At 61.2% G+C, this 55531-nt stretch carries 57 protein-coding genes, 1 rRNA gene and 1 pseudogene (1 of these 59 cut by a window edge); 29 read left to right on the top strand and 30 right to left on the bottom strand.

The window, feature by feature from the left end; genetic code table 11:
• Positions 1 to 273: the 5' portion of a DEAD/DEAH box helicase gene (locus tag J2W17_RS23275; protein ID WP_307340004.1), read on the bottom strand. It extends 1401 nt beyond the left edge of the window; only the first 273 of its 1674 coding nucleotides appear in the window; it begins with the start codon at positions 271 to 273; its stop codon lies beyond the left edge, outside the window.
• 422 nt (positions 274 to 695) lie between these two features.
• Here J2W17_RS23275 and J2W17_RS23270 point away from each other — a divergent pair.
• Positions 696 to 785: pseudogene (locus tag J2W17_RS23270) on the top strand (crotonase/enoyl-CoA hydratase family protein); the annotation flags it as partial.
• Positions 786 to 979: 194 nt separating this feature from the next.
• Here the strand turns inward: J2W17_RS23270 and J2W17_RS23265 are convergent.
• Positions 980 to 1735: a spermidine synthase gene (locus tag J2W17_RS23265; RefSeq protein ID WP_307340001.1), complete on the bottom strand. Its 756-nt coding sequence runs from the start codon at positions 1733 to 1735 to the stop codon at positions 980 to 982.
• Between the two features lie 148 nt (positions 1736 to 1883).
• On the opposite strand from J2W17_RS23265, the gene J2W17_RS23260 reads away from it, so the two are divergent.
• On the top strand, positions 1884 to 3230 hold the full coding sequence (locus J2W17_RS23260) for a class II 3-deoxy-7-phosphoheptulonate synthase (protein ID WP_128871817.1): 1347 nt from the start codon (positions 1884 to 1886) through the stop codon (positions 3228 to 3230).
• 187 nt (positions 3231 to 3417) lie between these two features.
• Here the strand turns inward: J2W17_RS23260 and J2W17_RS23255 are convergent, their stop codons facing one another.
• From J2W17_RS23255 to J2W17_RS23245, 3 genes are all read right to left on the bottom strand, one after another.
• Positions 3418 to 4647 (bottom strand): winged helix-turn-helix domain-containing protein, encoded by a 1230-nt coding sequence (locus tag J2W17_RS23255; protein ID WP_307339994.1) that lies wholly within the window; start codon positions 4645 to 4647, stop codon positions 3418 to 3420.
• A gap of 67 nt (positions 4648 to 4714) precedes the next feature.
• Complete coding sequence (locus J2W17_RS23250; RefSeq protein WP_307339991.1) at positions 4715 to 4954, bottom strand: DUF1127 domain-containing protein; 240 nt, start codon at positions 4952 to 4954, stop codon at positions 4715 to 4717.
• Positions 4955 to 5115: 161 nt separating this feature from the next.
• Complete coding sequence (locus tag J2W17_RS23245; RefSeq protein ID WP_307339989.1) at positions 5116 to 5337, bottom strand: DUF1127 domain-containing protein; 222 nt, start codon at positions 5335 to 5337, stop codon at positions 5116 to 5118.
• Positions 5338 to 5432: 95 nt separating this feature from the next.
• Here J2W17_RS23245 and J2W17_RS23240 point away from each other — a divergent pair, with 95 nt between their 5' ends.
• Entirely contained in the window at positions 5433 to 6287 is an 855-nt protein-coding gene (locus J2W17_RS23240) for a LysR substrate-binding domain-containing protein (RefSeq protein ID WP_307339986.1), read from the top strand.
• Here J2W17_RS23240 and J2W17_RS23235 read toward each other — a convergent pair.
• The 3 genes from J2W17_RS23235 to earP form a co-directional block, all read right to left on the bottom strand.
• Positions 6277 to 7026 (bottom strand): sulfite exporter TauE/SafE family protein, encoded by a 750-nt coding sequence (locus tag J2W17_RS23235; RefSeq protein ID WP_307339983.1) that lies wholly within the window; start codon positions 7024 to 7026, stop codon positions 6277 to 6279. The genes J2W17_RS23240 and J2W17_RS23235 overlap by 11 nt on opposite strands.
• A gap of 183 nt (positions 7027 to 7209) precedes the next feature.
• On the bottom strand, positions 7210 to 7779 hold the full coding sequence (locus J2W17_RS23230; RefSeq protein ID WP_007943632.1) for an elongation factor P: 570 nt from the start codon (positions 7777 to 7779) through the stop codon (positions 7210 to 7212).
• A gap of 48 nt (positions 7780 to 7827) precedes the next feature.
• Entirely contained in the window at positions 7828 to 8970 is a 1143-nt protein-coding gene (earP, locus tag J2W17_RS23225; RefSeq protein WP_307339978.1) for an elongation factor P maturation arginine rhamnosyltransferase EarP, read from the bottom strand.
• 124 nt (positions 8971 to 9094) lie between these two features.
• Here earP and J2W17_RS23220 point away from each other — a divergent pair, with 124 nt between their 5' ends.
• Entirely contained in the window at positions 9095 to 9505 is a 411-nt protein-coding gene (locus J2W17_RS23220) for a hypothetical protein (protein WP_307339976.1), read from the top strand.
• A 2-nt stretch (positions 9506 to 9507) separates the two neighbouring features.
• Complete coding sequence (locus J2W17_RS23215) at positions 9508 to 9990, top strand: GreA/GreB family elongation factor (RefSeq protein WP_307339973.1); 483 nt, start codon at positions 9508 to 9510, stop codon at positions 9988 to 9990.
• A gap of 6 nt (positions 9991 to 9996) precedes the next feature.
• Here the strand turns inward: J2W17_RS23215 and cysB are convergent, their stop codons facing one another.
• The 4 genes from cysB to J2W17_RS23195 all read right to left on the bottom strand — a co-directional run bounded on the left by cysB (position 9997) and on the right by J2W17_RS23195 (position 13068).
• Positions 9997 to 10971, bottom strand: a complete 975-nt coding sequence (gene cysB / locus J2W17_RS23210) for an HTH-type transcriptional regulator CysB (RefSeq protein ID WP_064676591.1) — start codon at positions 10969 to 10971, stop codon at positions 9997 to 9999.
• 112 nt (positions 10972 to 11083) lie between these two features.
• Positions 11084 to 11587, bottom strand: a complete 504-nt coding sequence (locus J2W17_RS23205) for a universal stress protein (RefSeq protein WP_307339965.1) — start codon at positions 11585 to 11587, stop codon at positions 11084 to 11086.
• Positions 11588 to 11681: 94 nt separating this feature from the next.
• Positions 11682 to 12587, bottom strand: a complete 906-nt coding sequence (locus J2W17_RS23200; protein ID WP_307339962.1) for a 5'-nucleotidase — start codon at positions 12585 to 12587, stop codon at positions 11682 to 11684.
• 94 nt (positions 12588 to 12681) lie between these two features.
• Positions 12682 to 13068, bottom strand: coding sequence for a thioredoxin family protein (locus J2W17_RS23195; RefSeq protein ID WP_307339959.1), 387 nt, complete (start codon positions 13066 to 13068; stop codon positions 12682 to 12684).
• Here J2W17_RS23195 and J2W17_RS23190 point away from each other — a divergent pair.
• Together J2W17_RS23190 and J2W17_RS23185 are read left to right on the top strand one after the other, a co-directional pair.
• Positions 13067 to 13510: a PilZ domain-containing protein gene (locus J2W17_RS23190; RefSeq protein ID WP_307339953.1), complete on the top strand. Its 444-nt coding sequence runs from the start codon at positions 13067 to 13069 to the stop codon at positions 13508 to 13510. The two genes, J2W17_RS23195 and J2W17_RS23190, sit on opposite strands and share 2 nt — an antisense overlap.
• A 169-nt stretch (positions 13511 to 13679) precedes the next feature.
• A complete protein-coding gene (locus J2W17_RS23185) occupies positions 13680 to 14756 on the top strand; it encodes a 3-deoxy-7-phosphoheptulonate synthase (protein ID WP_307339950.1) in 1077 nt (358 codons plus the stop codon).
• 60 nt (positions 14757 to 14816) lie between these two features.
• Here J2W17_RS23185 and J2W17_RS23180 read toward each other — a convergent pair whose 3' ends face one another.
• Positions 14817 to 15104 carry a GNAT family N-acetyltransferase gene (locus tag J2W17_RS23180; RefSeq protein ID WP_307339947.1) on the bottom strand — a complete coding sequence of 96 codons (288 nt, stop codon included), beginning with the start codon at positions 15102 to 15104 and terminating at the stop codon, positions 14817 to 14819.
• Positions 15105 to 15736: 632 nt separating this feature from the next.
• Between J2W17_RS23180 and oprI the strand changes: the two genes are divergently transcribed.
• On the top strand, positions 15737 to 15988 hold the full coding sequence (gene oprI / locus J2W17_RS23175; RefSeq protein WP_003172710.1) for an outer membrane lipoprotei OprI: 252 nt from the start codon (positions 15737 to 15739) through the stop codon (positions 15986 to 15988).
• A 120-nt stretch (positions 15989 to 16108) separates the two neighbouring features.
• On the opposite strand, the gene J2W17_RS23170 is transcribed toward oprI, so the two are convergent.
• The 3 genes from J2W17_RS23170 to J2W17_RS23160 all read right to left on the bottom strand — a co-directional run bounded on the left by J2W17_RS23170 (position 16109) and on the right by J2W17_RS23160 (position 18298).
• Positions 16109 to 17080, bottom strand: a complete 972-nt coding sequence (locus tag J2W17_RS23170) for a L,D-transpeptidase family protein (RefSeq protein ID WP_307339945.1) — start codon at positions 17078 to 17080, stop codon at positions 16109 to 16111.
• Between the two features lie 262 nt (positions 17081 to 17342).
• Positions 17343 to 17636 (bottom strand): hypothetical protein, encoded by a 294-nt coding sequence (locus J2W17_RS23165; RefSeq protein WP_003226812.1) that lies wholly within the window; start codon positions 17634 to 17636, stop codon positions 17343 to 17345.
• Between the two features lie 56 nt (positions 17637 to 17692).
• Entirely contained in the window at positions 17693 to 18298 is a 606-nt protein-coding gene (locus tag J2W17_RS23160) for an arylesterase (protein WP_307339941.1), read from the bottom strand.
• Positions 18299 to 18308: 10 nt separating this feature from the next.
• On the opposite strand from J2W17_RS23160, the gene J2W17_RS23155 reads away from it, so the two are divergent.
• From J2W17_RS23155 to greB, 3 genes are read left to right on the top strand one after another with little or no spacing between them, the layout of a single operon-like run.
• Positions 18309 to 18992, top strand: a complete 684-nt coding sequence (locus J2W17_RS23155; protein WP_064676583.1) for an ABC transporter ATP-binding protein — start codon at positions 18309 to 18311, stop codon at positions 18990 to 18992.
• Positions 18992 to 21496, top strand: a complete 2505-nt coding sequence (locus J2W17_RS23150; RefSeq protein WP_307339936.1) for an ABC transporter permease — start codon at positions 18992 to 18994, stop codon at positions 21494 to 21496. The genes J2W17_RS23155 and J2W17_RS23150 overlap by 1 nt, the downstream gene beginning before the upstream one ends.
• Before the next feature lie 34 nt (positions 21497 to 21530).
• Positions 21531 to 22028 (top strand): transcription elongation factor GreB, encoded by a 498-nt coding sequence (gene greB, locus J2W17_RS23145; RefSeq protein WP_307339934.1) that lies wholly within the window; start codon positions 21531 to 21533, stop codon positions 22026 to 22028.
• Between the two features lie 18 nt (positions 22029 to 22046).
• Here greB and J2W17_RS23140 read toward each other — a convergent pair whose 3' ends face one another.
• From J2W17_RS23140 to J2W17_RS23130, 3 genes are all read right to left on the bottom strand, one after another.
• Positions 22047 to 22355: a class I SAM-dependent methyltransferase gene (locus J2W17_RS23140; RefSeq protein WP_307339932.1), complete on the bottom strand. Its 309-nt coding sequence runs from the start codon at positions 22353 to 22355 to the stop codon at positions 22047 to 22049.
• A gap of 1014 nt (positions 22356 to 23369) precedes the next feature.
• Positions 23370 to 23804, bottom strand: coding sequence for a DoxX family protein (locus J2W17_RS23135; protein ID WP_128871796.1), 435 nt, complete (start codon positions 23802 to 23804; stop codon positions 23370 to 23372).
• A 105-nt stretch (positions 23805 to 23909) separates the two neighbouring features.
• The gene (locus tag J2W17_RS23130; protein WP_307339927.1) at positions 23910 to 25328 is read right to left on the bottom strand and encodes a transglycosylase SLT domain-containing protein; all 1419 of its coding nucleotides are present in this window, start codon (positions 25326 to 25328) and stop codon (positions 23910 to 23912) included.
• A gap of 228 nt (positions 25329 to 25556) precedes the next feature.
• Between J2W17_RS23130 and J2W17_RS23125 the strand changes: the two genes are divergently transcribed.
• On the top strand, positions 25557 to 26363 hold the full coding sequence (locus J2W17_RS23125; RefSeq protein ID WP_307339924.1) for a TatD family hydrolase: 807 nt from the start codon (positions 25557 to 25559) through the stop codon (positions 26361 to 26363).
• 61 nt (positions 26364 to 26424) lie between these two features.
• Here the strand turns inward: J2W17_RS23125 and J2W17_RS23120 are convergent, their stop codons facing one another.
• Both J2W17_RS23120 and J2W17_RS23115 read right to left on the bottom strand, forming a co-directional pair.
• Positions 26425 to 26658, bottom strand: a complete 234-nt coding sequence (locus J2W17_RS23120) for a hypothetical protein (protein ID WP_307339921.1) — start codon at positions 26656 to 26658, stop codon at positions 26425 to 26427.
• Between the two features lie 41 nt (positions 26659 to 26699).
• The gene (locus tag J2W17_RS23115) at positions 26700 to 27905 is read right to left on the bottom strand and encodes an acyl-CoA dehydrogenase (RefSeq protein ID WP_307339918.1); all 1206 of its coding nucleotides are present in this window, start codon (positions 27903 to 27905) and stop codon (positions 26700 to 26702) included.
• Between the two features lie 201 nt (positions 27906 to 28106).
• Between J2W17_RS23115 and J2W17_RS23110 the strand changes: the two genes are divergently transcribed.
• The gene (locus J2W17_RS23110; protein ID WP_307339915.1) at positions 28107 to 29036 is read left to right on the top strand and encodes a LysR family transcriptional regulator; all 930 of its coding nucleotides are present in this window, start codon (positions 28107 to 28109) and stop codon (positions 29034 to 29036) included.
• A 196-nt stretch (positions 29037 to 29232) separates the two neighbouring features.
• Here J2W17_RS23110 and J2W17_RS23105 read toward each other — a convergent pair whose 3' ends face one another.
• On the bottom strand, positions 29233 to 29919 hold the full coding sequence (locus J2W17_RS23105; protein WP_307339912.1) for an alpha/beta family hydrolase: 687 nt from the start codon (positions 29917 to 29919) through the stop codon (positions 29233 to 29235).
• Between the two features lie 95 nt (positions 29920 to 30014).
• Here J2W17_RS23105 and ccoN (J2W17_RS23100) point away from each other — a divergent pair, with 95 nt between their 5' ends.
• The 16 genes from ccoN (J2W17_RS23100) to J2W17_RS23025 all read left to right on the top strand — a co-directional run bounded on the left by ccoN (J2W17_RS23100) (position 30015) and on the right by J2W17_RS23025 (position 45766).
• A complete protein-coding gene (gene ccoN / locus J2W17_RS23100; protein WP_307339909.1) occupies positions 30015 to 31439 on the top strand; it encodes a cytochrome-c oxidase, cbb3-type subunit I in 1425 nt (474 codons plus the stop codon).
• Between the two features lie 10 nt (positions 31440 to 31449).
• Positions 31450 to 32058 carry a cytochrome-c oxidase, cbb3-type subunit II gene (gene ccoO / locus J2W17_RS23095; RefSeq protein WP_307339906.1) on the top strand — a complete coding sequence of 203 codons (609 nt, stop codon included), beginning with the start codon at positions 31450 to 31452 and terminating at the stop codon, positions 32056 to 32058.
• Positions 32059 to 32067: 9 nt separating this feature from the next.
• A complete protein-coding gene (locus J2W17_RS23090; protein ID WP_373460027.1) occupies positions 32068 to 32280 on the top strand; it encodes a cbb3-type cytochrome oxidase subunit 3 in 213 nt (70 codons plus the stop codon).
• On the top strand, positions 32277 to 33230 hold the full coding sequence (gene ccoP, locus J2W17_RS23085; RefSeq protein ID WP_307339903.1) for a cytochrome-c oxidase, cbb3-type subunit III: 954 nt from the start codon (positions 32277 to 32279) through the stop codon (positions 33228 to 33230). The genes J2W17_RS23090 and ccoP (J2W17_RS23085) overlap by 4 nt, the downstream gene beginning before the upstream one ends.
• A gap of 481 nt (positions 33231 to 33711) precedes the next feature.
• Complete coding sequence (gene ccoN / locus J2W17_RS23080) at positions 33712 to 35154, top strand: cytochrome-c oxidase, cbb3-type subunit I (RefSeq protein WP_307339900.1); 1443 nt, start codon at positions 33712 to 33714, stop codon at positions 35152 to 35154.
• Positions 35154 to 35762 (top strand): cytochrome-c oxidase, cbb3-type subunit II, encoded by a 609-nt coding sequence (gene ccoO, locus J2W17_RS23075; RefSeq protein ID WP_017337535.1) that lies wholly within the window; start codon positions 35154 to 35156, stop codon positions 35760 to 35762. Before ccoN (J2W17_RS23080) ends, ccoO (J2W17_RS23075) begins: the two co-directional genes overlap by 1 nt.
• A gap of 5 nt (positions 35763 to 35767) precedes the next feature.
• Positions 35768 to 35953 (top strand): CcoQ/FixQ family Cbb3-type cytochrome c oxidase assembly chaperone, encoded by a 186-nt coding sequence (locus J2W17_RS23070; protein ID WP_003175465.1) that lies wholly within the window; start codon positions 35768 to 35770, stop codon positions 35951 to 35953.
• Positions 35950 to 36933 carry a cytochrome-c oxidase, cbb3-type subunit III gene (ccoP, locus tag J2W17_RS23065; RefSeq protein ID WP_307339894.1) on the top strand — a complete coding sequence of 328 codons (984 nt, stop codon included), beginning with the start codon at positions 35950 to 35952 and terminating at the stop codon, positions 36931 to 36933. Before J2W17_RS23070 ends, ccoP (J2W17_RS23065) begins: the two co-directional genes overlap by 4 nt.
• 339 nt (positions 36934 to 37272) lie before the next feature.
• Positions 37273 to 38688: a cytochrome c oxidase accessory protein CcoG gene (ccoG, locus tag J2W17_RS23060; protein ID WP_307339891.1), complete on the top strand. Its 1416-nt coding sequence runs from the start codon at positions 37273 to 37275 to the stop codon at positions 38686 to 38688.
• A gap of 11 nt (positions 38689 to 38699) precedes the next feature.
• Positions 38700 to 39239, top strand: a complete 540-nt coding sequence (locus tag J2W17_RS23055) for a FixH family protein (RefSeq protein ID WP_307339888.1) — start codon at positions 38700 to 38702, stop codon at positions 39237 to 39239.
• A gap of 155 nt (positions 39240 to 39394) precedes the next feature.
• Positions 39395 to 41845 carry a heavy metal translocating P-type ATPase gene (locus J2W17_RS23050; RefSeq protein WP_307339884.1) on the top strand — a complete coding sequence of 817 codons (2451 nt, stop codon included), beginning with the start codon at positions 39395 to 39397 and terminating at the stop codon, positions 41843 to 41845.
• A 23-nt stretch (positions 41846 to 41868) separates the two neighbouring features.
• A complete protein-coding gene (gene ccoS, locus J2W17_RS23045; protein ID WP_307339881.1) occupies positions 41869 to 42087 on the top strand; it encodes a cbb3-type cytochrome oxidase assembly protein CcoS in 219 nt (72 codons plus the stop codon).
• Positions 42080 to 42763, top strand: coding sequence for a sulfite exporter TauE/SafE family protein (locus J2W17_RS23040; RefSeq protein ID WP_307339878.1), 684 nt, complete (start codon positions 42080 to 42082; stop codon positions 42761 to 42763). The genes ccoS and J2W17_RS23040 overlap by 8 nt, the downstream gene beginning before the upstream one ends.
• Before the next feature lie 163 nt (positions 42764 to 42926).
• On the top strand, positions 42927 to 44309 hold the full coding sequence (gene hemN, locus J2W17_RS23035) for an oxygen-independent coproporphyrinogen III oxidase (protein ID WP_307340446.1): 1383 nt from the start codon (positions 42927 to 42929) through the stop codon (positions 44307 to 44309).
• A gap of 94 nt (positions 44310 to 44403) precedes the next feature.
• On the top strand, positions 44404 to 45138 hold the full coding sequence (gene fnr / locus J2W17_RS23030) for a fumarate/nitrate reduction transcriptional regulator Fnr (RefSeq protein ID WP_307339875.1): 735 nt from the start codon (positions 44404 to 44406) through the stop codon (positions 45136 to 45138).
• Positions 45139 to 45217: 79 nt separating this feature from the next.
• Positions 45218 to 45766: an adenine phosphoribosyltransferase gene (locus tag J2W17_RS23025; protein WP_150765891.1), complete on the top strand. Its 549-nt coding sequence runs from the start codon at positions 45218 to 45220 to the stop codon at positions 45764 to 45766.
• 135 nt (positions 45767 to 45901) lie between these two features.
• Here J2W17_RS23025 and recR read toward each other — a convergent pair whose 3' ends face one another.
• The 8 genes from recR to rrf form a co-directional block, all read right to left on the bottom strand.
• Positions 45902 to 46504 (bottom strand): recombination mediator RecR, encoded by a 603-nt coding sequence (gene recR, locus J2W17_RS23020; protein WP_033055661.1) that lies wholly within the window; start codon positions 46502 to 46504, stop codon positions 45902 to 45904.
• An 88-nt stretch (positions 46505 to 46592) separates the two neighbouring features.
• Positions 46593 to 47630: an NADP-dependent oxidoreductase gene (locus J2W17_RS23015; RefSeq protein WP_307339868.1), complete on the bottom strand. Its 1038-nt coding sequence runs from the start codon at positions 47628 to 47630 to the stop codon at positions 46593 to 46595.
• A gap of 148 nt (positions 47631 to 47778) precedes the next feature.
• Positions 47779 to 49074, bottom strand: coding sequence for a flavin-dependent monooxygenase QhpG (gene qhpG / locus J2W17_RS23010; protein WP_307339865.1), 1296 nt, complete (start codon positions 49072 to 49074; stop codon positions 47779 to 47781).
• Positions 49071 to 49748 carry a subtilisin-like serine protease QhpE gene (qhpE, locus tag J2W17_RS23005; RefSeq protein ID WP_307339862.1) on the bottom strand — a complete coding sequence of 226 codons (678 nt, stop codon included), beginning with the start codon at positions 49746 to 49748 and terminating at the stop codon, positions 49071 to 49073. The genes qhpG and qhpE overlap by 4 nt, the downstream gene beginning before the upstream one ends.
• Entirely contained in the window at positions 49738 to 51456 is a 1719-nt protein-coding gene (locus J2W17_RS23000) for an ABC transporter ATP-binding protein (protein ID WP_307339860.1), read from the bottom strand. Before J2W17_RS23000 ends, qhpE begins: the two co-directional genes overlap by 11 nt.
• On the bottom strand, positions 51456 to 53360 hold the full coding sequence (locus J2W17_RS22995; RefSeq protein ID WP_307339857.1) for a sigma-54-dependent Fis family transcriptional regulator: 1905 nt from the start codon (positions 53358 to 53360) through the stop codon (positions 51456 to 51458). Before J2W17_RS22995 ends, J2W17_RS23000 begins: the two co-directional genes overlap by 1 nt.
• Before the next feature lie 116 nt (positions 53361 to 53476).
• Positions 53477 to 55369 (bottom strand): penicillin-binding protein 2, encoded by a 1893-nt coding sequence (gene mrdA, locus J2W17_RS22990; RefSeq protein ID WP_307339853.1) that lies wholly within the window; start codon positions 55367 to 55369, stop codon positions 53477 to 53479.
• A 76-nt stretch (positions 55370 to 55445) separates the two neighbouring features.
• Positions 55446 to 55531, bottom strand: a 5S ribosomal RNA gene (gene rrf, locus J2W17_RS22985); the annotation flags it as partial.

Here is a 55531-nt window from a genome sequence, read left to right as displayed (position 1 = left end):
TGCTACTTGCAGCGCCAACTCACGGGTTGGCGCCAGGATCAGGGCTTGCGGCTCGCGCTTGGCAGGATCGATGCAGTGCAGGATAGGCAGGGCGAACGCGGCGGTTTTACCCGTACCGGTTTGCGCCTGGCCAATCATGTCCTGGCCGGCCATGATGATCGGGATCGATTGCTGCTGAATAGCCGAAGGCTCTTCGTAGCCAGTCGCGATGACGGCTGCAAGGATATTCGGATTAAGATTAAAAGCGGCGAAGCCGCCGGTTTCCTGGGTCATGGGTCTGCCTCTAAGTGCATCCGCAAAGACCCATGCTCCAAAGCTGCGCATGCCGTGTAAGACTCAAGAGTCGCCCTGGCTGCTTTGTCGGCGGGGATTTGCGAAAACGAATGAATGAAAAAGATTCGTCAAGGGAGAGTCCGCTGTGCGGACGTGCAGCCGAAGCTGGCTTCGGGGAATTGCGCTACCTAAACGCGGCCCGGTTAAAGGCCGGCGCGCACTATACCGGAAATCGGCCAAAAAGGGAGCATTATTTGTCGGAAAACTGACGGATACACCGTTGTGTCACAAGCTTTGCGGATAATCGTGCAAGGGTCTATTTTTCAAAGGCCCCGGCCCTGCTGGCGATCGCGCTAAAACGCTTCACCCCGGCGTCGCGGACCGGCAGTCCGACAGCCTCTTCCCGCCCCGAGGAAATGCCCATGAATCAACCTGGCCACAGCCGTGTAACCTGTGAACGCCGCGGTCATGTACTGGTGCTCGGTCTGGATCGGGTGGCCAAGCGCAATGCAAGTCATGGCCAGTGAGGATGCCGAAGAAGGGGTGCGGTCGATGGTCGAGAAGCGGCCGGGGGTTTTCAGAGGGCTTTGAGGGATGTATTGACTGTGAGGGCCCCTATCGCGGGCAAGCCCGCTCCCACAGTGATTTGCCTCGCTCACGGACCTGTGGGAGCGGGCTTGCCCGCGATGGGGCCCTTACAGACAACTCAGGTTGCGGGGCGGATAGCCTTGATCAGCGACTGCAACGAATACCCCAACCGCGGCGCCAGCCCTTCGGCCCGGGCCATCAGCCCGTCCATGTCCAGCTCCTGATCCAGCTCCGAAGGCACCAGCAGAATCACATTGCCCTCCTTCACCGGCAGCTCCCAGTAATGCCGGTGATAAAGCCCGCGCAACAACGCCGCGCCCAACGGCTTGCCATCATCGGTCGCCCACTGGTTGATCACCAGCCAGCCACCCGGATTCAAGCGTTTCTGACAGTTCTCAAGGAAACTCCAGGCCAGATGCCCGACACCCGGGCCGAGATCGGTATAGAGGTCGACGAAAATCAGGTCCGCCGGTTCCGCCGTGTCCAGCAGCTCCAGCGCATCGCCAACACGGATATACAGGCGCGGATCGTCATCCAGCCCAAGGTATTCGATGGCCAGGCGCGGCACGTCGGGGCGCAGTTCGATGGCTTCGACGTCTTCCAGTGGCAGGAACTTGAGGCAAGCCTGGGTCAGAGTGCCGGCACCCAGCCCGAGGAACAGCGCGTTTTCCGGCTGTTCGTGACACAGCGCGCCGATCAGCATCGCGCGGGTGTAATCGTATTCGAGCCAGCTTGGGTCGGCGGTGAACACGCAACTTTGCTCGATGGCATCGCCGAACTCGAGAAAACGGTAATCGGCCACTTCCAGCACGCGAATCACGCCGAACTCATCCTTTACCTCGGCGAGCAGATGCTCGACGCGCTCCTCAGTCATCTTGTCTCCTGATGGTCGCCCGGCAGGCGACACATTGAAACCGCAGCGTAGCGCGGCAAAGGGGCGATTGTCCGCGAAGCGACGGGAACAGGTCACGCACTAATTGCTGATAACATGACAGTCCGAGCGTAAAACACTAGAGACCGCGATGAGCCAACCCTGGAGCCCTGACAGCTGGCGTGCCCTGCCGATCCAGCAGCAACCCCGTTACCCCGACGCCGCACATTTGCAGCACGTCGAGCAGACCCTGGCCAGCTATCCACCGCTGGTGTTTGCCGGTGAGGCCCGGGAGTTGCGCCGTCAGTTTGCCGAAGTGACCCAGGGTCGCGCGTTCCTGCTGCAGGGTGGAGACTGCGCCGAAAGCTTCGCCGAGTTCTCCGCAGCGAAAATCCGCGACACCTTTAAAGTGTTGCTGCAAATGGCGATCGTCATGACCTTCGCTGCCGGTTGCCCGGTGGTGAAGGTCGGGCGGATGGCCGGGCAGTTCGCCAAACCGCGGTCGGCCAATGACGAAACCATCGATGGCGTGACCCTGCCGGCCTACCGTGGCGACATCGTCAACGGCATCGGTTTCGACGAAAAAAGCCGCGTGCCGGACCCGGAGCGCCTGCTGCAGTCCTACCACCAGTCCACCGCGACCCTGAACCTGTTGCGCGCCTTTGCCCAGGGCGGCTTTGCCGACCTGCACCAGGTACACAAGTGGAACCTGGACTTCATCGCCAACTCGGCACTGGCTGAAAAATACAGCCACCTGGCCGATCGCATCGATGAAACCCTGGCGTTCATGCGCGCCTGTGGCATGGACAGTTCGCCGCAATTGCGCGAAACCAGTTTCTTTACAGCCCACGAAGCGCTGCTGCTGAACTACGAAGAAGCCTTCGTCCGTCGCGACAGCCTGACCAACGATTACTACGATTGCTCGGCGCACATGCTGTGGATCGGCGACCGCACCCGTCAGCTGGACGGCGCTCATGTCGAGTTCCTGCGCGGGGTGAACAACCCGATCGGGGTCAAGGTCGGCCCCAGCATGAACCCTGACGACCTGATCCGCCTGATCGATGTGCTCAACCCGGACAACGATCCGGGACGCCTGAACCTGATTGCGCGGATGGGCGCGAACAAGGTTGGCGATCACTTGCCGCAACTGATCGGCGCGGTGCAGCGCGAAGGCAAGCAGGTGCTCTGGAGTTGCGACCCGATGCACGGCAATACCATCAAGGCCAGCAGCGGCTACAAGACCCGGGATTTTGCGCAGATCCTTGGTGAAGTGAAGCAGTTTTTCCAGGTGCACGAAGCGCAAGGCAGTTATGCCGGCGGTATTCACATCGAGATGACCGGGCAGAATGTGACCGAGTGCATTGGTGGGGCACGGCCGATTACCGAAGATGGGTTGTCGGATCGGTATCACACCCATTGCGACCCGCGGATGAATGCCGATCAGTCGCTGGAATTGGCGTTTTTGATTGCCGAAACCTTGAAGCAGGTTCGGCGCTGAGTCAGCAAGTCATTCGCGCCTGACAGGGCGCCATCGCGGGCAAGCTGGAATGCAAAACCCTGTAGGAGCTGGCTTGTCGGATCGCCGCATCGCAGCGAAGGCGATCTAACAGGCAACGATGATGTTGAATGTGACGACCTCTTCGCTGGCAAGCCAGCTCCTGCAGGGGGTTGAGTTCGGCGTCAGCTTAATCACTGCCAATGCTGGCCAATGCCACCCGTAATCTCGCCGCACTCGCCCGCGGACAATTCAACTGAACCCGCTCCAGCCCCAGCCACTGCGCCATCCGCCGCAGGTTGATCGCCAACGCCAGCATCCCCTCCTCATCCAGCCCCGGCTCTTCCTCATGCACCGCGTGCACCGCCAGCCTGCCCAGCGCTCGCTCGGCGCGCAGATCCACCCGCGCGGCAATCCGCTCGTTGTGCAAGAACGGCAACACGTAATAGCCATAGACCCGCTTGTGCTGGGGGGTGTAAATCTCCAGCCGGTAGCGAAAATCGAACAAGCGCTCGGTGCGGCTACGTTCCCAGATCAGCGAGTCAAAGGGTGACAGCAGCGCGCTGGCCTCGACCTTGCGCGGCACCTTCGGCTCAGGCAGGCAGAACGCCGGTTGCCGCCAGCCTTGAACTTCGCAGACCCGCAAGTCACCGGCCTCGACCAACTCCGCCAGCCGCGGTCGACTGTCTGCCGGACCCAGACGAAAATAGTCGCGCAGGTCCTTTTCCGTACCGACACCCAAGGCTGTTGCCGCATGCAGCAACAGACCCCGTTGCGCCTCGGCTTCCGAGCGTAGCGGCTGCTGGAGGATTGCCGAAGGAATCACCCGCTCAGGCAAATCATACAGCCGCTCGAACCCGCGCCGCCCGGCCACTGTCACTTCACCGGCGGCGAATAACCATTCCAGGGCATGCTTCTCCGCGCTCCAGTCCCACCAGGGCCCTGCCCGCTCCTGACGGGTCGACAGGCTCCCGGCCCCCAGCGCGCCAAGCGTCTGAACCGAGGTCAGCACCCGGCGTATCGTGTCCTGCTGTTCACGGCCGAATCGCGCCAATTGCTGGTAGATATCTTCGCCACGGCTTGCACGCAGCATGCGCCAGCGCATCAACGGGTACATCGACAGGGGCAGCAGCGAGGCTTCATGCCCCCAATATTCGAACAGTGTGCGTTGCCGGCCATGACCCCAGGCAGCCTGGTCGAGCAAATGATGGGAGTAATGGCCAAGGCGGGAGAACAGCGGCAGGTAGTGCGAACGCACCAACGCGTTGACCGAGTCGATCTGCACCGTGCCCAGTCGCTCGATCAATCGATTGATCCGGGCCGACTTGACCGGCTCTGGCGGCTGACGCTTGGTAAAACCTTGGGCAGTCAGCGCCAGGCGCCTGGCCTGTTTCAAGGAAAAACTCGAGGACGTGGACATTCAACGGCTCATGGCGAGGTCTCCCCCCACCATAGCGACCTGTGCCTAAAACGCCAGCGCCGCCGCTTCATCGCTTGAGCGGATCGTCCCAGAATGGCCGGGACGACTCCCACATGACGTCAGCCCGACTCAAGCCGATGTCCCGCAGACAGTCGTCACTCAAGCGCGCCAGTTCGGCGCGATCCCTGCTCAATTGTCGCCAGCGCATCAGTTGCGCCGTTGCCCTGGATAGCGGCAGGCCGACCTTGCCCAGTCCATGGCTCAATACCTGTAACGTGCTGCGCCTTGCAATAACCCATCGTTCCATGATGATGCTCCTCAGCGTCGAGGCAGCAGTGTTCGCCAGTGTCGGGGGTGGCTCAAGCGAATGTCCATGACCATCTGTTTCAAGGCGCCACGAACCCCGTTTCAGTGGCTTGCGCCTCCATCACGGGGTTGTGACCGGGGATTTCCCGCAGAGCGATCAGCTTATTTGCCATTGCCGAGGGGGTCCTGCCAGAAGTGTCGTTCGGCTTCCTGCGCGACATCCGCGCGGGTCAGCCCCATATCCTTCAACGCTTCATCACTCATGCCTGCCAACATTTCACGTTCGCGGTGCAGTTCGTACCAGCGATTGATCTTGTGCAGCAGGTCGGTCACCAGATGGATGGAGTGTTTTTCAACGGTGATAAAACCTTTTTGACCTTTCATCGTGTTGCCCTCCGTTTGGATGGCTCAAGTGTCGCGCCGGGGCTAAGATCAATCCAACGAATGTTTCTGATGCAACACATCTCGGAGATTGATGAATGTCCGCGTACCCGAGTATCGACACCGACGTGCTGCGCACCTTTGTCGCCATTGCTGACCAAGGCGGTTTTACCCGGGCTGGCGAACAGGTCAACCGCACCCAGTCCGCCGTGAGCATGCAGATGAAACGGCTGGAAGAGGACGTGCTGCAGCGCCAGTTATTCCAGCGCGATGGCCGGCAGGTGCGGCTGACGGCTGAAGGCCAGGTGCTGCTGGGTTATGCCCGGCGCATCCTCAAGCTGCACAGCGAGGTGTTCAATACCTTGCGCGAACCGCACATGGTAGGCATCGTGCGCATCGGTACGCCGGACGATTACGTCATGCGTTTTCTGCCGGGGATCCTGCGGCGATTTGCCCAGTCCTATCCGCTGATCCAGATCGAGGTGCATTGCGAGTCATCAAAACAATTGTTGCAGCGTCAGGACCTGGACTTGTCCATCGTCACCCGGGAACCCGGCAACGAGATCGGCCAGTTGCTGCGCAAGGAGCGGTTTGTCTGGGCCGAGGCGCAGTGCTACAGCGTTCATGAGCAGACGCCGTTGCCATTGGCGATGTTCAACAGTGACTGTTTCTGCAGGTTGTGGGCCTGCAATGCGCTGGACGCCATGGGCCGCGATTACCGCGTCGCCTACAACAGTTCCAGCCTGTCGGCGATCATGGCGGTGGTCAGTGCCGGCCTGGCCATCACCGCGCAACTGGAAAGCCTGATCACGCCCGACATGCGTATCCTGGGGGAAGCCGAGGACCTTCCGGTTCTGCCGGAGGCAAGCATCATGCTGCTGCGCAACCTGCACAACCCGTCGCCGATCACCGAGTGCCTGGCCGAGCACATTGTCGAAGGCTTCAAACTTTAAAGGCGAGCATCACCGCGCACAGCACCAGGAAACCGCAGAACAGCCCGCGCAACAGTCGCTCCGGCAAGGCGTGGGCGACCTTCACTCCCCAACTGATGCTCAGCAGCCCGCCGATCGCCAAGGGCACGCCGATCATCCAGTCCACCTCATGGTGCACCGCGTAAGTCACCAGGGTGACGCTGGTACTGGGCAATGCCAGCGCCAGTGACAGCCCCTGCGCAACCACCTGGCTGGTACCGAAGACGCTGGTCAGTACCGGCGTCGCCACCACCGCCCCGCCCACGCCAAACAGCCCGCCGATGCTGCCCGACGCGGCACCGAGCACACCCAGCCACCGTGGCGAATGGTGCATCTGCGCGGAAGGCGGCGTGGGGATAGTGAACATTCGCACGACGTTGTAGGCCGTCAGGGCAACCAGGAAGGCGACAAAAGCGAGACGCATGGTTTGCGCATCGATACCCACGGCCCAGATCGACCCGATCCAGGCAAAACAGAACCCCATCGAAGCCAGCGGCAAGGCATGGCGCATCTCGATACGGTTACGCTGGTGATAACGCCACAGCGCCAGCATGACATTCGGCACCACCATCACCAGCGCCGTGCCTTGGGCAATCTGCTGATCAAGGCCGAACAGCACGCCGAGCAGCGGAATCGCGATCAAACCGCCGCCGATGCCGAATAATCCACCGAGGGTTCCCAGGGCAGCGCCAAACACCAGATACGTCAAAAACTCGATCACTTACCCATTCCCCTCACGTCGGTGCGTGCATCCTACGCAGTCAACGCTGGCAGGGAAACGCACAGCAACGCACATGGCAATACAAATGTGAGAGCAAGCTCGCTCCCACTGGTTTCAGTGTTTTCTGGCACGCACAAAAAAGCCCGACTCAATGGTCGGGCTTTTTCATTCCTGAAGCGGTGCTTATTTGGCACGGCCTTTGTAGGAACCGCCTTCGCGGGTATCGATCTCGATCATGTCGCCGATTTCGATGAAGTCGGCTACCGACAGTTCGGTACCGTTCTTCAGTTTGGCAGGCTTCATCACCTTGCCGGAAGTGTCGCCGCGAGCGGAACCTTCGGTGTAGTCAACCTGACGCACGATGGTGGTCGGCAGTTCTACGGAAACCAGACGTTCTTCGAAGAAGATCGCTTCGCAGACGTCGGTCATGCCTTCTTCAACGAAAGGCAGAACGGCTTCGATGTCTTCGGCGTTCAGCTCGTACATGGTGTAGTCAGTGGTGTCCATGAACGTGTAGGTGTCGCCGCTGATGAAGGACAGGGTCGCTTCCTTGCGGTCGAGGATCACGTCGTCCAGTTTGTCGTCGGCGCTGTAGACGATCTCGGTCTTGTAACCGGTCAGCAGGTTTTTCAGCTTGGTCTTCATGATCGCGCTGTTACGACCGGACTTGGTGAATTCAGCTTTCTGAACCAGCCAAGGATCGTTTTCGAGACGGATCACGGTACCGGGTTTCAGTTCTTTACCAGTTTTCATTGCGAATATCCGAATTTGGATGGGATTTACAAAAATCTAGGCCGCGTATCATATCCAATTTACATAAAACTGTACCAGCGCCGCGGCAAGATCAGCCTGCAAGGCCTGTTCCAGACACCACGCATCGGCATGTTTTTGCAGCTCGGGCCAGTGTTTGCGGGTCGATTGCCAGTGATCTGTCATTGTCTCACCCGCGTTCCACGCCCGCCAGAGACCGCTGATCGCCTCGCTGGCGGGCGGCGAAAGGCCTTGTACGTAGCGCTCAAGGAAGGCTTCGAGCTTGTCCAGGTGGACATCTTCTTCTTGCTGATAGATGTGCCACAGCAGTGGCCGCGCCGCCCATTGGGCCCGGACAAAGGAATCTTCGCCGCGCACGGCGTTGAAATCGCAACTCCACAGCAGCAGGTCATACTGATCCTGGCGGACGAACGGCAGGACTTGCACGGTCAAGGCGTCGCGCACATGCACGGCTCCAGGCGCCAACCCGCCCTCACCCAGCCAGCGTTCGAGATCGCCGAGAATCCGCCCTTCAGGCACCAGCAGGTGCGTGGGTGTCGAATCACCGGCCATCGTATCGAGCCAGCTCGCCAGGCCGCTGTTTTCATAGGCAAACAGCGAGATCAGCAGCGCGCCTTGCGCGCGATCGATCCCAAGGCCTTGCAGGAATTCGCGCTGGGCCTTGGGACTTTGCTGAAACTGCCGACGCCGCTCCAGCAATCCGTCTTCACGCAGCAAGCCACCGGTGCCCTTTTGGAACCCGGGGAAGAAAAAGAACTTCTGCACGTGCTTGAACTTCACCGACGGCAGGCCATGGCAGCCGACGACCCAGTCCTCGGCACTCAGGTAGTCGAGATTCATCCACAGCGGCGGTTTCTCCCGCTCGGCCATGGCGTCCATGTAAGCACTCGGCAATTGGCAGGCGAACGCGGCAATCACCACATCAGCGGCTTCGGTGGGTTGCCAGTCGGCGGTCCACTGACGTACCTCCACACCTTCTCGCCACTGCTGTGAAACGTTGAGGTCGATCTCCGGGCACAAGCGTTCGAAGGCTCGCAGATCATCGACCCAAAGGCGCACGGCCAGCGAATGTTCGGCCACCAGCTGTCGGGCCAGGCGCCACGTCACGCCAATGTCGCCAAAATTGTCGACCACGGTGCAAAAAATATCCCAGCGGGTGTTCAGTACAGGCATTCCAGGCTCCCGTTGGCAAAGGCGTCGATTGTCCGCATAAATTACCCCGTACAGAAGACCCGACGGCGATTAATCTTCATGCGACAATCGCCACTTGCCCGCGATCACCCGCCAGGAGGCAAGCATGCCCTACCGTCCCGACCCGCGCCGGCCATTGCCGATCCAGCTCAGTGCAGTGCAACTGAGCGCCAGCATCGCCTTCGGCCTGTGGCTGGGATTCATTGCTATCGCACTGACCGCCTGGCTTGCTTCTCGCCTGTTGTTCAGCGAGCAACTGGCGCCCCTCGCGGCAGCGGTCGAGCAACTGGCCAAACCGCCGATGGTGGCGCAACCGGTGCCGGATATCCCCCCTCAGAGTCCGCTGTTCGACCAATACGAAGAGAACCTGCGCCAGAACGAGCAGCAGCAACGACTGGATCAGGCCCGCGGCAGCCAGCGCAACCTGGCCAATCCGAAATGCCAGTTCTGGCTGCAGCAGGACCAGAATGCCCCCAGCGAAAAAAGCCGGGCCAATGTCATGCAATTTTGTAACTGACCATGAATAAACAAACTGTCCACCAACTGATTCTCGACAAGCTGCGGATCGATCTCGACATCGCCGAGCGTGCCGCGCAAACCGCTTACGAAACCGCCACCCACGAAGAAAACATCGCCGAGAACAAGTACGACACCCTGGGCCTGGAGGCCTCCTATCTGGCGGCCGGACAGGCTAAACGGGTAGAAGAAATCAGACATTCACTGACGCTGTGTCAGAACCTGGTCCTGCGTCCTTACGACAACCAGCGCGGCATTGAAGTCGGCGCCCTGCTCGGCCTGGAGGACGAGAGGGGTCGCGAGCAATGGCTGTTCCTGGCCCCTGACGCGGCGGGCCTGAAGATCGATCTGGTGGGGCAGTTGATCACCGTCATTACCCCGCGCTCGCCACTGGGCAAAAGCCTGCTTGGCAAGTTCGACGGGGACGAGGTGGACATTCTGGTGGCGGGCACCCGGCAACAATTTGCTGTCACCGAGGTGATCTGAAGGACATCAATGGACCGGCAGTTCGACCCCGTCGAACAGCTCTTCCAGTTCCTGCTTGTTGTGGCACTGGATGGCCTTGGCCATGACTTCGCGGGTCAGGTGCGGGGCGAACTTCTCGATGAAGTCGCACATGAAGCCACGCAGGAAAGTGCCGCGACGGAAACCGATCTTGGTAATGCTGGATTCGAACAGTTCGCTGGCGTCGAGCACCACCAGGTCACTGTCGAGTTTGGTATCGACCGCCATTTTCGCCACGATGCCCACGCCCAGGCCCAGGCGCACGTAGGTCTTGATCACGTCGGCGTCGGCGGCGGTGAATACCACTTTCGGCGTCAGGCCGCGATGGCTGAAGGCTTCGTCGAGCTTTGATCGGCCGGTGAAACCGAACACGTAGGTCACGATCGGGTATTCAGCCAATGCTTCGAGGGTCAGCTTCGACAGCTTGGTCAGCGGGTGGCCGTGGGGCACGACCACGCACCGATTCCAGCGATAGCACGGCATCATCACCAGGTCGCCGAACAGCTCGAGGGCTTCGGTGGCGATGGCAAAATCCACGGTGCCATCAGCGGCCATTTCGGCAATCTGCATCGGCGAACCCTGGTGCATGTGCAAGGCAACGTCCGGGTATTGCTTGATGAAATTGCTGATCACCGGGGGCAATGCATAACGCGCCTGGGTGTGGGTGGTGGCGATCGACAGGGTGCCCTTTTTCTCGTTGGAGAATTCCTGGGCGATCTGCTTGATGCTTTCTACCTTGCGCAGGATCTCGCCGGCGGTGGTGATGATACGCTCGCCGGCCGGTGTGACGCGGGTCAGGTGCTTGCCGCTGCGGGCGAAAACCTCGACGCCCAACTCGTCTTCCAATAGACGGATCTGCTTGCTGATGCCCGGCTGCGAGGTGTAGAGACTTTGGGCTGTAGCGGAAACGTTGAGGTCGTGGTGCGCCACTTCCCAGATGTAGCGCAGTTGTTGAAGCTTCATATGAATCCCTCAAAGCAGGTAGACGCCACGGGCATCAGCGACGGTATATAACTATATTAATGGTTTGAAGAATAAATCTAGAACTTTTTATCAAAAGACGATTATTCGCGTTCTAGCGATCCCCTTGGCGCCGACGCTCCACCCGGGGCACCAGATAGACCGGCACCCGAGACAATTGCAGTACCCGCGCCGCGGTCCTGCCCAACGGCGTTTCCGCAGCCGCCCCATGGCTATGACTACCTACGATCAACAAATCCACGGAGAGTTTCTGCGCCTGATCGAGAATCACCTGCGACGGATCGCCCTGCAGCACCCGCACCGCCTTGATCCTTTTCAGATCCTGCTCGCCGTCTTCCCCCAGTTCTTCACGAAAGCTGTCGAGTACCCGCCGCTCGATATTGGCAATCACCGTATTCAAGCCCTGACTGTGAAATTCGTTCAGCGCCTGCTCATCGAGGTAACTCTGGAGCACCGACTCGGCGAACAGCCCCATCGGTTCGACAGCGTGTACCACATAGAGGTCGGCGTTGAATGTTTTCGCCAGCGCCAAGGCATGCTGCATTACCAAAGGCGCGTACAGGCCGAGGTCAGTGGCATATAGCATCGAATGAATCATATGACCTCCTCGAGTGCCAACATGGCGCAGATTGATTCAGCTTAGCAGTGCCTTGGCGAGTGCGACGTGCCGTGCAACACCTTGAAGCACGGGCTTAAACCTTTTGCTCGTTGCTTATGCCGTGGGGCACATGACCGGTGGCGACCACCTCGCGGGCCAGCTCGCAGTGACCGGCCTGGTCGTCGAAAAACACATCGGCGGCGAAGGCTTCGAGAAATGCCGACTTGGTCAGGCCGCCAAGGAACAACGACTCATCCAGACGAATATCCCATTCGCGCAAGGTGCGGATCACCCGCTCATGGGCCGGTGCCGAACGCGCCGTCACCAGGGCTGTGCGAATCGGACAGGCGTCATCGGGGAACTCGCGCTGCAACAGGTTGAGGGCAGCCAGGAAGCCTTTGAAGGGGCCTCCGCGCAAAGGCTCGCGGGCCGCTTCACGCTCGCTGGCCTGGAAGGCTTCCAGGCCACCGGCCTGATAGACACGCTCCGATTCATCGGAAAACAGCACTGCATCGCCGTCGAAGGCAATCCGCAATTCATCGCTGGCGGCGCGACTGGCGCCGCCGGACAAAATGGTCGCCGCGGCGAACCCGGCCTCCAGCGCACTGCGCACATCTTCGGCATGGGTCGAGAGAAACAGGTCGCAGCCAAAGGCCTTGAGATACGGATAAGGACTGCGGCCACCGACAAATGCCGCCCGGGAAATCGCCAGGCCATAGTGGTGGATCGAATTGAACACCCGCAGACCGGTGTCGGCACTGTTGCGTGACACCAGGATCACTTCGACCCGGGCGCGGCCCAGGTCGGTATTCAGGTTGAGGAGTTTCTGCACCAGCGGGAACGCATCGCCGGGCTCGAGGATCTCGTCTTCATGTTCGATCTGATACTGACGATAGGCTTCAACGCCGCTCGACAGATAGACCTTGTGGCTCTCGCTCAGGTCGAACAGCGCTCGCGAGGAAATCGCCAGCACCAGTTTGTCATCGATAGTCTTGGCCATGCCCCTTCCCCTTTTAGTCGATCGACTCAAGCGTCACGTCGATAGATAAAACTCAAGCTGCGATACAAGGTGTGCGGCCTGGCAACAGCCCTCATCATGGCAACTCCTCTGCAGTTCGTCTCAACGCCTGGCCTAGCGCTTCATTCAGTTCGGTACCCGTCAGGCGCGATTCGAGGCCCCCGAAAAACTCGCCGTCGCGCACGACAAACAGCGCCGGCAAATGAAAAATCCGGTAACGCTCGACCAGCCCGCCATTGTTCCCGGCATCGATCCAGCACAGTCGATCCACATCCAGATCGAAGCGCGGCAATCGCTCACGGGCATAGCGGCAAGCGGCGCAGCTGACGCTGGTGAACATCACCAGCGAAACACCGCTCATCGCCAGCAGCCGTTGGTCGGCGTCGAAATCCGTCAGTTCCAATTCGACCACTATACTGGGGGGAACGATGTCAGATGGCCGACACATGGAGTCCGTGCTCATGGGACGTTTTCTTCCTCATCCTGACGATGTACCCGTAGAATTGACGTTGCTCACGCCCGAGTGTATTTCGCGGCAACAGCTGCACTCTATCAGTCTCGGGGGCATGGCTTGCAATTACCACCGTGCGTGGCGCCACGGGACGGCGCTGCAAATACGCATGCCGACCGTGAACCCGGACTTGCGCTACCTGGGCTATGTGGCCTGGTGCCTGCGACGAAAGCGTGGCTATCTGGTGGGCATTGCCTTCGTCGACGAGCAGACGCTGTTCACTGCGCGGATGGGTGAACAGGTGTGTCAGATCGAACGTTACTGCCGCATGCATGACTCCCACAGCGATTTGCACGACAACCAGGCACTGGCCCTGGAATGGGTCCAGGAGCACGCCGACGAGTTCTCCCACGATACGGTTCGCCGGGCATTTGCGCAGCCGGTGCTGGATTAGCGAGTGATTTCGGTGGGTTTCCCGCCGGATTGTCGCCTCAAACCGGTGTCTGCCCATTGTCGAGCCACGGTGTAACGCGCTAAGGTTCCGCTCCCCGACGCGCTTAATTTGCTGTGCTCCGCCGCGCGGGTTCGCTGGCGGCCGGCACCCGTGACCTGACGAGTAAACGATGGCTGATTTACCGATCAACGACCTAAACGTCGCCTCCAACGAGACGCTGATCACTCCTGATCAGCTCAAGCGTGATATTCCTCTGAGCGACGCTGCCCTGCGCACCGTCACCAAGGGTCGCGAAGTCATTCGCAACATTCTGGATGGCACCGATCATCGCCTGTTTGTCGTCATCGGGCCCTGCTCGATCCACGACATCAAGGCGGCCCACGAATACGCCGAGCGCCTGAAGGCCCTCGCGGCCGAAGTGTCCGATACCCTGTATCTGGTCATGCGCGTGTATTTCGAGAAGCCACGCACCACCGTCGGCTGGAAAGGCTTGATCAACGATCCGTACCTGGACGACTCCTTCAAGATTCAGGACGGCTTGCACATCGGCCGCCAGTTGCTGCTGGACCTGGCTGAAATGGGCCTGCCGACCGCGACCGAAGCCCTCGACCCGATCTCCCCGCAGTACCTGCAGGACCTGATCAGCTGGTCGGCCATCGGTGCACGCACCACCGAATCCCAGACTCACCGTGAAATGGCCTCCGGCCTGTCCTCGGCGGTCGGTTTCAAGAACGGTACCGATGGTGGCCTGACCGTGGCGATCAACGCCTTGCAATCGGTTTCAAGCCCTCACCGTTTCCTGGGCATCAACCAGGAAGGCGGCGTGTCGATCGTCACCACCAAGGGCAACGCCTACGGGCATGTGGTGCTGCGCGGTGGCAACGGCAAGCCGAACTACGATTCGGTCAGTGTCGCGCTCTGCGAGCAGGCGCTGAACAAGGCGAAGATCAAGCCGAACATCATGGTCGACTGCAGCCACGCCAACTCCAACAAGGACCCGGCCCTGCAACCGCTGGTGATGGAAAACGTCGCCAACCAGATCCTCGAAGGCAACCAGTCGATCATCGGACTGATGGTCGAGAGTCATCTGAATTGGGGCTGCCAGGCGATCCCTAAAGACCTCGCCGACCTGCAATACGGCGTGTCGATCACCGATGCCTGCATCGACTGGACCGCCACCGAAACCACCTTGCGCAGCATGCATGCCAAGCTCAAGGATGTGCTGCCGAAACGCGATCGCACCTGATCGCTTTTTGCCGGACAAAAAAACGCCGGCTTGGACCGGCGTTTTTTTATGCGTTGGCGTTTACGGGCTCAGCTTGGCCGCATGCCGTTGATGACGCTCCATGTAGCGCTCCACGTAGGAGCACGACGGAATCACGGTGTACCCCATCTCCTCGGCATATTGCAGCGCCTGCTCGGTCAATGCCGCGGCAATGCCACGCCCACGCAACGCGTTGGGTACGAACGTACGATAAATATCCAGGGTCTGTTTTCCCAGGTCCATATAGGTCAGGTAGGCACGATGACCGTCCACGGTGGTCTCGAACTGATGACCAGCCTGGTCATGGTGGATGGACAACGCCTCGCTCATCACTACTCCTCGCGGGTCTTGAATTCTGACCCCTACCTTACCGATGTTTTTCCGGCGAAGGAACATCTACGCCACCCCGTGCCTGAATGGACATCGAGAAGAGCTGCACGATCTCGCGCAACCGGGCACGAACAAATAGTAGGCACCATTGGCAAAAATGCTCAAGGTACGCTCGTCATCACGCCGGTTGGCGGGTGCTGCCCCGGGTTGCGCAGGAGGGTCCGACCGGGTATTCCACCTGGTCGGCGCCCGAACATTGCCGGATATTGAGACATAAGACGAACGCCCCTCGTTAAAGTCACCTCAACTAGGAAAGATACGAGAGGTGCCGCACACATGCTGAAAAAAAGTGTAGACGAATCCATATAGACAGACTTTGGCCAAGACAGGTAAAACAGCGGTGAGCACGGGGAACTTTTTTGCCGGGACTCGCTCAATTCGGGCCTCGCAGCTGGATATTTTTTAAACAATGCAGTTAAAAGTTGCTCGAAAAAGAATCAACGCCTACAATTTTTTTTGCTTCTTGCTACACGTCAGTTTACTTACTAGAAGTAATGGGTAGTATGTACGCCGGCCATTTCCTCACTCTGAGGAGACAGCTACTTACTAGAAAGTCCTTGAAGGGGAACACGATGAACAACGTTCTGAAATTCTCTGCTCTGGCGCTGGCCGCAGTTCTGGCTACCGGTTGCAGCAGTGTATCGAAAGAAACCGAAGCACGTCTGACTGCTACTGAAGACGCAGCTGCTCGCTCCCAGGCTCGTGCAGACGAAGCTTACCGTAAAGCTGATGAAGCTCTGGCTGCTGCTCAAAAAGCACAACAGACTGCTGACGAAGCTAACGAGCGTGCTCTGCGCATGCTGGAAAAAGCTAGCCGCAAGTAATAGTCCTTCGGGATTGTTATCAAGCCGATCCATTCATGGGTCGGCTTTTTTTTGCCCGCGGGTTCGTGCAGGCAAAAAAAACCGCCGACGCGGTCAGCATCGGCGGGTTCGTTTCAAGCCTTACTGCAGTGGATCGAGCGGCGCACTCGACATCATCGGCGCCGAAGCGTCCGGCACACCGATTTCCACCGGCAGGCCGTCTTCGGCAGCCACCACATCGCGGACCACATCCCAGTTCATGCGCAGGTTGTTGGTGATGTCCTCACGCTTGAGCATCGCATTGATGACCCCGGTGTGCTTGTCCACCACCGAAGGGTTGCCCTGGTCGTCCAGCGGTGTGTGCGCCTCCAGGTAAACCTTGCCGCCACTGACGCCGAATTTGTACGGATCGCTGATGATCCGCACCGAGGTGCCGACCGGCACCATGTCGGCCATTTCCAGCACGTTGTTGTTGAACATGCGGAAGCAGCCGTGGCTGGTGCGCATGCCGATGCCGAACTTCTTGTTCGAACCATGGATCAGGTAGCCCGGGGTACCCAGGGTGAACTTGAACGGCCCCAGCGGGTTGTCCGGCCCTGCCGGCACCACGTTCGGCAAGGGATCGCCATCGGCGGCGTGCTCGGCCTTGATCGACGCTGGAGGGGTCCAGGTCGGGTTCGGCGTCTTGGCGATGATGCTGGTGTGGGCGATCGGCGAGCCCCAGCCTTCACGGCCGATCCCCAGCGGGAAGGTGTAGACCACGTCCCGGCCTTTCGGATAGTAATACAGGCGGTACTCGGCCAGGTTGATGACGATGCCTTCACGCGGGCCCGGGGGCAGGATGAAGCGCGTCGGCAGCACGATCTCGGTGCCGGCGCCCGGCAACCATGGATCGACACCGGGGTTGGCCGCGACCATTTCCGAATAGCCCAGGTCGTAGGTGGTTCCAAGGTCGGCGAAGGTGTCTTCGTACTTGGCCTTGATCACTTGCACCTGGCCGACGATGTCTTCACCGGGCGGTGGCATGGGCAATTCCAAAGCTGCAGCCGGACCGGCGACGCACAGGGCGGCAAGGGTCAGGCAGCGGGTGACGGCAGGAAAACGCGGCAACATCCGGAAAATCCTTCGCATGATCGACAAGGGTATAAAAACGGGATTGTACACTGGCATCCGTTATTTCGGGGAGACGCGACTGTTACAGGCGATGCAAGGCATGGGACGGGCTTGTTCGCGAAAGGTTCTGCCTCAAATATCTTTGGTGCCTGGGATGCCGTCTTCGCGAGCAAGCCCGCTCCCACAGGTTGACCTTTATCGGCCACAGGATTTGTGTACACAGGAGATCCAGTGCGGGAGCGGGCTTGCTCGCGAAGGGGCCCTAGAGTTCGAAGCGCAACTCTGGCCAGATCGGCGAGGTGCCGCGCTTTTGCGATTCGAGGATGGCCCGGCACAGCGAGCACAGGCGCTGGTCCTGGAACACCCGGCGGTCGACGCTCGACCAGCGTGGCTGCGCCGGTAGCAGGCTGCCGCACAAGGTGCGGTCGGCCGAGCCGCCCAACTCCAGTTGACGGGTCACCAGATGCACCCGCACTTCCTGGCAGGCGAACAGATCCAGCTGTTCGTCAGGCTCGATCAGTTGGTAGGCAAAAAGTGACCAGGCGGGACGCGGCATCGGGGGCTCCAAATCGGGGGCGCCACCTTAGCCGAAACGCGACCGCTAGAAAAGCGTCAAAGCAGCGGTTTCAGTGCCGGCCAGACATTTTCCAGCAACTTGTCCTGCGCCCCTGCGGCCGGGTGCAAGCCGTCGGCCTGCATCAAGTCTGGATGACCGCCCACGCCGTCGAGAAAAAACGGCACCAGCGGGATTTTTTTCTCATCGGCCACCTTGGTGTAAACCTCGGCGAAGGCCTCGGTGTAGCGCTTACCGTAATTGGGTGGCAATTGCATGCCGAGCAACAGCACCTTGGCACCACTGGCGCGCGAGCTGTCGATCATCGACGCAAGATTTTGTTGCAATTGTGTTGGCTGCATTCCGCGCAGGCCGTCATTGCCGCCCAGTTCGAGGATCACCAGCTGCGGCTTATGCTCCGCAAGCAGCGCCGGCAGGCGCGCCTGGCCTCCGGCACTGGTGTCGCCGCTGATGGACGCGTTGATCACTTTATCGTCGAAACCTTCGCGCTTGAGCCGTTGCTCGAGCAGCGACACCCACCCCAAGCGGGTATCCAGGCCGAAACCGGCGCTGATACTATCGCCAACGATCAGGACTGTACCCGCCGCTGCGTTCTGGGCCATGCACATCAAGGCCAGGCCAGCACTCAAAAACCACACTCGCATCGGATTCTCCATGGGCGCAAGCATTCTCACCGCGAAGAACCTCAGCAAAGTGGTTTCCAGCGCGGAAGGTGAACTGACTATCCTGCACGAACTCAGCCTGGAACTGAACAAGGGCGACAGCCTGGCCATCGTCGGCGCCTCCGGTTCAGGCAAATCCACCCTCCTCGGCCTGCTGGCCGGCCTCGACCTGCCCAGCAGCGGCGAAGTCACCCTGGCCGGGCAAGGCCTGAGCCAGCTCGATGAAGACCAGCGCGCCCGTATCCGCGCCGAACATGTCGGTTTTGTTTTTCAATCCTTCCAGCTGCTCGACAGCCTCAACGCTTTGGAAAACGTCATGCTGCCGCTGGAACTCGACGGTCGCAAAGACGCCCGTGAGCGCGCCACCGAATTGCTGCAACGGGTCGGCCTTGGCCAACGCCTGAGCCACTCGCCACGCCAGCTCTCCGGCGGTGAACAGCAGCGCGTGGCCATCGCCCGCGCCTTTGCCGCCGAACCGGATGTGTTGTTTGCCGACGAACCCACCGGCAACCTCGACAGTCACACGGGCGAACGCATCAGCGACCTGTTGTTCGAACTCAACCAGGAAAGCGGCACGACCCTGGTGCTGGTGACCCACGACGAACGCCTGGCACATCGCTGCCGGCGCCTGATCCGCCTTGAAGCCGGCCTGCTGGTCGCCCCCCTGGAGCCTTGATGGCACGCCTGCCGCTGCTGCGCCTGTTCAGCCTCGCCATCCGCCAACTGCTGCGCGACGCCCGCGCCGGTGAACTGCGGGTGTTGTTCTTCGCCCTGGTGGTGGCCGTGGCGTCGAGTACCGCCATCGGTTACTTCGGTGCCCGCCTGAACGGCGCCATGATGCTGCGCGCCACCGAATTCCTTGGTGCCGACCTGCTGCTCGAAGGCAGTTCGCCGGCGCGCCCCGAACAGATCAGAAGTGGCGTGGAGCTGGGCCTGGAACACGCGCAGGTGGTGGAATTTTCCAGCGTCATCGCCACCGACAACGGCATCCAGCTCTCCAGCATCAAGGCCGCCGACGACGTCTACCCGCTACGCGGCGAGCTGAAAAGCGCCCCCGCACCTTTCGCTGCGCAGGAATCCGGTGGCGGGCCGAAACCTGGTGAAGCCTGGGTCGAAGGACGCCTGCTGACCGCGCTGGACCTGAAGATCGGCGACAGCATCGACGTCGGCATGAAAACCCTGAAACTGGCGCGCGTGCTGACCTATGAGCCCGACCGTGCCGGCAATTTCTACAGCCTCACGCCACGGGTGTTGATCAACCTCGACGATCTCGCGGCCACCGGCGTGGTGCAACCCGGCAGCCGGGTCAGCTACCGCGAGCTCTGGCGCGGTACAGCCGAGGCCCTGGAAACCTATCGGCAACAGATCAAGCCCGGGCTGGCCCCCAACCAGCGGATACAGGATGCCCGCGACGGCAACCGGCAGATCGGCGGCGCCCTGGGCAAGGCCGAGCGCTACCTGAACATGGCCAGCCTGGTGGCGGTGCTGCTGGCTGGTGTGGCGGTGGCGTTGTCGGCGACGCGCTTCGCTACACGTCGATTCGATGCCAGCGCCTTGTTGCGTTGCCTGGGGTTGTCCCGGCGGGAAACCATGGTGTTGTTCAGTTTGCAGCTGACGGTGCTCGGACTGCTCGCGAGTATCAGCGGCGCCTTTATCGGCTGGATGGCGCAGCTTGGCCTGTTCGCCTTGTTGCATGACCTGGTGCCGACCGATGTGCCACCGGGCGGCCTGTTTCCGGCCATCGCCGGGATCGGCACCGGACTGGTGGCGCTGGCCGGTTTCGCCTTGCCGCCGCTGGCGGCATTGGGTCGGGTGCCGCCCTTGCGGGTATTGCGCCGGGACATGCTACCGATCCCCACCAGCACCTGGATGGTGTACGGCGCCGCATTGGGCGCCCTCGGCCTGATCATGTGGCGCCTGAGCCTGGACTTGCTGCTGACCTTTGCCCTGCTGGGCGGTGGTGTGATTGCCGCGCTGGTGCTGGGCGGTTTGCTGTTGCTGCTGCTCCAAAGCCTGCGCCGACTGCTCGCACGCGCGTCCTTGCCCTGGCGCCTCGGGCTGGGCCAGCTGCTGCGCCATCCGCTGGCGGCCGCGGGTCAAGCCCTGGCTTTCGGCCTGATTCTGCTGTCCATGGCATTGATCGCCCTGTTGCGCGGCGAGTTGCTGGACACCTGGCAGAACCAGCTGCCGAAAAACGCACCGAACTATTTCGCGCTGAATATCCTGCCGGCGGACAAGCAGGCTTTCACCGATCGGTTGATCGAACTGTCGGCACAGTCGGCGCCGTTGTATCCGGTGGTGCCGGGGCGACTGATCAGTATCAATGGCGAACCGGTGCAGGAAATCGTCAGCAAGGATTCGGCCGGTGATCGGGCGATCCAGCGCGACCTGAGCCTGACCTGGGCGGCGGACCTGCCGGCGGGCAATACGCTCACCGCCGGCAACTGGTGGCCCGGGCAGGCGCCGGATGAAATTCCGGGCGTGTCGGTGGAAGGCAAGGTGGCCGAGAGTCTGAAGCTCAAGCTCGGCGATCACATGGTGTTTACCGTCGGCGGGGTCAATCGCGAAGCGAAAGTCACCAGCCTGCGAGATATCAACTGGGACAACTTCCAGCCGAACTTCTTCATGATCTTCCAGCCTGGCACGTTGAAGGATCTGCCTGCGACCTACCTCACCAGTTTCTATCTGGCGGCCGGCCATGATCAGCAGATTGTCGATCTGTCACGAAGCTTCCCGGCAGTGACCATCCTGCAAGTCGAAGCCTTGCTCGCGCAATTGCGCAGCATCCTCGCCCAGGTCACGCTGGCGGTAGAGTACGTGCTGTTGTTCGTGTTGGCAGCAGGCATGGCGGTGTTGTTCTCCGGCCTGCAAGCGACGCTGGACGAGCGCATTCGCCAAGGTGCCTTGTTGCGGGCGTTGGGGGCCGAGCGACAGTTGCTGGTCAAGGCCCGGCGCATCGAGTTCGGTTTGCTTGGCGCAGTCAGCGGCTTGTTGGCGGCGCTGGGTTCGGAACTGGTGAGCCTGGTGCTTTACCGCTACGCCTTCGATCTGCCCTGGCACCCGCATCCGTGGCTGCTGGTGCTGCCGCTGATCGGCGCCGTGCTGATCGGTGGCGCCGGTGTCTTCGGGACTCGTCGCGCCTTGAACGCCAGCCCCCTGACAGTCTTGCGCGAGGGTTGATAGACTCAAGCCTTCTCTACCACAAGAAATTGCCATGAGCCGATATCGCCCTCCACGCACCGCTGGCACTGCGCTGATCACCCCCGAGGGTGAAGCGCGGATGCGGGCCGAGTTCCATGAACTCTGGCATGTGCGCCGCCCGCAGGTCACCCAGTCGGTCAGCGAGGCCGCGGCCCAGGGGGATCGCTCGGAGAACGCCGAGTACACTTACGGCAAGAAAATGCTGCGCGAGATCGACAGTCGCGTGCGCTTTCTCACCAAGCGCCTGGAAGCGCTCAAGGTGGTCAGCGAAAAACCGAGCGATCCGAACAAGGTTTATTTTGGCGCCTGGGTCACCATTGAAGACGAGGACGGCAAAGCGTCGCGCTATCGCATCGTTGGCCCGGATGAGCTGGACTTGAAGCTGGGCCTGATCAGTATCGATTCACCGCTGGCCCGCGCCCTGATCGGCAAGGCCCTGGATGCGGAAGTTCGGGTCCAGACGCCTACCGGCGAGCAGTGTGTGTACATCGTGGCGATCGACTATCCCTGAGTCGCAGTGCGCTGAACCTCAGCGGCGGGTAATCAGCCCTTGTCGCGCAACGCGGGTCAGTTGCCTGATCACTTCTGGAGCCTCTTCGACGCTGGGCGATTGAATCACCGCCAGATCAAAGCTGTCGCTGGCAAATCGGGCCAGGGACTCTCCGTCTTCGACGAACTGGATCAGGAAGGCTGCAGGTCCGCCGGTGCGGCGTGGCCAGCCATCGAGATAGCGCAGGAGCGTCGGTTGATGTTTTCCGCCAAGCAGGATTTTTGGATTGCGCTGGGTCAGATGGGCCGTGATCGGCGCGGGGCGTATAACGGGGCTTAGTGCATTCATCGTGTCGTGTCTCTGCCTCAAAAAGTCTGCATGGCAGGTGAGAGGCAACACCGAACCAGCGCTTTAGCGGTATTTCGAAGCGTGCTGCAAGCTTCTGTCGGCAACTGGATGAGTTACCTGGCGCCCCGCAAGTAGCTGTTTAAATCGGCGCATGAGCAGCATCCTAGAGAAGCTGACCGGACAGTGTCAAGAATGACGCGCAACAAAAACGGGCTGTGCGATGGGGCTTGTTGTTGTGTCTGAGTGGTTGGAGTACATATCCGTTTCTGCGGTAACGGCTACTTAGGGTTCCGCCCTTACGGCGGGTCACTTGGAAAAGCCCCAAGTAACCAAGGGCTCTTGCCCCTTTCGTTCGGTGCCTCGCCTAGGCTCGGCATGCCCTCGCTCCGGTCCTACTCCGTGGGCCCGCCGCCATCGGCCATCCATGGCCGGGGGCGGCTAACCCGGCATCCATGCCGGGTTGCCCACTACGCAGAACCTCCACTCGGCCTCTCGAGGGGGCGGTGCATCAAGATCAAAAGCTGCAGGCGAGCTAACGCTCGGCCTGTTGAGTGGTGAAAAGCGAAAGCTGTACGCCAATCCATGTGGGAGCGAGCCTGCTCGCGAAGCTGTTGATTTTGCCGTTGCCGTTGCCATTTCCGTTGCTGTTGCCATTGCTGTGGCTGTGGCTGTGGCTTTTGATCTTGATCTTGATCCACCCGCCCCTTCGGGAGGCTGAGTGGAGGTGTTCATCCGGGGAGTGGCGCGCAGCGCCGTTCGACGCAGTCGAACACGCTGCATGTAGGTCGTAGCGAAGCAGACCGGAGGGCAGTGTCCCCGGATGAATACCGGAGCGAAGGAACGCCGAGCCTTAGCGAGGGGCCGGACGCCGGGGCGAGCCTTTTTTTGCTTACTTTTTTTTGGCGTTTGAAAAAAAAGTGAGTCGCCGTAAGGGCGAAACCCTAAGTAGCCGTTACCGCAGAAACGGATATGTACACCATCAAAAACCCCGGTCGGCTACCAGGCCACCGACCGTCAACCCGCGATGGCACGGTCAACCGACAGTTTGCCCGCACCTTCGATCAACACCGCAATGCTGCCGCCAAGCAGCGCCAAAGCGAACTCATACCCGTTGTTGGCCATGAACAACCCATTGCCAATATGCACAGTGAAAATCGCAACCAGCGAAAGAAAGGTCAGACCCAACGCAGCCGGGCGTGCCAGCAGGCCGATGATCAAAGCCAGGCCGCCGAAGAACTCGGTCCCACCCGCCAGCGTCGCCATCACATAGCCTGGCGTCAGGCCGATGCTCTCCATGTACTGCGCCGTGCCCGCCAGACCATAACCACCGAACGCACCGAACAATTTCTGCGAACCGTGGGCCGCGAAAATGATGCCAACGAAAATTCGCAGCACAGTCAGGCCATAGCCGGCGCGGGTGAACAGTACCTTGTTGATCAGTGTGCTCATGTTGTGTCATCCATTCTGGGATTGAGTGTGGGTTGGCCGCTATATTAATCAGTAAATATCATGTTAAAAGCGCAAAAAACCCGCCATAACAATCAGTTTATTCGATCACTTGCGCGAGACAACCTTCTGCCCGGGCTCCAACGACTCCCGCTCCCGATCGAACGCCAGGTAATATTTGTTCACGCTATTAACATAGCTGACGGCGCCCATTCCCACCTGCTCCATGGCGATGCGTTCCACCTGGAAAAACCACTGATTGGGATTCAAGCCCCGGCGACGCGCCTCGGCACGCATACCTTGCACGCGCTCCGGCCCCATGTTGTACGCCGCCAGCACAAACGCCATGCGCTCGCGTTCGTTGAGCTTGGGGCTGGAAAAGAATTTGCGACGGATCAATGCCAGGTACTTGGCCCCCGCCTGCACATTCGCATCGAGATTCTGAATATTGTTGACCCCCACCCGCTGGGCCGCGGAGGGGGTTATCTGCATCAAGCCGGTGGGGCCGCTGCCGCTGCGGGCATTGGGTTGCAGGGACGACTCCTTGAAGGCCAGCGCCGCCAGGTTCAGCCAGTCCATGCCTTGGGCATCAGCGTGCTTCTGCAGCACCGGCCGAAGTTTTTCCAGGCGCTGTCGATCCGCCCTGGCCAAGGGATAGTGCACCCGATACGAACGTCGATAGGTCCGCAGGAACGCGGCGTCCTGGTCCGATGGTTTCTTGTAGCCGGTCAGGAAGCGATCGATGCTCGCGCGCAACATCGACGCATCGCGACGTACGAACCAGAACTCTTCGCCCGGCTCGCTGATCAGCACCTGCCGATCAAAACGCAACTTGGGCAGGATCTTGCCCCAGCGCTCGGCAATCGGTTGTTCGACGATAGTCAGGTGAAAAATCCCGCCCTGGACCATCTCCAGCACATCCTCGACCGCCAGACTGGGATCGACCCATTCGATCTTCACCGGCGCCAGTTTGCGCAGCGTCAGCTTTTGATTGATCTGACTGACCGCATCGCCGGCGGCGCTGCCGGTGGGCAGCGCCACGGTTTTGCCCGAGAGTTGTTCAAGACGGGTGTAGCGTCGCTCGCCCTTGATACCGACCAGCAGCAACGGGACGTTGCTCGAAACGGGCGCACTGGTGCTGACGGCGTAGCCGGGTCGCAGCTCAAGCAGTTCCCCGGGCGCCACCAGATCCCCTTCGCCACGCTGCAGCGCACCGAGCAATTGATCCTTGGCTTTGGGAATGATCTTGAGGGTGATTTCCTGACCGTCTCGGGCGTGACCGTTGAGGTATTGCTCGAAGGCGCGCAGGCGATGGTATTCAACGCCAATGGACTGGCCCTGGACTTCGCCGGAGCTGTTGCGGCTCTGATTGACCAGCACCTTCAGCACCCGGCTGCTGCGGATATCCGCCAGATCGCGGACCTTGGCTGCCGGCACGGCTTGCAGCGGCCCGGCCAGGCGCGCAAGCGCAGGCATCGGCAGCAGCAACGAACAACACAGCAGTAGCAAAACCGAGGGACGAATCATCCGCTCTCCGCGAAGAATACCGGGTCGATCGTTTTATGAAATCGAGCGACAGAAACAGAGCGCCCTGAGCGCTGACAAAGTACCGAAAACCGGCACAGTGATGGCACATTGACCAACCGGACTTGTCTCTCGGCCTCAAGAGACAGCAATAACCCGTTGTAGTTCTTGGTTTTTCTTATAAATGTGCAGCTCTGATATGCTTTCCGGCCAATGGTCCGAGGTAGCACCATGCAACTCATCGATATCGGCGTCAACCTGACCAACCCCTGTTTCGCCGACAAGCACCAGGCGGTACTCGACCGAGCCTACGCTGCCGGCGTATGCCAGTTGGTGCTTACCGGTACCAGTGTCGAGGGCAGCGAACAGGCGCTGGAGCTGTGTCGCCAGCTGGATGAAACGGCGCAACGGCTGTTCGCCACCGCCGGTGTTCATCCTCATTCGGCCAGTGACTGGAACGCCGACAGCGAGCGACAACTACGCAGTTTGCTCAAGGAGCCGAATGTGGTGGCCGTGGGTGAATGCGGACTGGATTTCAATCGCGATTTCTCACCACGCCCGCAGCAGGAAAAAGTCCTCGAAGAGCATCTCGCAATGGCGGTCGAGCTGCAAATGCCAGTGTTTCTCCACGAACGCGATGCCAGCCAGCGCTTGCTGGAGATCCTGCGTGATTACCGTGATCGGTTGCCCGCCGCGGTGGTGCATTGCTTCACCGGCGAGAAAAAGGCGCTGTTCAGCTACCTGGATCTGGATTTGCACATCGGCATCACCGGCTGGATTTGCGACGAGCGCCGGGGGACACACCTGCATCCGTTGGTGAAGGAAATCAAGCGCGGGCGGTTGATGCTCGAGAGCGATGCGCCGTACCTGTTACCGCGCAGTCTGCGGCCCAAGCCGAAAAACGGGCGCAACGAGCCTGCGTACCTCACCGAAGTGTTGCGCGAAGTGGCGCTGCATCGTGGGGAAAGCGAGGAAGACCTGGCGGCTCATAGCACTGCGTGTGCGCGGGCGTTCTATGGGCTGCCGGTGGTCGACTGACAAACCATCGGTTTTTGATGTAAAACCGACCTTTGTGGGAGCGAGCTTGCTCGCGATGGGCTCAAGAAACGCGGCGTTTAACCTGTAAACACGCGTTATCGTTGACGTCCATCGCGAGCAAGCTTGCTCCTACATAAGCACCGCATTTATCCAGCAAATACGCGTTATCGTTGACGTCCTTCGCGAGCAAGCTTGCTCCTACATAAGCACCGCATTTATCCAGCAAATATGCGTTATCGTTGACGTCCATCGCGAGCAAGCTTGCTCCTACATAAGCACCGCGTTTATCCAGCAAATACGCGTTATCGTTGACGTCCTTCGCGAGCTAGCCTGTTCCTACCGGACGTACTTGCCGATCTCGAACTTGCCGATCGCCGCGCGGTGCACTTCGTCCGGGCCGTCGGCCAGGCGCAGGGTGCGTTGCATGGCGTACATGTAGGCCAGAGGGAAATCGTTGGACACCCCTGCCCCGCCATGGATCTGGATCGCCCGGTCGATCACCCGCAAGGCCACGTTCGGCGCGACCACCTTGATCTGCGCGATTTCGCTTTTCGCGATCTTGTTGCCGACGGTGTCCATCATGTACGCGGCTTTCAAAGTCAGCAGGCGCGCCATGTCGATCTCCATCCGCGAGTCGGCGATCTTGTCGATGTTACCGCCCAGGCGTGCCAGGGGCTTGCCAAACGCGGTACGGTTCACCGCGCGTTTGCACATCAGTTCCAGCGCACGCTCAGCCATGCCGATCGAACGCATGCAGTGGTGGATCCGGCCAGGGCCAAGGCGACCCTGGGCGATTTCGAAGCCGCGTCCTTCACCCAACAGGACGTTTTCGTACGGCACCCGGACATTGTCGAACAGCACTTCGGCATGCCCGTGAGGAGCGTCGTCGTAGCCGAAGACCGGCAACGGGCGCACGATTTTCACCCCTGCGGTATCCACCGGTACCAGAATCATCGAGTGCTGGGCATGGCGCGGTGCGTCCGGATCGCTCAGGCCCATGAAGATCAGGATCTTGCAGCGCGGATCGCAGGCACCGGAGGTCCACCATTTCTTGCCATTGATCACCCACTCGTCGCCATCGCGCACGGCGCGGGCGGCCATGTTGGTGGCGTCGGAGGACGCCACGTCCGGTTCGGTCATGGCAAACGCCGACCGAATATCACCACGCAGCAAGGGTTCGAGCCAGCGTTGCTTCTGTTCTTCGTTGGCGTAACGCACCAGTACTTCCATGTTGCCCGTGTCCGGCGCGGAGCAGTTGAACGGTTCCGGCCCCAGCAGCGAACGGCCCATGATTTCCGCCAGCGGCGCGTATTCCAGGTTGCTCAGGCCGGCACCGAGTTCGGACTCGGGAAGAAACAAATTCCACAGCCCTTCAGCCTTGGCCTTGAGTTTGAGCTCCTCCATGATAGCCGTCGGCTGCCAGCGATCACCCTCGGCGACCTGGCGCTCGAACACGGCTTCGGCAGGATAAACGTAGGTGTCCATGAACGCGGTCACGCGCTCACGCAGTTCTTGCACCTTGGGCGAATAAGCGAAATCCATGGGCAGCTCTACCTTTCGACAGGGGGTTTCAGAGGAGTTGTTCAGGTCATGCAATCGATGCTAGAACAGCTACTAAAATTTACCTAGCCTATTCTCGGCGTGTATTAACATTCATCACCGATATATGATCGACTGATCGCCAAGGCCACCAAACCCACCCACCGCTCCCTATGACACCGCCCATATAAAAAGAGTGCAGCCATGAATCTGAGCAAAGTCGACCTCAATCTTTTCATCGTCTTTGACGCGATCTACACCGAAGCCAACCTGACCCGGGCCGGACAGATTGTCGGTATCACTCAACCGGCCGTGTCCAACGCCCTGGCCCGCCTGCGCGAGACCTTCAACGACCCGTTGTTCGTGCGCACCGCCCAGGGCATGGTCCCGACGCCGATGGCCCAGAACATCATCGGCCCGGTACGCAACGCCCTCTCCCTGCTGCGGGTCTCGGTCCAGGAAAGCCGTATCTTCAATCCGCTGCAGGCGGTCAAGACCTACCGCATCAGCATGACCGACCTCACCGAAGCGGTGATCCTGCCACCCCTGTTCCAGCGTCTGCGTCGCCTGGCACCCACGGTGATCATCGAGAGCTTCCTGTCCAAGCGCCGCGAAACCACCAAGGAACTGGCGGCCGGACGCCTCGACTTCGCCGTCGACGCGCCGCTCAACACCGACCCGCAGGTACGCCACGTCAAGCTGATGGAAGACCGCTACGTGTGTGCGATGCGCAAGGGGCATCCGCTGGCGGGCAAGGAAAAATTCAGCCTCGATGATTACCTCTCCCTGACCCACATCCATATCTCCAGCCGTCGCAGCGGCCTGGGTCATGTCGATCTGGCGCTGGGCAAGATGGGCATCCAGCGCAAGATCGCCCTGCGCTCCCAGCATTACCTGATGGCCTCGCAAGTGTTGCAGCAGACGGACATGGTCATGACCGTGCCGGAGCGCTTCGCCCGCCGTCATGACTTGTACTCGGTAAACCTGCCGGTCAATGACGTGCCGCCGGTGGAAACCCACCTCTACTGGCACGAAAGCACCGACCAGGACCCGGCTAACCGCTGGATGCGCGAGCAGATGATCGAGCTGTGCCAACAGGTGACGGCCCATGAAAAGAAGCTGGACAAGGTCTAGCCAGCGGCACGCCCCCTCTGTAGGAGCTGGCTTGCCAGCGAAAGCGGTCTGTTAGCCACCACCTCTGCTGAATGTGCCACCGCCTTCGCCAGCAAGCCGGCTCCTACAGTTCGGGGCCGCGTTATATCGCGCGGCCCGAGCGGAACCTGAGGCGAGGGCGGCGTTCCGACGATGGGATCCCAAGCGCAGCGAAAGCTCACAGAAGAAACATGGCTACCTGACTCGCCGCTGCCGCCAGATGCTGTTCATGAGTAAACCCTGAAGCCTTCAACGGCTTCAAATCATGATCCCCCGCCACCAGCCACAACACCTCGATACCTGGCGCCAATGTGTAAGTCTCAACCGCCTCACGATTGCCCAACGCATCCCGCTCCCCCTGAACAATCAGCGTCCGCGTCTTCAATCCGGCCAAATGCTCGACCCGCGGCTTCTGCGGTTTACCGACCGCATAAAACGGATACCCCAGACACACCAGCGCATCCACCCCCAGTTCATCCGCCAATAGACTGGCCATGCGCCCGCCCATGGACTTGCCGCCAATGGCCAGACGCCCAGCGACATGGCGTCGCACCACGGCATAGACCTCACGCCAGCATTCCAGCAATTTGGGGGCCGGGTTGGGTGGACGTTTGCCACCATCAAGTCGCCGCTGCGCCATATACGGAAACTCGAAGCGCAGCACGTTGACGCCATGCGCAGCAAGACGTGCGGCGATGTCGTCCATCCAGGCACTGTCCATCGGCGCGCCGGCGCCGTGGGCGAGAATCAGCGTCACAGGCTCGACCGATCCCTTGCCGGCAGCCTCATTCCACAACCATCCGTGATCGTGCATACACCGCGCCCATTGATCCCCGTCAATACTGGCCTTGTGCTCTTTGCCCATGCTTGCCTCGCTTTTAGTCTGCCTATAACTCCAGGCGAAGTGAGCGTTGCGTTGCGCATACGCCTGCACTTCAGCTGAACCGTGGATGGGGAACCATGAACACTTCTATGAGTACCGCCTACAACTACAAGGTGGTCCGCCAATTCGCCATTATGACGGTGGTGTGGGGCATCGTCGGCATGGGCCTCGGGGTTTTTCTCGCAGCCCAGTTGGTATGGCCCGAGCTCAACTTCGATCTGCCATGGACCAGTTTCGGCCGATTACGCCCGCTGCACACCAACGCGGTGATCTTCGCCTTTGGCGGTTGCGCCTTGTTTGCCAGTTCGTTCTATTCCGTGCAGCGCACCAGCCAGACAAAACTGTTCGCCCCTAAAATTGCCGCGTTCTGTTTCTGGGGCTGGCAGCTGGTGATCCTGCTGGCGGCCATCAGCCTGCCGCTGGGTTACACCAGTTCCAAGGAATACGCCGAGCTCGAATGGCCGATCGACATCCTGATCACCATCGTCTGGGTCGCGTACGCCGTGGTGTTCTTCGGCACGATCATGCAGCGCAAGACCAAGCACATCTACGTTGGCAACTGGTTCTTCGGCGCATTCATCATCACCGTGGCGATTCTGCACATCGTCAACAACCTTGAACTGCCGGTGAGTTTCACCAAGTCCTACTCGGTCTACGCCGGTGCCACCGATGCCATGGTGCAGTGGTGGTATGGGCACAACGCCGTGGGCTTTTTCCTCACCGCCGGCTTCCTCGGGATGATGTATTACTTCGTGCCGAAACAGGCCGAACGCCCGGTGTATTCCTATCGCCTGTCGATCGTGCACTTCTGGGCACTGATCACCCTCTACATCTGGGCCGGCCCGCACCACTTGCACTACACCGCGCTGCCGGACTGGGCCCAGTCGCTGGGCATGGTGATGTCGCTGATCCTGCTGGCGCCGAGCTGGGGCGGCATGATCAACGGCATGATGACGCTCTCGGGCGCCTGGCATAAATTGCGCAGCGACCCGATCCTGCGCTTCCTCGTGGTGTCCCTGGCGTTCTACGGCATGTCGACTTTCGAAGGGCCGATGATGGCGATCAAGACCGTCAACGCCCTCTCCCACTACACCGACTGGACCATCGGCCACGTGCACGCCGGCGCCCTCGGCTGGGTGGCGATGATTTCGATCGGCGCGCTGTACCACATGATCCCGAAAATCTTCGGCCGCACCCAGATGCACAGCATCGGCCTGATCAACGCGCACTTCTGGCTCGCCACCATCGGCACCGTGCTCTACATCGCCTCGATGTGGGTCAACGGCATCGCCCAGGGCCTGATGTGGCGCGCGATCAATGACGACGGCACGCTGACCTACTCCTTCGTCGAAACCCTGGTGGCCAGCCATCCCGGCTTCGTCGTGCGACTGGTCGGTGGCGCGATCTTCTTCAGCGGCATGCTGCTGATGGCCTACAACACCTGGCGCACCGTGCGGGCTTCGCAGCCTGCCGAAGCCGCCGCTGCCGCGCAGATCGCCTGAGGAGGCCGCCATGAAACACGAAACAATTGAGAAAAACGTCGGCCTGCTGATGTTGCTGATGGTCCTGGCCGTGAGCATTGGCGGCTTGACCCAGATCGTCCCGCTGTTCTTCCAGGACGTGACCAACAAACCGGTGGAAGGCATGAAGCCCTACACCGCGCTGCAACTGGAAGGTCGCGACATCTACATCCGCGAAGGCTGCGTCGGTTGCCACTCGCAGATGATCCGGCCGTTCCGCGCCGAGACCGAACGCTACGGTCACTATTCGGTAGCGGGTGAAAGCGTCTGGGATCACCCGTTCCTGTGGGGTTCGAAACGTACCGGTCCGGACCTGGCCAGGGTCGGCGGTCGCTATTCCGAGGACTGGCACCGCGCGCACTTGTACAACCCGCGCAACGTGGTGCCGGAATCGAAAATGCCCGGCTATCCGTGGCTGGTGGCCAATCAACTCGACAGCAGCCACACCGAAAACAAGATCAAGGCGATGCGCACCCTCGGCGTGCCCTACAGCGACGACGACATAGCAGGCTCAGTCGCCTCGCTCAAAGGCAAGACCGAAATGGATGCACTGGTCGCTTACCTGCAAGTGCTTGGCACATCCATCAAGAGCAAGAGGTGAGTCATGGCCATGCCCTTTGAAATAGTGAGCCAATTGAGCAGTGGAATGATCCGCGGCCTGGGCACGGTCGTGGTGTTTGTGGCCTTCGTCGGCCTGACGCTGTGGGTGTTCAACAGCAAACGCACTCCGGCGTTCGCCGAAGCGCGTTTGCTACCGTTCGCCGATGAACCGCTGCCCAACGAAGCCACCCAAGAACCTGAAACAAGGAGTACCCGGCCATGACCACCTTCTGGAGTACGTGGATCTGCGTACTGACCATCGGCAGCCTGATCGGCCTGACCTGGCTGCTGATCGGCACCCGCAAGGGCGAAACCAAGGGCAGCGTGGACCAGACCATGGGCCACAGCTTCGACGGCATCGAGGAGTATGACAACCCACTGCCGCAGTGGTGGTTCATGCTGTTCGCCGGGACCCTGGTGTTCGCCGTCGGGTATCTGGTGCTGTACCCGGGCCTGGGCAACTGGAAAGGCATCCTTCCAGGTTATGAGGATGGCTGGACCGGCGTCCACGAATGGGAAAAGGAGATGAACAAGGCCGAAGCCAAGTTCGGGCCGATCTTCGCCAAATTTGCGGCCATGCCCGTGGAAGAGGTGGCCAACGATCCGCAAGCGCTGACCATGGGCGGTCGTCTGTTTGCTTCCAACTGCGCGGTGTGCCACGGCTCGGATGCCAAGGGCGCCTTCGGCTTCCCGAACCTGGCCGACAGCCATTGGCGCTGGGGCGGCGATGCCGAGACGATCAAGACCACTATCCTGGGCGGGCGCATGGCGGCGATGCCGGCCTGGGGTGAAATCCTCGGTGAAGCCGGCGTGAAGAACGTTGCGGCTTATGTGCGTCATGATCTGGCGGGCCTGCCTGTACCGGACGACAGCACGGCCGACCTGCAAGCCGGGCAGCACGCGTTCAACACCACCTGTGTCGCCTGTCACGGGGCAAAGGGCCACGGCACTGAAGCCATGGGTGCGCCGAACCTGACGCAACCGGCCGGGTTCATCTATGGCACCAGCCTGGCGCAGCTTGAACAAACGATTCGCCATGGCCGTCAGGGGCATATGCCGGCGCAGAACGAACTGCTTGGCAAAGATAAAGTGCAATTGCTGGCGGCCTATGTGTACAGCCTGTCTCACGGACTGAATACAGACCGACTGCAGGCCAAAGGCAAAAGCGAATAATTCTTGAACCCAACACGGCCGCATTCTTCCGAATGCGGCAGTTCCCTGCCCCTTTGCGACCCATTGTCGCACCCTCCCTTAGTCCTCCTTTCGGTTCCCCGGATTCGGGTCTAAGCTTCCCCCGATGCGGACTGGCATGAGCCGGCTCGAGGTCGACCTTACCCGATGTGTTAGACGAATTTGCCCGATGACAGGCCGCAAAGGCTGGTAGATACCGGCTGTCATGCCAATTGCCATCAGCCGCCACATCGTCATTTTCAACACACCCCGTTACAACTGACCTGACCCCCTCACCCTGTTCCCGCGCCGGGGCATTTTGTCCGGGGGCAATTTTGTCCTTACGCGGCGCATGGAAAGGCCGCAGAATCAGCTTTTGAAAGCATTGACCCAGGTCATGGCGCGTTGCAATGACCCCCCGCTTTCTACATACTTGCGGCCGATTTTTACTCCTAATAAAACACCCAAACCGTGGAACCTTAGAATGAGCACAGCAATCAGTCCGACTGCTTATAACTATAAGGTAGTCCGCCAGTTCGCCATCATGACGGTGGTCTGGGGGATCCTTGGCATGGGGCTCGGTGTCTTCATCGCCTCGCAACTGGTCTGGCCGGAGTTGAACTTCGGTCTGCCATGGACGAGCTTTGGACGCCTGCGCCCGTTGCACACCAACCTGGTGATTTTCGCCTTCGGTGGTTGTGCACTGTTTGCCACTTCTTATTACGTCGTGCAGCGAACCTGCCAAACGCGACTGATTTCCGACAGCCTCGCCGCCTTCACCTTCTGGGGATGGCAGGCGGTGATCGTCGGCGCGATCATTACCTTGCCGCTGGGTTACACCACCACCAAGGAATACGCGGAGCTGGAATGGCCTTTGGCTATCCTGCTGGCCATTGTCTGGATTTCCTACGGTCTGGTGTTCTTCGGTACCATCACCAAGCGCAACACCAAGCATATCTACGTGGGTAACTGGTTCTACGGTGCCTTCATCGTCGTGACGGCGATGCTGCACATCGTCAACCACGCCTCCCTGCCGGTCAGCTTCTTCAAGTCCTACTCGGCCTACTCGGGTGCGACGGATGCGATGATCCAGTGGTGGTACGGTCACAACGCGGTCGGTTTCTTCCTGACCACCGGCTTCCTGGGGATGATGTACTACTTCGTTCCTAAGCAGGCCGAGCGTCCGATCTACTCCTATCGCCTGTCGATCGTGCACTTCTGGGCGCTGATCACCCTGTACATCTGGGCCGGCCCGCATCACCTGCACTACACCGCGTTGCCGGACTGGGCCCAGTCCCTGGGCATGGCCATGTCGATCATCCTGCTGGCTCCGAGCTGGGGCGGCATGATCAACGGCATGATGACCTTGTCGGGCGCCTGGCATAAGCTGCGCACCGACCCGATCCTGCGCTTCCTCGTGGTATCGCTGGCGTTCTACGGCATGTCGACCTTCGAAGGCCCGATGATGGCCATCAAGACCGTCAACTCGCTGTCGCACTACACCGACTGGACCATCGGCCACGTACACGCCGGCGCTCTTGGCTGGGTAGCGATGATCTCGATCGGCGCGATCTACCACATGATCCCGAAACTGTTCGGTCGCGCGCAGATGCACAGCATCGGCCTGATCAACACCCACTTCTGGCTCGCGACCATCGGTACCGTGCTCTACATCGCCTCGATGTGGGTCAACGGCATCACCCAGGGCCTGATGTGGCGTGCAATCAACGACGACGGGACCCTCACCTACTCGTTCGTCGAAGCGCTGCAAGCCAGCCACCCCGGTTTCATCGTTCGCGCCCTGGGCGGTGCGTTCTTTGCCAGCGGCATGCTGTTCATGGCCTACAACGTATGGCGTACCGTACGTGCCTCGAACCCGGTTGAAGCCAAAGCTGCTGAACAGATTGCTGTAGTTGGAGCTCACTGATGAAGCATGAAGCAGTCGAGAAGAATATTGGCCTGCTGGCCTTCTTCATGGTTATCGCCGTCAGCATCGGCGGCTTGACCCAGATCGTTCCGCTGTTTTTCCAGGACGTCACCAACAAGCCGGTCGAAGGCATGAAGCCGCGCACCGCCCTTGAACTGGAAGGCCGCGACATCTACATCGCCAACGGTTGTGTCGGCTGCCACTCGCAGATGATCCGCCCGTTCCGTGCTGAAACCGAACGTTACGGCCACTACTCGGTCGCCGGTGAAAGCGTCTGGGACCACCCGTTCCTGTGGGGTTCCAAGCGTACCGGCCCGGATCTGGCCCGTGTCGGCGGACGTTACTCCGATGACTGGCAGCGTGCGCACTTGTACAACCCGCGCAACGTGGTGCCCGAGTCGAAAATGCCGGCCTACCCGTTCCTCGTGGAAAACAAGCTCGACGGCAAAGACACCGCCAAGAAAATGGAAGTCTTGCGCACGCTCGGCGTTCCTTACACCGACGAAGACATCGCCGGTGCACAGGATGCCGTGAAGGGCAAAACCGAAATGGACGCGCTGGTGGCCTATCTGCAAGGCCTGGGCACCATCATCAAAAGCAAACGGTGATTTAGATGGATATCGGGATGATTCGTGGCCTGGGCACCGTTGTCGTGATGGTGGCCTTCATCGGTCTGGCGTTGTGGGTGTTCAGCCCCAAGCGCAAGTCGGAGTTTGAAGACGCGACCTTGCTGCCTTTCGCGGATGATCCCGAAGCCATCAAGCACGTCGAGCAAGCTTCTAGGAGTAACAAAGAATGACTACGTTCTGGAGTCTGTATGTCACAGTCCTCAGTCTCGGCACCATCTTCGCCCTGACCTGGCTGCTGCTGTCCACCCGCAAGGGCCAGCGCAGCGAAGCCACCGAAGAAACGGTTGGCCACTCCTTCGACGGGATCGAGGAGTACGACAACCCGCTGCCAAAATGGTGGTTCATGCTGTTCGTGGGCACCATCATCTTCGCCTTGGGATATCTGGTGCTGTATCCGGGCCTGGGCAACTGGAAAGGTCTGCTGCCGGGTTACAACTACCTGGATAACGACAAGCAGACCGCGTTCGCCAACGGCCAGACCGGCTGGACCGGCGTTCACGAGTGGGAAAAGGAAATGGCCAAGTCGGACGCCAGGTTCGGCCCGATCTTCGCCAAGTTCTCGTCCATGCCTATCGAAGAAGTGGCCAAGGATCCGCAAGCCCTGAAGATGGGTGGCCGCCTGTTCGCCTCCAACTGCTCGGTCTGCCACGGTTCGGACGCCAAGGGTGCCTATGGCTTCCCTAACCTGACCGACGCCGACTGGCGCTGGGGCGGCGAAGCGGAAACCATCAAGACCACTATCATGGGCGGTCGTCACGCCGTGATGCCGGCCTGGGCCGAAGTGATCGGCGAGCAAGGCGTGGCTGACGTTGCCGCGTTCGTGCTGACCAACCTCGATGGCCGCAAGCTGCCGGAAGGCGCAAAGGCCGACCCGGTTGCCGGGCAGAAACTGTTCGCCGCCAACTGCGTGGCCTGCCACGGTCCGGCCGGCAAAGGGACGCCAGCCATGGGAGCCCCCGACCTGACCCACCCGGGTGCGTTCATCTACGGTTCGAGCTTCGCTCAGCTGCAGCAGACCATCCGTTACGGCCGTCAAGGCCAGATGCCTGCGCAGGAACAGCTGCAAGGCAACGACAAGGTCCACTTGCTGGCCGCTTACGTCTACAGCCTGTCTCACGGTGAGAAGGCGCCAGCGGAAGATGCCCAGTAACGCCTGATGTAAAAAAACGGCCCCGCCAATGTGAATTGGCGGGGCCGTTTTGTTTGGAGCCCTAAGCTCTTCATATACTGAAGAGTGCAGCGGGTGTCCCCGCTGCACTCTGAGATCCAACGCGATGTTCCAGCATGCAGAAGGCCTCGCTGTAGTCAATTGACTTCAATCATCTTTTGTTACAATCGCTACACCATTCATGATTTTTCCCCAACGCGACCAAAGGTCGCACCCTTGAGCCAGAGCGACAGGCGTACAATTGCGCCACTGCTACACCCTTTTTGACCGCGGTCGGCATGTACTGACCGGGGCATTTTTCCACTGCCGTGGGATGCAATGATGAGTAACCAGATTCCGGTACACGACGTTACCCCGCCTGCCAAGAACACCAACAACAGCGTCGACCTCTACGCCTCTCGGGAAAAGATCTACACCCGCGCCTTCACCGGTCTGTTCCGCAACCTGCGGATGATGGGCGGTGCCGGGTTGTTTCTCCTGTACTTCGGTACGGTCTGGCTCAATTGGGGTGGCCATCAGGCCGTCTGGTGGAACCTGCCGGAGCGCAAATTCTTCATTTTTGGCGCGACCTTCTGGCCCCAGGACTTCATTCTGCTCTCGGGGATTCTGATCGTCAGCGCCTTCGGCCTGTTCTTCATCACCGTGTATGCCGGGCGGGTCTGGTGTGGCTATACCTGCCCGCAGAGTGTCTGGACCTGGATCTTCATGTGGTGCGAAAAAGTCACCGAAGGCGACCGCAACCAGCGCATCAAGCTCGACAAGGCGCCGATGAGCGCCAACAAGTTCCTGCGCAAGTTCAGCAAACACGCGATGTGGCTGTTGATCGGCTTCGTGACCGGCATGACCTTCGTCGGCTACTTCTCGCCGATCCGCGAACTGACCCTCGACTTCTTCACCGGCGCAGCCGATGGCTGGTCCTACTTCTGGGTCGGCTTCTTCACCCTTGCCACCTATGGCAACGCCGGCTGGTTGCGCGAGCAGGTGTGCATCTACATGTGCCCGTACGCCCGCTTCCAGAGCGTGATGTTCGACAAGGACACCCTGATCGTTTCCTACGACCCGCGTCGTGGCGAATCCCGCGGCCCGCGCAAGAAAGGCGTCGACTACAAGGCCATGGGCCTGGGTGATTGCATCGACTGCACCATGTGCGTCCAGGTCTGCCCGACGGGTATCGACATCCGCGATGGCCTGCAGGTCGAGTGCATTGGCTGTGCCGCCTGCATCGATGCCTGCGACAGCATCATGGACAAGATGGACTATCCGCGCGGCCTGATCAGCTACACCACCGAGCACAACCTGTCCGGGCAGAAAACCAATAAACTGCGTCCCCGCCTGATCGGCTATGCCACGGTGCTGCTGGCGATGATCGCATTGCTGGTGACCGCGTTCTTCATGCGCTCGCTGGTCGGCTTCGATGTCAGCAAGGACCGCGTGCTCTACCGCGAGAACGCCGAAGGCCGGATCGAGAACGTCTACAGCCTGAAGATCATGAACAAAGACCAGCGCGACCACACCTACGTGCTGGAAGCCACTGGCCTGCCCGACCTCAAGCTGCAAGGCAAGCGCGAAATCAAAGTCGCCGCCGGGGAGATTTTCAGCCAGCCGGTGGAGTTGTCCAGCGCACCGGAACAACTGCCGTCGAGCACCAATGAGGTGAAGTTCATCCTCAAGGACGCCGATGACGCCAGCATCCACGTTGAAGCCAAGAGCCGGTTCATCGGCCCACAAATTCGTTGAGAGAAGTGACCATGCCCGCAGCAAATGCCACAAGCCCCTGGTACAAGCACCTTTGGCCGTGGATCATCATCGCCATCCTGGCTTGCTCGGTGACCCTGACCTTGTCCATGGTGACCATTGCGGTGAACAACCCGGACAACCTGGTCAACGATAACTACTACGAGGCCGGCAAGGGTATCAACCGTTCGCTGGACCGTGAACTGCTGGCCCAGACCCTGCTGTTGCGCGCCAGCGTTCATCTGGATGGCGTGACCGGTGAAGTCGATGTACGCCTGAACGGCAACAGCGCCCCGGCCACCCTGGAGTTGAACCTGATCTCGCCGACCCAACCGGAGAAGGATCGCAAGATCACCCTCGCCCGCAGCGAAACCGAACAGGGTCGCTACATCGGTCAGGTGAACGACAAGGTCGACGGCCGTCGCTTCGTGGAATTGCTGGGGGTGCAGGATGGGAAAACCTGGCGCATGTTCGAGGAAGAACAGGTCAGTCATGACAAGGATCTGCTGCTGGGCGATGAGCCGCTGCAAGGCGCCGAAGACCTGAAAAAATAAAATCCGGCGCTTCGCGCATCGCGGGCAAGCCCGCTCCCACAGGGTTTTGCATTGATCGCAAAATTGAATAACACCGCCAGTCACTGTGGGAGCGGGCTTGCCCGCGAAGGGGCCCTATCCGACGACAGAGATTCTGCGGCACCAGTGAAAATCCAATGACCACGCCAATCCCCTGCTACCACTGCGCCCTGCCCGTCCCGGCCGGCAGCCGCTTCACCGCTGACGTCCTCGGTGAAACCCGCGAGTTCTGCTGCCCGGGTTGCCAGGCCGTGGCCGAGGCGATTGTCGCCGGGGGCCTTGAAAGCTATTACCAGCATCGCAGTGAAGCCTCGGCCAACCCCGACGCCTTGCCCGTGCAACTGGTGGACGAGCTGGCGTTGTACGACCGCGCCGACGTGCAGGCACCCTTCGTTCGCCACGAAGGGGAACTCGCCGAAACCACGTTGTTGATGGAAGGCATCAGCTGCGCCGCCTGCGGCTGGCTGATCGAGAAACACCTGCGTGGCTTGCCGGCGGTGGCCGAAGCGCGCCTCAACCTGTCAAACCATCGCCTGCACGTACGCTGGGCCGACGGGCAATTGCCGCTGAGCCAGGTACTGAGCGAATTGCGCCACATCGGTTACGCCGCACACCCCTACCAAGCCGACCGCGCCAGCGAACAACTGGCCAGTGAAAACCGCCTGGCCCTGCGCCAGCTCGGGGTCGCCGGCCTGCTGTGGTTCCAGGCGATGATGGCGACCATGGCCACCTGGCCGGAATTCAATATCGACCTCAGCCCCGAACTGCACACCATCCTGCGCTGGGTTGCGCTGTTCCTCACGACGCCGATCGTGTTCTACAGCTGTGCGCCCTTTTTCAAGGGCGCCCTGCGCGACCTGCGTACCCGGCACCTGACCATGGATGTTTCGGTTTCGCTGGCGATCGGCAGCGCCTACATCGCCGGGATCTGGACCTCGATCACCGGGGTCGGTGAACTGTACTTCGATGCCGTTGGCATGTTTGCGCTGTTCCTGCTGGCCGGCCGCTATCTCGAACGTCGCGCCCGGGAGCGTACGGCCGCCGCCACCGCGCAGCTGGTCAATCTGTTGCCCGCCTCTTGCCTGCGCCTCAGTAGTGACGGCCAGAGCGAGCGGATCCTGCTCAGCGAACTGCGCGTGGGCGATCACGTGCTGGTGCATCCCGGCGCTATCCTCCCGGCCGACGGCAAGATCCTCGACGGCCAGTCGAGCATCGACGAATCCCTGCTCACCGGCGAATACCTGCCGCAGTCACGGCGGCCGGGGGATGCAGTCACCGCCGGCACCCTGAACGTCGAGGGCGCGTTGACCGTGCAAGTCCTGGCCCTCGGCCAGGACACCCGATTGTCCGCCATCGTCCGTCTGCTGGACCGTGCCCAGGCAGAGAAGCCGCGACTGGCGGAGATTGCGGACCGCGCCGCGCAGTGGTTCCTGCTGCTGTCGCTGATTGCCGCTGCCATTATCGGTCTGGTCTGGTGGGAACTGGATTCGTCACGGGCGTTCTGGATCGTCCTGGCGATGCTGGTTGCGACGTGCCCGTGCGCCTTGTCCCTGGCCACGCCGACCGCCCTCACCGCCGCCACCGGAACGCTGCATAAACTGGGGTTGCTGTTGACTCGCGGTCATGTGCTGGAAGGCTTGAACCAGATCGACACGGTGATATTCGACAAGACCGGTACCCTCACCGAAGGCCGCCTGGCGCTGCGCTCGATTCGTCCGCTCGGCTCACTCGACAGCGATCAATGCCTGAGTCTCGCCGCCGCTTTGGAAAACCGTTCAGAACACCCGATCGCCCGCGCTTTCGGCCGCGCGCCGCTGGCCGCTGAAGAAGTCCACAGCTCGCCGGGCCTTGGCCTTGAAGGAATGGTCGGTGAACAGCGTTTACGTATCGGCCAACCGGGATTTGTCTGCGAACTCAGCGGCGCCGCCGTGCCCGCCATGCCGGACGAAGCCGGCCAATGGTTGCTGCTCGGCAACCACCAGGGGCCGCTGGCATGGTTTGTCCTCGACGACCGTTTGCGCAGCGACGCCCCCGCATTGCTCGCCGCGTGCAGGGCCCGCGGCTGGCGCACTTTGCTGCTGTCCGGCGACAGTTCGCCGATGGTGGCCAGCGTCGCGGCTGAACTGGGCATCGACGAAGCCCGTGGCGGCTTGCGACCGGAAGATAAATTGCGGGTCCTGCACCAATTGCACAAGGAAGGTCGCAAGGTGTTGATGCTCGGTGACGGGGTCAACGACGTACCGGTGCTGGCCGCCGCCGACATCAGCGTGGCGATGGGCTCGGCGACGGATCTGGCCAAGACCAGTGCCGATGCGGTGTTGCTGTCCAACCGGCTCGACGCACTGGTGCAAGCCTTCAGCCTGGCCCGGCGCACCCGTCGGGTAATCATCGAGAACCTGCTGTGGGCCGGGCTGTACAATGGCCTCATGTTGCCTTTCGCCGCCCTCGGCTGGATCACCCCGGTATGGGCTGCGGTCGGCATGTCCATCAGTTCGTTGACCGTGGTGCTGAACGCCCTGCGCCTGACTCGCCTGCCGAGCGCGCCTGCCGCCAGCGCCACGCCACAAGCCCGCCCGCTGCCGGCCTGAGCCGCGCGGGCATGGAGTGACCCATGCCAGCTCTCTACGTGATGATCCCGGCCGCGCTGCTGATCGTGGCCATTGCGATCTACATCTTCTTCTGGGCGGTCGACAGCGGTCAGTACGACGACCTCGACGGCCCGGCCCACAGCATCCTGTTCGACGACCAGGACCCGAATCACCAGGCGGCGGTCGACGAGGCCAGCAGCCATCCGGCCAAACCGGACGACAAGGCGCCTCCACATGCTTGAGCTGGCGCCCCTGCTGGTGTCTGCAGTGATTCTCGGCCTGCTCGGTGGCGGTCATTGCCTGGGGATGTGCGGCGGCTTGATGGGCGCGCTGACCCTGGCGATTCCCCAGGAACAGCGCAGCCGACGCTTTCGCTTGCTACTGGCCTATAACCTGGGACGAATTCTCAGCTATGCCGCTGCCGGTCTGCTGATCGGACTGGCCGGCTGGGCGGTGGCCAACAGCCCGGCGGCGATGTTCATGCGCGTCATCGCCGGTTTATTGCTGATTGTCATGGGCCTGTACCTGGCCGGTTGGTGGAGCGGCCTGACCCGCATCGAAAGCCTCGGGCGTGGCCTGTGGCGGCACATCCAGCCGATTGCCAACACGTTGCTGCCGGTGTCGAGCCTGCCCCGCGCATTGCTGTTGGGTGCGCTCTGGGGCTGGCTGCCCTGCGGACTGGTCTACAGCACGCTGCTGTGGGCGGCGAGCCAGGGCAATGCGCTGGACAGTGCGCTGCTGATGCTCGCGTTCGGCCTGGGCACCTGGCCGGTGCTGCTGGCCACGGGGCTGGCGGCCGAGCGGGTCACGGCGCTGTTGCGCAAACGCAGCGTGCGCATGACGGGTGGCGTGCTGGTCATCCTGTTCGGTATCTGGACCTTGCCCGGGCCGCATCAGCATTGGTTGATGGGGCATTAGATCGGCGGTGGCCCGATCGCGGCGGTGCGGCGATCCGACAAGCCCGCGAAGAGGCCCTTACTGACACCACATATCCCTACCTTTGATGCAAATCAAGATGCCCACACACCGCCGCCCCTAGACTCGCCAACACAGCCAGCCTATCCGGGGGAACGCCCGCATGATGCTCGACGCCATTCGTTGGGACACCGATCTGATCCGCCGCTATGACCTGGCGGGACCGCGCTACACCTCCTATCCCACCGCCATGCAGTTCGACGGTCATGTCGGCAGCTTCGACCTGTTCCATGCCCTGCGTGACAGCCGCAAGGCCCAACGTCCCTTGTCGCTCTATGTGCATGTGCCGTTCTGCGCGAACATTTGCTACTACTGCGCCTGCAACAAAGTCATCACCAAGGATCGCGGCCGCGCCCTGCCCTATTTGCAGCGTCTGGAACAGGAAATCCAGCTGATTGCCTGCCACCTCGACCCGGCGCAGAAAGTTGAGCAGCTGCATTTCGGCGGTGGCACGCCGACGTTTCTCAGTCACGACGAACTGCGCCAGTTGATGGCCCGGTTACGCAAAAGCTTCAATTTGCTGGACGATGATTCCGGCGACTACGCCATCGAAATCGACCCTCGGGAAGCCGATTGGTCGACCATGGGCCTGCTGCGAGAACTGGGCTTCAATCGGGTCAGCATCGGCCTGCAGGACCTCGATCCGGCGGTGCAGCGGGCGGTGAATCGCCTGCAAAGCCTGGAGGAGACCCGCGCGGTGATCGACGCCGCTCGCACCCTGCAATTTCGCTCGATCAACATTGACCTGATCTACGGCTTGCCGAGACAGACACCGGAGAACTTCGCGCGCACGGTCGACGAAGTCATCGCGCTGCAACCTGACCGGCTGTCGGTGTTCAACTACGCGCACCTGCCGGAACGCTTCATGCCCCAGCGACGCATCAACAGCGACGAATTGCCGACGCCGGCGCAGAAACTGGAGATGCTCCAGGGCACCGTCCAACAACTGACCGCCGCCGGTTACCGCTACATCGGCATGGATCACTTCGCGCTGCCCGATGACGAACTGGCGATTGCCCAGGAAGAATCGACCCTGCAACGCAACTTCCAGGGCTACACCACCCACGGTCACTGCGACCTGATCGGCCTCGGCGTTTCGGCCATCAGCCAGATCGGCGACCTGTACTGCCAGAACAGCAGCGACCTCAACCAATATCAGAACGCGCTGGCCGCCGCGCAACCGGCCACCAATCGGGGTCTGCTGTGCAACGCCGACGATCGCCTGCGTCGAGCCGTCATCCAGCAATTGATTTGCCACTTCAGCCTGGATTTCGCCCGGATCGAACACGCTTTCAACATCGACTTTCAAGGTTATTTCGCCGAACTCTGGCCGCAACTGCAGCGCATGGCCGCAGACGGCCTGATCGAACTCGATAACGAAAAAATCACTGTACTGCCCGCCGGTCGGTTACTCGTGCGTTCGGTGTGCATGGTGTTCGACGCCTATCTGGGCGAGCAGAATCGCCAGCGATTTTCACGGGTAATTTAAACCCTGCGACAAAATCGCCAGGCGCTGGCTTGAATGTCCTCCCGTGAGTTACCCTTACGGCTTATGTGTGTTTTTTCCCACAAGGATTGAAGAAATGTCCGAGCCAGTAAAACTGCGCGCTCATAGCCAGGCCCATTGCAAGGATTGCAGCCTGGCACCCCTCTGCCTGCCACTTTCATTGAATCTGGAAGACATGGATGCGCTGGACGAAATCGTCAAACGTGGCCGCCCGCTGAAAAAGGGCGAGTTTCTGTTCCGTCAGGGCGACACGTTCGATTCCGTTTATGCAGTTCGCGCCGGTGCCTTGAAGACCTTTAGCCTCAGCGATACTGGCGAAGAGCAGCTCACCGGTTTCCATTTACCGAGTGAACTGGTCGGCTTGTCGGGCATGGACACCGAAAAACACCCGGTCTCGGCGCAAGCCCTGGAGACCACCTCGGTCTGTGAAATCCCTTTTGAGCGCCTCGACGAGCTGGCACTGCAACTGCCGCAGCTGCGCCGACAGTTGATGCGCGTCATGAGCCGCGAGATCCGTGACGATCAGCAAATGATGTTGCTGTTGTCGAAGAAAACCGCCGATGAGCGTATTGCGACGTTCCTGGTCAACCTCTCGGCCCGCTTCCGCGCCCGGGGCTTTTCGGCCAACCAGTTCCGCCTGAGCATGTCGCGCAACGAAATCGGCAACTATCTGGGGCTGGCGGTGGAAACCGTGTCCCGGGTGTTCACCCGCTTTCAGCAAAACGAACTGATTGCCGCCGAAGGCAAGGAAATTCATATCCTCGACCCGATCCAGCTGTGCGCCCTGGCCGGCGGTTCGCTCGAAGGCTGACGGTAACGGTCGCGGCTGAGCGAAAGGGTTCAGTCGCCGTTATACTGCGACGTTTGCAGCCTGCCAGGATTCTTCGACAATGGCCTTCGATTCGTTCGACATCAAATCCCTGATCCGCCCCGTGATCGACTTCCCCAAGCCGGGCGTGATCTTTCGCGACATCACTCCGCTGTTCCAGTCGCCCACGGCCCTGCGCCTTGTGATGGACAGCTTCGCCCACCGTTATGTCGAAGCCGATTTCACCCACATCGGGGCGATGGACGCCCGTGGTTTCCTGATCGGTTCGGTGCTGGCCTATCAGCTGAACAAGCCGCTGGTGTTGTTCCGCAAGCAAGGCAAGCTGCCGGCCGACGTGCTGGCCGAAGGATATGCGACCGAGTACGGCGAAGCCTTCCTCGAAGTCCACGCCGACAGCCTGTGTGAAGGCGATTCGGTGGTGATGTTCGATGACCTGATTGCCACCGGCGGTACGCTGATTGCCGCGGCGAACCTGATTCGGCGCATGGGTGCGCGGGTGCACGAGGCGGCGGCGATTATTGATCTGCCCGAGTTGGGAGGGGCGCAGCGGCTGGAGGACATGGGGATTCCGACGTTTTGCCTGACGCAGTTTGCGTTGGACGATAAGTAACGTTTTGCCTGCACGGACGCCATCGCTGGCAAGCCAGCTCCCACAGGGATCAAGGGTGTTCACAGATTTTGCGTACACCAATGGACCCTGTAGGAGCTGGCTTGCCAGCGAAGGCGTCAGTCCAGACACCACAAATTACAAAGCGATCGGCTTACGCCCCGCAAACGAATGCGCCAACGTCCCGCCATCGACCAGTTCCAGCTCGCCCCCCAAGGGCACGCCATGGGCGATGCGCGAGGCGATCAGGCCTTTGTTGCTGAGCAACTGGGCGATGTAGTGCGCCGTGGCTTCACCTTCCACCGTCGGGTTGGTGGCGAGGATGACCTCAGTGAACGTGCCCGCTTCTTCAATTCGCGCCAGCAGTTGCGGAATGCCGATGGCTTCCGGGCCCAGGCCGTCGAGCGGCGACAGGTGACCCTTGAGCACGAAGTAACGCCCACGAAAGCCGGTCTGCTCCACCGCATAGACATCCATCGGCCCTTCCACCACGCAGAGCAAGGTGTCGTCGCGACGGGTATCGGCGCATTGCGGGCACAGATCGTCTTCGGTCAGCGTGCGGCACAGCCGGCAGTGGCCCACGCCTTCCATGGCCTGGCTCAGTGCCAGGGCCAGGCGCGAACCGCCGCTGCGATCACGCTCGAGCAGCTGCAACGCCATGCGTTGGGCAGTTTTCTGACCGACACCGGGCAAAATTCGCAGGGCGTCGATCAGTTGGCGAATCAGAGGGCTGAAGCTCATGGGGAAAAGTCCGACAAAACAACGAGACGCGGTTTATACCCGCGCCTCCCCTTGAGCGTCAAATAGCAGCGTCAAATGGCAGGGCCAATTACTCGGCCTGCGCGACCCGAACCACCAGTTTGCCGAAGTTGCGTCCTTCCAGCAGGCCGATGAAGGCCTCGGGCGCATTTTCCAGGCCATCGACCACATCCTCGCGGAATTTCACCTTGCCGTCACGCACCCAGGGCGCCATGGCGCTGATGAACTCCGGCTGACGGTCACCGTAGTCGTCAAACACGATGAAGCCCTGGATCCGCACCCGCTTGGTCAGCACGGTGCGCTGCAGTTGCGGCAGCTGATCCGGGCCGGTGGGGGCCTCGTGAGCGTTGTACGAAGCGATCAGGCCGCAGAGCGGAATCCGCGCCTTGGGGTTGAGCAGCGGCAGTACCGCGTCGAATACCTTGCCGCCGACGTTCTCATAATAAATGTCGATGCCGTCAGGGCAGGCCTTTGCCAGTTCCTCGGCGAAATTGCCGCTCTTGTGATCGATGCAGGCATCGAAGCCCAGTTCTTCGACCACGTAACGGCACTTTTTCTCACCGCCGGCCACGCCGACCACCCGCAGGCCTTTGATCTTCGCCACCTGGCCGACCACTGACCCCACCGCGCCGGATGCCGCCGCGACCACCAGGGTTTCGCCGGCCTGGGGTTGGCCAATGTCCATCAGCCCCATGTAGGCGGTCATGCCTGGCATGCCCAGAACACCCAGCGCCATCGACGGGCTCGGTAGCCCGGACGGCACCGGCATGATGTTGCGACCGTCGCTGATGCTGTGGCTCTGCCAGCCGGTGGCGCCGACCACCAGGTCACCTTCGTGGAATTTCGGGTTCAGCGAGCGCTCGACACGGCTCACGGCCCCGCCGGTCATCACTTCGTCGATTGCCACGGGTGCCGCGTAGGAGGGCGCGTCACTCATGCGCCCACGCATGTAGGGGTCCAGCGACAGATACAGGGTCTTGAGCAGCACCTGACCGTCGGCCAGGTCCGGCAGCGCTTGCCTTTCAAGGCGAAAATTCTCCGGGGTCGGCGCGCCTGTGGGGCGCGATGCCAGGACGATACGTTGGTTGAGGGTCAATGCTTCGGGCATGCGAGCGTCTCCTTGTACGAAGAATTCGATGGTATAGGGAGCAGACCGTTGTGGGGGTGGCTCGTTCGATGTTTCTCCCTGACACGGATCGTTCATCGTTTACAGGCAATCCGGAAAGTGGCGTTACCAGCGCATGTGCAAAGATCGGTCAGGGTTTGAAGCCCTGGGCCAGCAACCAGCCGCGTATCACCCGCCCCTGCTCCACCGTCAACCCCGCCAACGCCTGCTCGGCCGGTTCTGTGCGCAACCGCCGCACCAACGGCGCCAACTCGATCCCTTGCACATGCCAGATGCCCAATGGCTGATCGGCAGTGATCACCACCTCGGCCTCATCGACAAAGCCCTCCCTGAGCACCGGCGCGCGCTCGATCCTCAACGCGTTGAAATCCGCCGCGGCATGGGCGAACACGGCATCCGGCCACTGACGCCGCGCCTGCCAGAACGGTTGCTCCAGCCAACGCTGCTCGTCGGCATAAAAATCGCGGCCGATCCGCGCAAATCGCAAAAACAATTGCTCGACCCGCTGTCGATGAAACCGTTGCGCCAGCGCCGCTCGCTCAGGTTTTCGCAACAGTGTGTTGATCACCACGGGGGCCTGTAACGCCGAAGACAGGGACTGGAAGATCCCGTTCCCCGACAGCGGATCCACCGCCATTGCCGCATCGCCGACCCGAATCCAGTGCGCGCCACAGACCTGAGGGCTTAGAATCGCCGTGCTGCTGCGAGCATGCAGCTGTAGATCGTTCTCGGGACCGGCGGCAAAAAACGCCCGGGCCACCGCCGAACCCTGGCGCCGTTGACGGCAGTAATCGAGCAATTGCGTCTTGCCTGGCAACCCGGCGCTGGCGACGTCGACTGTCCATTGCCAGTAACACTGACCGTCGGCCCGCCGCGCCATCCAGGCCCAGCCGTCCTCCAGGCTTTCCACGGCACTGGCGGTGGTGCCTGGCGTGCCTTGCCAGCGATTGAGCAGGCTGACCGTCTCCGGCCCCCGCAGGCCTTTGCCAAGCGCTGGCGCCTGACGGCCCCGGGCCTCCACCAGAAAATCCGCCCGCAGTGCCGTACGCCCTTCGAGCTCGATCCGATGTCCCGCCACTGACGGGTGAACCGTCAACACCCGGGCTTCGATCAGTTCTACCCCCGCCAGGCGCAGGTCCTCGCGCAGGCCTCGATCAAAGCTCGGGCGATCCAGCAGATATTCAATGTTTTGCGCATGCTGCTGGCCGTTCCATGACACCTGGCGCTGGGAAGGCAACGTCGCATCCGCCAGCGCCTGATTCAGCCCCGCGCCTCGCAACGCCTCAAGCACCCGCACGGAAACCCCTTCCAGCGCGGCAAAGCGGCGCCACTCGCTGACCAGGGTCACCCCATAGCCGAGCCGCCGCAGCCCCAGCGCGACGGCTGCACCCGCCGGCCCGGCGCCGAGAATGACAATCGCCGTCATGGGCCGGAACGCCGTTCAGGGCCGCGATAACAGGCGTTTTCGCGCAACCATTGGAGGACTTGCTGGTTGCTCGCCTCGGGATGTTCCACCAGGAAACCGGCAATGTGCCCGCTCAAGGCCGCACACCCCAGGCTGGCGCCGGATTGCCCCGGATACGTCCCATGCACACAGGCCGCGAAATCCGCCTGGGCGCTGTCGAGCCATGACCACTCCTGTTCGGCGCACCGCGCATCGCCGGTAACCCGCAGCACCTGTGGATAATTCGCCGGGAACACTCCCTCGCCCTGGGCCGGGCTGGACGCACACAGCAGAATGCCCCGCGCCACCGCCCCGGCGCAGGCTTCACGCAACAGGCTGCGATCCTGGCGCAGGCCCAGGCTCAAGTTGATCAGGCGCACGTCCTGCGTCACCAGCCAGTCGATGGCCGTGGCGATCTGCAAGGCGCTGGTGACACCTCGCCGGTCGAACACTTGCCCCACGCAAAATACCGCCGCCGGTGCCCGCCGACCGATAGCTTCGATCACTGCGCTGCCGTGGCCGAGCGGATCTTCATGCAACTCGCTTTCTGCCAGCCCATCGGCCAGCAACGAGAATCGTCGCCCGGCGACCACCTGCACCCGCTGCGCCGCCGAGTGACCACTGTCCACCACGCCAATGCGCAACTCAGGCTTCATGCAGCACCGTTTTCGATGTCAGCACACCGTCGAGCAACTCAAACCGCAGGTCGGCATCGGCCAGGGTCGAGGGGCGATGGCTGATCAGGATGCGCGTACGACCGGCAAACAACCGGTCGATGGCCTCGATCACTTCGCGCTCGGTCGCTTCATCCACCGCCGAGGTGGCCTCGTCCAGCACCAGGATCAGCGGGTCCTGCAGCAATGCCCGGGCTATGGCGATGCGTTGTTTTTGCCCGCCGGACAATTGTTGGCCGCGCTCGCCCAACGGACTGTCGAGGCCTTCGGGCAACGACGCGATCAGGCTGTCGAGTTGCGCCAGCCGCGCCACTTCGGCGATCGCTTCGCGACTGGCATCCGGTACGGCGTACGCCAGGTTGTCGGCAAGGCTGCCACGGAACAGCACAATGTCCTGACTGACCACGGCGATTCGCCGGCGCAACTGGAACAGGTCCAGTTCCCGCAAGTCGACCTCCCCCAGCAACACTCGGCCGGACTGCGGGTCGTGGTGCCGTTGCAGCAGGTCGATCAGGGTCGATTTACCCACCCCGGAGCCACCGCTGAGGGCGACTTTCAAGCCATAGGGGATACGCGCTTCGATGCCGCGCAAGGTCGTCGGGCGACCAGGATGGCTGAAGTGCACGTCGTCGAATCGCAGCTCGCCGGAGCTTGGCATCGGCTGCGGCGTAACGGGCGTGAGTACGGTCGGCTCTTCACCGCGCAATTCCATGACTCGCCCGAGGCTGACGGTCATTCGCTGAATCGCGACGTACAGGCCCAACAGACTCTGGACCGGTCCGACCGCCATGCCCAGGTAGGTGGAAAAGGCGATCAGCGCCCCCAGCTGCCAGGTCCCCTGCACCACCCAGTAACCGCCAATCAAAAACGCACAAGCCCGTGACAGCGAAGTCAGCGTGCCCGGTACCGCCTGGGTAAAGAACTCGGTCACTTGCAGTCGCAGCAACTGGCTCATATAGCCCTGCCCCAGCGTCTCCAGCCGTCGCGCTTCACGCTGCTGCTGACCGGCGGACTGGATGAATTTCATCACCGGCAAGGTCTCGACCATGAACGAGGACATGTCCGCCGAGCGCTCGCGCAACTGCCGCACATCGCGCTCGACCTTGCGCCGCATCCAGCGCAGCCAGAGCACATCGAGGGGAATCAGCACCAGTGCCAGCAACGAGAGTTCCCAAGACAGGGTCACCAGCATTGCCACCGCGACGACCAGGCCGATCACGCTCGATACCGCAGAGAACAGCGAATCCACGGCAAAGCGCTGGATCTCCGCAACGTCGCCATCGAGCCGCGACATCAGGTCACCGATGCGCCGCTGGCCATAGAAAGCCGGGGACAGGGTTTGCAGATGCCGGTAAAGGTCATCGCGCAGGGCAAACAGAATCCGCCCGGACAGCCGTGTGTGCAGGTAACGGTTGATGCCCGACAACAGTGTGCCGAGCAATCCGGCCAGGATCATCAGCCCGGCGATCAGCACCAGCATGGGAAAGTTGCGCGCCAACAGGCCGTCGTCGATCAGCAGCTTGGTCAACCAGGGTTGCACCAGCACCAGCGCCGATGCGCAGGCGGACAAGCCGAGCAGCCCGGCAATCGCCAGCCGATGGGGACGTACAAAGCTGTAGAGCCAGCGCAGCGCCGCTTGCAGGGCTGCGGGATTCTGGCTGTGGATCAGCCGAACGAGCAAGCGCTGCATCAGGAGCGCAACTGTTTGAGTTTGCGATACAGGGTCGCGCGGCTGATGCCCAGGGCGTCGGCGGCGGCCGAGACATTGCCTTGATGAGTGTCCAGGGACTGGCGAATCAGCTCCAGTTCGTTTTCGCGAATGCTCCCCGACTGAGGGCGTTCGGTGGCGGTCAGCTCGTCGAGCATGCTGTCGGGCAAGTGATCGAGGGTCAGCACCGTATCGCCCGGTTCACGCATGGCCAGCGCGGTGCGCAGGACCATCTCCAGCTGACGGATGTTGCCCGGCCAGTGATAGCCGCCGAGCAGGCGGTTCAGGTCGTCATGCAGGAGCATCGTCGGCGCGTCGAGCCTGACCAGCAAACGAGCGACCAGAGCGCTGAAGTCGTCGCGTTCACGCAGGGCCGGGAGCATCACACTGATGCCGTTGACCCGGTAGAACAAATCTTCACGGAAGTGCTTTTCTTCCACCAGACGCTTGAGGTCGCGGTGGGTCGCGCATATCAGTGCGACGTCGATGTCTTGCTCTTCGCCAGCGCCCAGTGGAGCGACTTTGCGATCCTGTAGCACGCGCAACAGACGTGCTTGCAGGGCCAGTGGCATGTCGCCGATTTCGTCGAGGAACAAGGTGCCGCCGTGGGCCTGTTGCAGACGCCCGATCATGCCGCCACGCCGGGAGCCGGTGAACGCGCCTTCGCGATAGCCGAACAGTTCGGACTCGATCAGGCCTTCGGGGATCGCGGCGCAGTTCACCGCAACGAAGGGTTTATCGCAGCGGGTGCCGGCCATGTGCAACGCACGGGCGATGACTTCCTTGCCGGTGCCGGTTTCACCAAGCAGCAATACCGGCAGTTCATTGGCCAGGCCCTGGCGGGCCATGCGCAACGCCCGGGCATAGCGGACGTTGCTGCCGGCCAGGGATTCGAGGTCCGGTTGCGGTTTGGCGGTTTTGGCGGTGGCACGCGGTGGTGCACTGACGTTGATCGAGCGCTGCGGCGCACGCAGGGTCTTGTAGAAAAATTCGCCGTTGGCGGTCTGCAGGCTGCCGACTCCGCCCTGGTGCAGGCGCGATAGCAGTTGCAGGCCGTCGACGCCCAGAAACTCTTCGCAGCGGCGACCGACCAGCGCCGAACGTTCGGCACGCAGCAACTGGCAGGCCTGGGCACTGACCGCGAGGATTTGTCCGCCAAGGCTTATCGCCAGCAGGCCTTGCCATGGGGATTCGAGATATTGCCGACGGCTGTGGAATGCCAGCACGATCTCGTCCGGATAGCTTGAGTTGAAGATGCGGCTTTCGATCTGGCTGACGGCCATGGCCAGCAGCGCGGTGCTGTCATGGACCCGGCCGAGCGGGCCTTCACGGGTCAGGTCGAGCACGCCGAGGATGTCGCCCTGGGGGCAATGAATCGGCACCGAAGTGCAGGAGAAATCGCTCAGGCGATCGAGGTAATGTTCGCCGCAATCGATCATCGTTGGCCGGGCTTCCACCAATGCGGTGCCCAGGGCATTGGTACCGCGGGCGGCTTCGCTCCAGCAGGCGCCGAGGGTGATGTCCTGCAGGCCGCTGCCCTTGAGGCGATCGGCGCGTCCTTCGACGGCGAGGATGGTGGCATCGGAATTGGCGAGGATGATCAGCCCTTCCTTGCCCTGGCGTTCGGCCAGGTAATCGATCGCCGGCAATGCCGCGTCGATCAGCAGGCGGTTGCTCGCCAACAGCACGTCAAGACTCGCGCTCGATCCCAGCGCCAGTTCGTGCTTGGCATTGAAATGCACGCCATGGCTGAGGCTGCGTCGCCACGAGGCATCGATTTCCGCCCGCAACACTCCATCCGGGACTTCGCCCTCGAGATGGAGTTTCTCCCGGGCCAGCCGGGCTTCGCGGTGCAGCTTGGGTGGAGTTGTTTTTATCAGCGTCATCAAGCGCTCCGGAGCGGTCCGCTTTGCGCCTATTCAAGTTCAGCGCCCTGAGGCAATCTTTACGTTAACGTCAGGGGGATGGCAAGTGCCTTATGGCGCTTGTGTTTCAATATCATTCAGACGTGCGGGTCGCCTGGTTTTTTGCTCGGCGTGGCGTATTGCGGCTTCAGGTGGCCGTCCTGATCGAGCAGCCAGGCGTCCATGATCTGCCGCACCACAGGGCCGGCAACGCGACCACCGGCCTCGCCGTTCTCGATCATCACCGAGATGACGATCTTCGGATGCTCAGCCGGCGCGAAGCCGACGAACAGGGCGTTATCGCGGTTACGCTCCAGGGTTTTCGCCCGGTTGTAGCGCTCACCCTGCTTGATCGCCACCACCTGCGCGGTGCCACTCTTGCCCGCGATGCGGTATTGCGCGCCCGCCGCTGCCGCCCGGGCAATACCGCGGGCGTCGTGCATGACCATCTGCATGCCGTGGTTGACCTGTTCCCAGTCACGGGGGTCCTTGAGCAGGATGTTCGGCATCGGATGTTCATCCACCGGGGCGACGCCATCCACGGTCATGGCCAGGTGCGGCCGGTTCCAGACCCCCTTGTTGGCGATCAGCGCGGTGGCCTGGGCCAGTTGCAGCGGCGTGACCTGCATGTAGCCCTGGCCGATGCCGAGGATCACCGTCTCGCCGGGGAACCATGGCTGGCGGCGCGTGGCGCGCTTCCAGGCCTGGGATGGCATCAGCCCGGCAGACTCTTCGAACATGTCCAGTGAGACCTTCTCGCCGAGGCCGAACATGGCCATGTAGTCGTGAAGGCGATCGATGCCCAGTTTGTGGGCCAGGTCGTAGAAGTAGGTGTCGTTGGAACGCATGATCGCCGCGTCCATGTCCACCCAGCCATCGCCGCTGTGGTTCCAGTTGCGGTATTTGTGATCGAAGTCCGGCAACTGGTAGTAACCCGGATCGTAGACGCGGGTCTGCGGAGTTACCACGCCGGCATCGAGACCGGCAATCGCCACTTCCGGCTTGATGGTCGAGCCGGGGGCATAGAGGCCGCGCAGCACGCGGTTGAACAGCGGCCGGTCGATGGAATCGTGCAGCGCCGCGTATTCCTTGAAGCTGATGCCCGTCACGAACAGGTTCGGGTCGAAGCTTGGTTTGCTGACCATGGCCAACACTTCGCCGGTCGACGGGTCGAGCGCCACCACCGACCCGCGACGATCACCCAACGCCTGCTCGGCGGCCTCCTGGAGTTTGACGTCGAGGCTCAGGACGATGTTTTTGCCGGGGACCGGATCGGTGTGCTTGAGCACGCGCAGGACCCGGCCCTGAGCGTTGGTTTCGACTTCTTCGTAACCGACGTGGCCGTGCAATTGCGACTCGTAGAATTTCTCCACACCCGTTTTGCCAATGGATTGGGTGCCGCGGTATTCCACCGAGTCCAGGGCCTTGGATTCTTTCTCGTTGATACGACCGACGTAGCCGATCGAATGGGCGAAGTGCGCGCCCATCGGGTAGTGACGAACGAACTGCGGCTCGACGTCGATGCCTGGCAGACGGAACTCGTTGACGGCCAGTACCGCGATCTGTTCTTCGCTGAGTTCGTAGAACAGCGTGACGGGAACGAACGGATGGCGTGCCTGCTTCATGGCCTTGTCGAACAGCGTGCGGTCTTCGGCGGGCAAATGCAGGAGGTTGACCACCTGGTCCAGCTCTTCCTTGATATCGGAGGCGCGTTCGCGGGTGATGGTCAGGTTGAAGCTGGGGCGGTTGTCGGCCAGGACCACGCCGTTGCGGTCGTAGATCAGCCCTCGGGTGGGGGTGATCGGCAGTACGTGCACGCGGTTGTTTTCGGAGATCGTCGAGTTGTAGTCGAATTCGAGTACTTGCAGGACATACAGGCGCACGACCAAGGCGCAGGTAATGGCGGCGACGAACAAGGCGCAGGCCATCAGCCGTTTGTTGACCAGGCGCGTCTCTTGTTCGTGATCCTTGATCGGTATCGGTTCGGGCATGTGTGCAGCTTCCTACAAACAGCTGACAAAAACAAAACCCCTACCTGCATGCGCAGATAGGGGTTTTGGAATTCAATCTTGACGATGACCTACTCTCACATGGGGAAACCCCACACTACCATCGGCGATGCATCGTTTCACTGCTGAGTTCGGGATGGGATC

The organism is Pseudomonas lini (genome assembly GCF_030812475.1).
Classification (GTDB): Bacteria; Pseudomonadota; Gammaproteobacteria; order Pseudomonadales; family Pseudomonadaceae; genus Aquipseudomonas; species Aquipseudomonas lini_A.
The sequence above is the reverse complement of the archived record's forward strand: the minus strand, read 5'-3'. Positions and strand labels throughout refer to the sequence as shown.

Bases quoted from the DNA above. Each gene is read 5' to 3' on its own strand.
- J2W17_RS23155 (WP_064676583.1), top strand. From the start codon at position 18,309: ATGGGCGCAAGCATTCTCACCGCGAAGAACCTCAGCAAAGTGGTTTCC.
- J2W17_RS23040 (WP_307339878.1), top strand. From the start codon at position 42,080: ATGCTTGAGCTGGCGCCCCTGCTGGTGTCTGCAGTGATTCTCGGCCTG.
- J2W17_RS23130 (WP_307339927.1), bottom strand. From the start codon at position 25,328: ATGATTCGTCCCTCGGTTTTGCTACTGCTGTGTTGTTCGTTGCTGCTG.
- J2W17_RS23220 (WP_307339976.1), top strand. From the start codon at position 9,095: ATGCCCTACCGTCCCGACCCGCGCCGGCCATTGCCGATCCAGCTCAGT.
- J2W17_RS23170 (WP_307339945.1), bottom strand. From the start codon at position 17,080: ATGTTGCCGCGTTTTCCTGCCGTCACCCGCTGCCTGACCCTTGCCGCC.
- J2W17_RS23200 (WP_307339962.1), bottom strand. From the start codon at position 12,587: ATGGCCAAGACTATCGATGACAAACTGGTGCTGGCGATTTCCTCGCGA.
- J2W17_RS23230 (WP_007943632.1), bottom strand. From the start codon at position 7,779: ATGAAAACTGGTAAAGAACTGAAACCCGGTACCGTGATCCGTCTCGAA.
- ccoO (WP_307339906.1), top strand. From the start codon at position 31,450: ATGAAACACGAAACAATTGAGAAAAACGTCGGCCTGCTGATGTTGCTG.
- J2W17_RS22995 (WP_307339857.1), bottom strand. From the start codon at position 53,360: ATGACGCTGATAAAAACAACTCCACCCAAGCTGCACCGCGAAGCCCGG.
- J2W17_RS23135 (WP_128871796.1), bottom strand. From the start codon at position 23,804: ATGAGCACACTGATCAACAAGGTACTGTTCACCCGCGCCGGCTATGGC.
- J2W17_RS23245 (WP_307339989.1), bottom strand. From the start codon at position 5,337: ATGAAAGGTCAAAAAGGTTTTATCACCGTTGAAAAACACTCCATCCAT.
- J2W17_RS23185 (WP_307339950.1), top strand. From the start codon at position 13,680: ATGGCTGATTTACCGATCAACGACCTAAACGTCGCCTCCAACGAGACG.
- ccoP (WP_307339903.1), top strand. From the start codon at position 32,277: ATGACCACCTTCTGGAGTACGTGGATCTGCGTACTGACCATCGGCAGC.
- cysB (WP_064676591.1), bottom strand. From the start codon at position 10,971: ATGAAGCTTCAACAACTGCGCTACATCTGGGAAGTGGCGCACCACGAC.
- ccoO (WP_017337535.1), top strand. From the start codon at position 35,154: ATGAAGCATGAAGCAGTCGAGAAGAATATTGGCCTGCTGGCCTTCTTC.
- qhpG (WP_307339865.1), bottom strand. From the start codon at position 49,074: ATGACGGCGATTGTCATTCTCGGCGCCGGGCCGGCGGGTGCAGCCGTC.
- ccoG (WP_307339891.1), top strand. From the start codon at position 37,273: ATGAGTAACCAGATTCCGGTACACGACGTTACCCCGCCTGCCAAGAAC.
- recR (WP_033055661.1), bottom strand. From the start codon at position 46,504: ATGAGCTTCAGCCCTCTGATTCGCCAACTGATCGACGCCCTGCGAATT.
- J2W17_RS23165 (WP_003226812.1), bottom strand. From the start codon at position 17,636: ATGCCGCGTCCCGCCTGGTCACTTTTTGCCTACCAACTGATCGAGCCT.
- greB (WP_307339934.1), top strand. From the start codon at position 21,531: ATGAGCCGATATCGCCCTCCACGCACCGCTGGCACTGCGCTGATCACC.
- J2W17_RS23125 (WP_307339924.1), top strand. From the start codon at position 25,557: ATGCAACTCATCGATATCGGCGTCAACCTGACCAACCCCTGTTTCGCC.
- J2W17_RS23250 (WP_307339991.1), bottom strand. From the start codon at position 4,954: ATGGAACGATGGGTTATTGCAAGGCGCAGCACGTTACAGGTATTGAGC.
- mrdA (WP_307339853.1), bottom strand. From the start codon at position 55,369: ATGCCCGAACCGATACCGATCAAGGATCACGAACAAGAGACGCGCCTG.
- J2W17_RS23025 (WP_150765891.1), top strand. From the start codon at position 45,218: ATGGCCTTCGATTCGTTCGACATCAAATCCCTGATCCGCCCCGTGATC.
- J2W17_RS23105 (WP_307339912.1), bottom strand. From the start codon at position 29,919: ATGGGCAAAGAGCACAAGGCCAGTATTGACGGGGATCAATGGGCGCGG.
- J2W17_RS23255 (WP_307339994.1), bottom strand. From the start codon at position 4,647: ATGTCCACGTCCTCGAGTTTTTCCTTGAAACAGGCCAGGCGCCTGGCG.
- J2W17_RS23190 (WP_307339953.1), top strand. From the start codon at position 13,067: ATGGGACGTTTTCTTCCTCATCCTGACGATGTACCCGTAGAATTGACG.
- J2W17_RS23160 (WP_307339941.1), bottom strand. From the start codon at position 18,298: ATGCGAGTGTGGTTTTTGAGTGCTGGCCTGGCCTTGATGTGCATGGCC.
- J2W17_RS23070 (WP_003175465.1), top strand. From the start codon at position 35,768: ATGGATATCGGGATGATTCGTGGCCTGGGCACCGTTGTCGTGATGGTG.
- ccoN (WP_307339909.1), top strand. From the start codon at position 30,015: ATGAACACTTCTATGAGTACCGCCTACAACTACAAGGTGGTCCGCCAA.
- fnr (WP_307339875.1), top strand. From the start codon at position 44,404: ATGTCCGAGCCAGTAAAACTGCGCGCTCATAGCCAGGCCCATTGCAAG.
- J2W17_RS23050 (WP_307339884.1), top strand. From the start codon at position 39,395: ATGACCACGCCAATCCCCTGCTACCACTGCGCCCTGCCCGTCCCGGCC.
- J2W17_RS23015 (WP_307339868.1), bottom strand. From the start codon at position 47,630: ATGCCCGAAGCATTGACCCTCAACCAACGTATCGTCCTGGCATCGCGC.
- J2W17_RS23150 (WP_307339936.1), top strand. From the start codon at position 18,992: ATGGCACGCCTGCCGCTGCTGCGCCTGTTCAGCCTCGCCATCCGCCAA.
- qhpE (WP_307339862.1), bottom strand. From the start codon at position 49,748: ATGAAGCCTGAGTTGCGCATTGGCGTGGTGGACAGTGGTCACTCGGCG.
- J2W17_RS23090 (WP_373460027.1), top strand. From the start codon at position 32,068: ATGCCCTTTGAAATAGTGAGCCAATTGAGCAGTGGAATGATCCGCGGC.
- earP (WP_307339978.1), bottom strand. From the start codon at position 8,970: ATGCCTGTACTGAACACCCGCTGGGATATTTTTTGCACCGTGGTCGAC.
- J2W17_RS23000 (WP_307339860.1), bottom strand. From the start codon at position 51,456: ATGCAGCGCTTGCTCGTTCGGCTGATCCACAGCCAGAATCCCGCAGCC.
- ccoN (WP_307339900.1), top strand. From the start codon at position 33,712: ATGAGCACAGCAATCAGTCCGACTGCTTATAACTATAAGGTAGTCCGC.
- J2W17_RS23140 (WP_307339932.1), bottom strand. From the start codon at position 22,355: ATGAATGCACTAAGCCCCGTTATACGCCCCGCGCCGATCACGGCCCAT.
- hemN (WP_307340446.1), top strand. From the start codon at position 42,927: ATGCTCGACGCCATTCGTTGGGACACCGATCTGATCCGCCGCTATGAC.
- J2W17_RS23180 (WP_307339947.1), bottom strand. From the start codon at position 15,104: ATGAGCGAGGCGTTGTCCATCCACCATGACCAGGCTGGTCATCAGTTC.
- J2W17_RS23115 (WP_307339918.1), bottom strand. From the start codon at position 27,905: ATGGATTTCGCTTATTCGCCCAAGGTGCAAGAACTGCGTGAGCGCGTG.
- J2W17_RS23055 (WP_307339888.1), top strand. From the start codon at position 38,700: ATGCCCGCAGCAAATGCCACAAGCCCCTGGTACAAGCACCTTTGGCCG.
- ccoP (WP_307339894.1), top strand. From the start codon at position 35,950: ATGACTACGTTCTGGAGTCTGTATGTCACAGTCCTCAGTCTCGGCACC.
- J2W17_RS23215 (WP_307339973.1), top strand. From the start codon at position 9,508: ATGAATAAACAAACTGTCCACCAACTGATTCTCGACAAGCTGCGGATC.
- ccoS (WP_307339881.1), top strand. From the start codon at position 41,869: ATGCCAGCTCTCTACGTGATGATCCCGGCCGCGCTGCTGATCGTGGCC.
- J2W17_RS23260 (WP_128871817.1), top strand. From the start codon at position 1,884: ATGAGCCAACCCTGGAGCCCTGACAGCTGGCGTGCCCTGCCGATCCAG.
- J2W17_RS23195 (WP_307339959.1), bottom strand. From the start codon at position 13,068: ATGAGCACGGACTCCATGTGTCGGCCATCTGACATCGTTCCCCCCAGT.
- J2W17_RS23110 (WP_307339915.1), top strand. From the start codon at position 28,107: ATGAATCTGAGCAAAGTCGACCTCAATCTTTTCATCGTCTTTGACGCG.
- J2W17_RS23240 (WP_307339986.1), top strand. From the start codon at position 5,433: ATGTCCGCGTACCCGAGTATCGACACCGACGTGCTGCGCACCTTTGTC.
- oprI (WP_003172710.1), top strand. From the start codon at position 15,737: ATGAACAACGTTCTGAAATTCTCTGCTCTGGCGCTGGCCGCAGTTCTG.
- J2W17_RS23265 (WP_307340001.1), bottom strand. From the start codon at position 1,735: ATGACTGAGGAGCGCGTCGAGCATCTGCTCGCCGAGGTAAAGGATGAG.
- J2W17_RS23205 (WP_307339965.1), bottom strand. From the start codon at position 11,587: ATGATTCATTCGATGCTATATGCCACTGACCTCGGCCTGTACGCGCCT.